General features: G+C 34.6%; 52 protein-coding genes, 1 tRNA gene and 1 pseudogene (2 of these 54 only partly in view). 30 read left to right on the plus strand and 24 right to left on the minus strand.

Annotated elements, in window-relative coordinates; translation table 11 throughout:
• On the plus strand, window positions 1-81 hold the 3' end of the coding sequence (locus tag QWY87_RS14270; RefSeq protein WP_290292430.1) for a CDP-alcohol phosphatidyltransferase family protein. Its footprint begins 681 nt before the window's first position; only the last 81 of its 762 coding nucleotides appear in the window; its start codon lies off the left edge, out of view; its stop codon occupies window positions 79-81.
• 43 nt (window positions 82-124) lie between these two features.
• Here the strand turns inward: QWY87_RS14270 and QWY87_RS14275 are convergent, their stop codons facing one another.
• On the minus strand, window positions 125-676 hold the full coding sequence (locus tag QWY87_RS14275; protein WP_290292432.1) for a lipid-binding SYLF domain-containing protein: 552 nt from the start codon (window positions 674-676) through the stop codon (window positions 125-127).
• Window positions 677-987: 311 nt separating this feature from the next.
• On the opposite strand from QWY87_RS14275, the gene QWY87_RS14280 reads away from it, so the two are divergent.
• The 3 genes from QWY87_RS14280 (at window position 988) to QWY87_RS14290 (ending at window position 5,614) form a co-directional block, all read left to right on the plus strand.
• On the plus strand, window positions 988-4,179 hold the full coding sequence (locus tag QWY87_RS14280; protein WP_290292433.1) for a T9SS type B sorting domain-containing protein: 3,192 nt from the start codon (window positions 988-990) through the stop codon (window positions 4,177-4,179).
• 5 nt (window positions 4,180-4,184) lie between these two features.
• Entirely contained in the window at window positions 4,185-5,123 is a 939-nt protein-coding gene (locus QWY87_RS14285) for a PorP/SprF family type IX secretion system membrane protein (protein ID WP_290292436.1), read from the plus strand.
• 185 nt (window positions 5,124-5,308) lie between these two features.
• Entirely contained in the window at window positions 5,309-5,614 is a 306-nt protein-coding gene (locus tag QWY87_RS14290; protein ID WP_290292438.1) for a hypothetical protein, read from the plus strand.
• An 88-nt stretch (window positions 5,615-5,702) separates the two neighbouring features.
• On the opposite strand, the gene lptB is transcribed toward QWY87_RS14290, so the two are convergent.
• Genes lptB through QWY87_RS14310 form a run of 4 tightly spaced genes read right to left on the minus strand, consistent with a single transcriptional unit; the run spans window position 5,703 to window position 8,908 of the window.
• Entirely contained in the window at window positions 5,703-6,449 is a 747-nt protein-coding gene (lptB, locus tag QWY87_RS14295; RefSeq protein ID WP_290292441.1) for an LPS export ABC transporter ATP-binding protein, read from the minus strand.
• A 2-nt stretch (window positions 6,450-6,451) separates the two neighbouring features.
• Window positions 6,452-7,054: a YdeI/OmpD-associated family protein gene (locus QWY87_RS14300; RefSeq protein ID WP_290292443.1), complete on the minus strand. Its 603-nt coding sequence runs from the start codon at window positions 7,052-7,054 to the stop codon at window positions 6,452-6,454.
• Window positions 7,055-7,057: 3 nt separating this feature from the next.
• Window positions 7,058-7,885 carry a twin-arginine translocase subunit TatC gene (tatC, locus tag QWY87_RS14305; protein WP_290292444.1) on the minus strand — a complete coding sequence of 276 codons (828 nt, stop codon included), beginning with the start codon at window positions 7,883-7,885 and terminating at the stop codon, window positions 7,058-7,060.
• 57 nt (window positions 7,886-7,942) lie between these two features.
• Complete coding sequence (locus QWY87_RS14310; RefSeq protein ID WP_290292447.1) at window positions 7,943-8,908, minus strand: KpsF/GutQ family sugar-phosphate isomerase; 966 nt, start codon at window positions 8,906-8,908, stop codon at window positions 7,943-7,945.
• 150 nt (window positions 8,909-9,058) lie between these two features.
• On the opposite strand from QWY87_RS14310, the gene QWY87_RS14315 reads away from it, so the two are divergent.
• Window positions 9,059-11,257, plus strand: coding sequence for an ATP-dependent DNA helicase RecQ (locus QWY87_RS14315; protein WP_290292449.1), 2,199 nt, complete (start codon window positions 9,059-9,061; stop codon window positions 11,255-11,257).
• Between the two features lie 28 nt (window positions 11,258-11,285).
• On the plus strand, window positions 11,286-12,107 hold the full coding sequence (gene ppk2, locus QWY87_RS14320; RefSeq protein ID WP_290292451.1) for a polyphosphate kinase 2: 822 nt from the start codon (window positions 11,286-11,288) through the stop codon (window positions 12,105-12,107).
• Window position 12,108: 1 nt separating this feature from the next.
• Here ppk2 and QWY87_RS14325 read toward each other — a convergent pair whose 3' ends face one another.
• Both QWY87_RS14325 and QWY87_RS14330 read right to left on the minus strand, forming a co-directional pair.
• Window positions 12,109-12,783 carry a ZIP family metal transporter gene (locus QWY87_RS14325; RefSeq protein WP_290292453.1) on the minus strand — a complete coding sequence of 225 codons (675 nt, stop codon included), beginning with the start codon at window positions 12,781-12,783 and terminating at the stop codon, window positions 12,109-12,111.
• The gene (locus QWY87_RS14330; protein WP_290292455.1) at window positions 12,780-13,508 is read right to left on the minus strand and encodes an SAM-dependent methyltransferase; all 729 of its coding nucleotides are present in this window, start codon (window positions 13,506-13,508) and stop codon (window positions 12,780-12,782) included. Before QWY87_RS14330 ends, QWY87_RS14325 begins: the two co-directional genes overlap by 4 nt.
• A 106-nt stretch (window positions 13,509-13,614) precedes the next feature.
• Between QWY87_RS14330 and QWY87_RS14335 the strand changes: the two genes are divergently transcribed.
• The 3 genes from QWY87_RS14335 (at window position 13,615) to QWY87_RS14345 (ending at window position 16,299) form a co-directional block, all read left to right on the plus strand.
• Complete coding sequence (locus QWY87_RS14335; RefSeq protein WP_290292457.1) at window positions 13,615-14,775, plus strand: THUMP domain-containing class I SAM-dependent RNA methyltransferase; 1,161 nt, start codon at window positions 13,615-13,617, stop codon at window positions 14,773-14,775.
• Window positions 14,772-15,206: a GNAT family N-acetyltransferase gene (locus tag QWY87_RS14340; RefSeq protein WP_290292459.1), complete on the plus strand. Its 435-nt coding sequence runs from the start codon at window positions 14,772-14,774 to the stop codon at window positions 15,204-15,206. The genes QWY87_RS14335 and QWY87_RS14340 overlap by 4 nt, the downstream gene beginning before the upstream one ends.
• A 94-nt stretch (window positions 15,207-15,300) precedes the next feature.
• Window positions 15,301-16,299: a DUF4421 family protein gene (locus QWY87_RS14345; RefSeq protein WP_290292461.1), complete on the plus strand. Its 999-nt coding sequence runs from the start codon at window positions 15,301-15,303 to the stop codon at window positions 16,297-16,299.
• Between the two features lie 135 nt (window positions 16,300-16,434).
• Here QWY87_RS14345 and QWY87_RS14350 read toward each other — a convergent pair.
• Window positions 16,435-16,508 (minus strand) — tRNA-Met (locus QWY87_RS14350).
• Window positions 16,509-16,668: 160 nt separating this feature from the next.
• On the opposite strand from QWY87_RS14350, the gene QWY87_RS14355 reads away from it, so the two are divergent.
• Complete coding sequence (locus QWY87_RS14355; RefSeq protein ID WP_290292464.1) at window positions 16,669-17,052, plus strand: START-like domain-containing protein; 384 nt, start codon at window positions 16,669-16,671, stop codon at window positions 17,050-17,052.
• A gap of 76 nt (window positions 17,053-17,128) precedes the next feature.
• Window positions 17,129-17,971, plus strand: coding sequence for an aminotransferase class IV (locus QWY87_RS14360; protein ID WP_290292467.1), 843 nt, complete (start codon window positions 17,129-17,131; stop codon window positions 17,969-17,971).
• On the opposite strand, the gene QWY87_RS14365 is transcribed toward QWY87_RS14360, so the two are convergent.
• From QWY87_RS14365 to QWY87_RS14385, 5 genes are all read right to left on the minus strand, one after another.
• On the minus strand, window positions 17,958-18,515 hold the full coding sequence (locus QWY87_RS14365) for a YqgE/AlgH family protein (protein ID WP_290292469.1): 558 nt from the start codon (window positions 18,513-18,515) through the stop codon (window positions 17,958-17,960). The genes QWY87_RS14360 and QWY87_RS14365 overlap by 14 nt on opposite strands.
• A gap of 94 nt (window positions 18,516-18,609) precedes the next feature.
• Window positions 18,610-18,882: an HU family DNA-binding protein gene (locus tag QWY87_RS14370; protein ID WP_290292471.1), complete on the minus strand. Its 273-nt coding sequence runs from the start codon at window positions 18,880-18,882 to the stop codon at window positions 18,610-18,612.
• A 194-nt stretch (window positions 18,883-19,076) separates the two neighbouring features.
• Entirely contained in the window at window positions 19,077-20,021 is a 945-nt protein-coding gene (gene fmt / locus QWY87_RS14375; protein WP_290292473.1) for a methionyl-tRNA formyltransferase, read from the minus strand.
• Complete coding sequence (locus QWY87_RS14380; protein WP_290292475.1) at window positions 20,018-21,919, minus strand: RecQ family ATP-dependent DNA helicase; 1,902 nt, start codon at window positions 21,917-21,919, stop codon at window positions 20,018-20,020. Before QWY87_RS14380 ends, fmt begins: the two co-directional genes overlap by 4 nt.
• A 7-nt stretch (window positions 21,920-21,926) precedes the next feature.
• Entirely contained in the window at window positions 21,927-22,460 is a 534-nt protein-coding gene (locus QWY87_RS14385; RefSeq protein ID WP_290292479.1) for an AAA family ATPase, read from the minus strand.
• An 86-nt stretch (window positions 22,461-22,546) separates the two neighbouring features.
• Here QWY87_RS14385 and QWY87_RS14390 point away from each other — a divergent pair, with 86 nt between their 5' ends.
• The 10 genes and pseudogenes from QWY87_RS14390 (at window position 22,547) to QWY87_RS14435 (ending at window position 33,995) form a co-directional block, all read left to right on the plus strand.
• The gene (locus tag QWY87_RS14390; protein ID WP_290292481.1) at window positions 22,547-22,828 is read left to right on the plus strand and encodes a DUF493 family protein; all 282 of its coding nucleotides are present in this window, start codon (window positions 22,547-22,549) and stop codon (window positions 22,826-22,828) included.
• A gap of 82 nt (window positions 22,829-22,910) precedes the next feature.
• On the plus strand, window positions 22,911-24,806 hold the full coding sequence (locus tag QWY87_RS14395) for a peptidylprolyl isomerase (protein WP_290292483.1): 1,896 nt from the start codon (window positions 22,911-22,913) through the stop codon (window positions 24,804-24,806).
• Complete coding sequence (locus QWY87_RS14400; RefSeq protein ID WP_290292484.1) at window positions 24,803-25,636, plus strand: hypothetical protein; 834 nt, start codon at window positions 24,803-24,805, stop codon at window positions 25,634-25,636. The genes QWY87_RS14395 and QWY87_RS14400 overlap by 4 nt, the downstream gene beginning before the upstream one ends.
• A gap of 1 nt (window position 25,637) precedes the next feature.
• On the plus strand, window positions 25,638-26,981 hold the full coding sequence (locus tag QWY87_RS14405) for a peptidylprolyl isomerase (RefSeq protein ID WP_290292486.1): 1,344 nt from the start codon (window positions 25,638-25,640) through the stop codon (window positions 26,979-26,981).
• 3 nt (window positions 26,982-26,984) lie between these two features.
• Window positions 26,985-27,938: an AAA family ATPase gene (locus tag QWY87_RS14410; RefSeq protein ID WP_290292490.1), complete on the plus strand. Its 954-nt coding sequence runs from the start codon at window positions 26,985-26,987 to the stop codon at window positions 27,936-27,938.
• 218 nt (window positions 27,939-28,156) lie between these two features.
• Window positions 28,157-28,468: pseudogene (locus tag QWY87_RS14415) on the plus strand (DUF2853 family protein); the annotation flags it as partial.
• 135 nt (window positions 28,469-28,603) lie between these two features.
• Window positions 28,604-30,436, plus strand: a complete 1,833-nt coding sequence (gene rpsA, locus QWY87_RS14420) for a 30S ribosomal protein S1 (protein ID WP_435389581.1) — start codon at window positions 28,604-28,606, stop codon at window positions 30,434-30,436.
• A 116-nt stretch (window positions 30,437-30,552) separates the two neighbouring features.
• Entirely contained in the window at window positions 30,553-31,944 is a 1,392-nt protein-coding gene (gene glmM, locus QWY87_RS14425) for a phosphoglucosamine mutase (RefSeq protein ID WP_290292493.1), read from the plus strand.
• Window positions 31,945-31,964: 20 nt separating this feature from the next.
• Complete coding sequence (locus QWY87_RS14430) at window positions 31,965-33,440, plus strand: aminotransferase class V-fold PLP-dependent enzyme (protein WP_290292495.1); 1,476 nt, start codon at window positions 31,965-31,967, stop codon at window positions 33,438-33,440.
• 3 nt (window positions 33,441-33,443) lie between these two features.
• Window positions 33,444-33,995, plus strand: a complete 552-nt coding sequence (locus QWY87_RS14435) for a DUF1697 domain-containing protein (RefSeq protein WP_290292499.1) — start codon at window positions 33,444-33,446, stop codon at window positions 33,993-33,995.
• Between the two features lie 4 nt (window positions 33,996-33,999).
• Here the strand turns inward: QWY87_RS14435 and QWY87_RS14440 are convergent, their stop codons facing one another.
• Together QWY87_RS14440 and QWY87_RS14445 are read right to left on the minus strand one after the other, a co-directional pair.
• On the minus strand, window positions 34,000-34,899 hold the full coding sequence (locus QWY87_RS14440; RefSeq protein WP_290292502.1) for a lysophospholipid acyltransferase family protein: 900 nt from the start codon (window positions 34,897-34,899) through the stop codon (window positions 34,000-34,002).
• 97 nt (window positions 34,900-34,996) lie between these two features.
• Window positions 34,997-35,893, minus strand: coding sequence for a lysophospholipid acyltransferase family protein (locus QWY87_RS14445; RefSeq protein WP_290292504.1), 897 nt, complete (start codon window positions 35,891-35,893; stop codon window positions 34,997-34,999).
• A 173-nt stretch (window positions 35,894-36,066) separates the two neighbouring features.
• Here QWY87_RS14445 and QWY87_RS14450 point away from each other — a divergent pair, with 173 nt between their 5' ends.
• Together QWY87_RS14450 and yidC are read left to right on the plus strand one after the other, a co-directional pair.
• Window positions 36,067-36,717, plus strand: coding sequence for a rhomboid family intramembrane serine protease (locus QWY87_RS14450; RefSeq protein WP_290292506.1), 651 nt, complete (start codon window positions 36,067-36,069; stop codon window positions 36,715-36,717).
• A 266-nt stretch (window positions 36,718-36,983) separates the two neighbouring features.
• On the plus strand, window positions 36,984-38,906 hold the full coding sequence (gene yidC, locus QWY87_RS14455; RefSeq protein ID WP_290292508.1) for a membrane protein insertase YidC: 1,923 nt from the start codon (window positions 36,984-36,986) through the stop codon (window positions 38,904-38,906).
• A gap of 154 nt (window positions 38,907-39,060) precedes the next feature.
• Here yidC and QWY87_RS14460 read toward each other — a convergent pair whose 3' ends face one another.
• Entirely contained in the window at window positions 39,061-40,464 is a 1,404-nt protein-coding gene (locus QWY87_RS14460) for a M20/M25/M40 family metallo-hydrolase (protein ID WP_290292510.1), read from the minus strand.
• Window positions 40,465-40,593: 129 nt separating this feature from the next.
• Here QWY87_RS14460 and hisS point away from each other — a divergent pair, with 129 nt between their 5' ends.
• Both hisS and folE read left to right on the plus strand, forming a co-directional pair.
• Window positions 40,594-41,964: a histidine--tRNA ligase gene (hisS, locus tag QWY87_RS14465; RefSeq protein ID WP_290293717.1), complete on the plus strand. Its 1,371-nt coding sequence runs from the start codon at window positions 40,594-40,596 to the stop codon at window positions 41,962-41,964.
• Between the two features lie 53 nt (window positions 41,965-42,017).
• A complete protein-coding gene (gene folE / locus QWY87_RS14470) occupies window positions 42,018-42,707 on the plus strand; it encodes a GTP cyclohydrolase I FolE (RefSeq protein WP_290292514.1) in 690 nt (229 codons plus the stop codon).
• A 7-nt stretch (window positions 42,708-42,714) separates the two neighbouring features.
• Here the strand turns inward: folE and QWY87_RS14475 are convergent, their stop codons facing one another.
• Window positions 42,715-43,773: an acyl-CoA reductase gene (locus QWY87_RS14475; protein WP_290292516.1), complete on the minus strand. Its 1,059-nt coding sequence runs from the start codon at window positions 43,771-43,773 to the stop codon at window positions 42,715-42,717.
• A gap of 62 nt (window positions 43,774-43,835) precedes the next feature.
• On the opposite strand from QWY87_RS14475, the gene QWY87_RS14480 reads away from it, so the two are divergent.
• Window positions 43,836-44,189, plus strand: coding sequence for a 4Fe-4S dicluster domain-containing protein (locus QWY87_RS14480; RefSeq protein ID WP_290293718.1), 354 nt, complete (start codon window positions 43,836-43,838; stop codon window positions 44,187-44,189).
• A 26-nt stretch (window positions 44,190-44,215) separates the two neighbouring features.
• Window positions 44,216-44,743 (plus strand): hypothetical protein, encoded by a 528-nt coding sequence (locus QWY87_RS14485; protein ID WP_290292518.1) that lies wholly within the window; start codon window positions 44,216-44,218, stop codon window positions 44,741-44,743.
• A 48-nt stretch (window positions 44,744-44,791) separates the two neighbouring features.
• Here the strand turns inward: QWY87_RS14485 and QWY87_RS14490 are convergent, their stop codons facing one another.
• Window positions 44,792-45,721: a ketopantoate reductase family protein gene (locus QWY87_RS14490; RefSeq protein ID WP_290292520.1), complete on the minus strand. Its 930-nt coding sequence runs from the start codon at window positions 45,719-45,721 to the stop codon at window positions 44,792-44,794.
• 154 nt (window positions 45,722-45,875) lie between these two features.
• Between QWY87_RS14490 and QWY87_RS14495 the strand changes: the two genes are divergently transcribed.
• Both QWY87_RS14495 and QWY87_RS14500 read left to right on the plus strand, forming a co-directional pair.
• On the plus strand, window positions 45,876-46,010 hold the full coding sequence (locus QWY87_RS14495; RefSeq protein WP_290292521.1) for a hypothetical protein: 135 nt from the start codon (window positions 45,876-45,878) through the stop codon (window positions 46,008-46,010).
• A 210-nt stretch (window positions 46,011-46,220) separates the two neighbouring features.
• Window positions 46,221-47,333: a pyridoxal phosphate-dependent aminotransferase gene (locus tag QWY87_RS14500; RefSeq protein ID WP_290292523.1), complete on the plus strand. Its 1,113-nt coding sequence runs from the start codon at window positions 46,221-46,223 to the stop codon at window positions 47,331-47,333.
• Between the two features lie 12 nt (window positions 47,334-47,345).
• Here the strand turns inward: QWY87_RS14500 and QWY87_RS14505 are convergent, their stop codons facing one another.
• The 6 genes from QWY87_RS14505 to QWY87_RS14530 form a co-directional block, all read right to left on the minus strand.
• Window positions 47,346-48,221, minus strand: coding sequence for a helix-turn-helix domain-containing protein (locus QWY87_RS14505; RefSeq protein ID WP_290292526.1), 876 nt, complete (start codon window positions 48,219-48,221; stop codon window positions 47,346-47,348).
• Window positions 48,222-48,944: 723 nt separating this feature from the next.
• Window positions 48,945-50,597, minus strand: coding sequence for an alpha-glucan family phosphorylase (gene glgP, locus QWY87_RS14510; RefSeq protein WP_290292528.1), 1,653 nt, complete (start codon window positions 50,595-50,597; stop codon window positions 48,945-48,947).
• Between the two features lie 227 nt (window positions 50,598-50,824).
• Window positions 50,825-53,323, minus strand: coding sequence for a heavy metal translocating P-type ATPase (locus QWY87_RS14515; RefSeq protein WP_290292529.1), 2,499 nt, complete (start codon window positions 53,321-53,323; stop codon window positions 50,825-50,827).
• A 356-nt stretch (window positions 53,324-53,679) separates the two neighbouring features.
• Window positions 53,680-54,432, minus strand: a complete 753-nt coding sequence (locus QWY87_RS14520; protein ID WP_290292533.1) for a response regulator transcription factor — start codon at window positions 54,430-54,432, stop codon at window positions 53,680-53,682.
• 272 nt (window positions 54,433-54,704) lie between these two features.
• Window positions 54,705-55,370 (minus strand): DNA-binding response regulator, encoded by a 666-nt coding sequence (locus tag QWY87_RS14525; protein ID WP_290292537.1) that lies wholly within the window; start codon window positions 55,368-55,370, stop codon window positions 54,705-54,707.
• Window positions 55,371-55,372: 2 nt separating this feature from the next.
• The gene (locus QWY87_RS14530; protein ID WP_290292539.1) at window positions 55,373-57,307 is read right to left on the minus strand and encodes an ATP-binding protein; all 1,935 of its coding nucleotides are present in this window, start codon (window positions 57,305-57,307) and stop codon (window positions 55,373-55,375) included.
• Window positions 57,308-57,411: 104 nt separating this feature from the next.
• Between QWY87_RS14530 and QWY87_RS14535 the strand changes: the two genes are divergently transcribed.
• Window positions 57,412-57,671: the 5' portion of a (deoxy)nucleoside triphosphate pyrophosphohydrolase gene (locus QWY87_RS14535; RefSeq protein ID WP_290292543.1), read on the plus strand. It continues 121 nt past the right edge of the window; the window shows 260 of its 381 coding nt (coding positions 1-260); it begins with the start codon at window positions 57,412-57,414; the stop codon falls past the right edge of the window.

Raw genomic sequence — 57,671 nt, forward strand, 5'->3', positions numbered from 1 at the left:
ACAGTTGCCATTCCACTTACTATTATACTCTATATTCTGCTTTCTATAATTGAAAATAAATTGCATAAAAAAAGAGGTTGACATTTCGCTAACCTCTTTTTTTATGCAATTTAATTGTAATTATTTATTCTTTTGGTTTAAATTTGAAATTTTGTCCTCCAACAGAGGCTTCAAACATTAATCCACCACTGGTTTGTGTAAAAATTGCCATGCCGTCTTTCCATGCTACATCAACAGAAGCACCTTCAGTAATGGCTACAGCTGAGGCTTGTCCATTGAATTTTACTTTCTTATTGGTAAATTTCTTGTAGGCTTCTTCGTTTTCAAAGAAAATGACCTCTTTATATTGTTGACCTCCCAATTGAAAACCTATAGTTGCCTGACTTAATGTAGATTGACCGGTTGGAACGTGAGCTTTGTAAACAATTCCTTTACCTCCGGCACCTCCAACGCCAATAGCTCCTTTGGTCACTTTTGGGAATACAGCGTATCCATAAGATTTATCCTTGAACGATTGAAGTTTAGGTTGTTTTTTAATCATCTCAACCAATGCAGTATCTGCTTCTTTTATTAGATCCGCTTTCCATCCGCCTACTTGAGCCTGAACAGCTGTTGCAGCAGTAATTACAAATGCTATCAATACAGTCTGTATTGTTTTTAAGCTTATTGTTTTCATAAAAATATAAGTATTAATTAATGTTAGGCAAATTTAACATATTACGCGTAGGCATAATATTTTTTTATAATGTTTTTTAATACTGAAGATTGCTCTTATTAGGTTAACCTTTTTCAAATCAAAATGTTAACTTATTTGAGGTTTCTCGCGTCTTAAAATTCATTCGAAGACCTTTATTAAATTCAAAAAAAATATATGCCCTATACAATTTATTAGACTTTTTTCTGTTATTCTGTTTGTTATAATGATATAAATCCTCTCCCTGTTTAGTCATTTTTTTTTCAACGTTATCGTTTAAATAAAGAAATACTATGAAAACAGAATATCAAACCAGAATGCTTAGGCTTTTATTTTTTGTTCTAATAATGATCTCATTCTTAGGTCATTCTCAAACTTCAATTCCATTTTCGAAAAGATATGAAACACAAGGAATCAATGGAGATTTGACTATTATAGGTAATTCTATACTAGGAGAGTCAAGAGACATACCGTACAATGGTTCTGATCAGAATAATACCATCGATATGGTATTTGTTGATATAGATAGTGACCCATCAACATTTAATTCAAGTAGTGCTAGGTTTACGACAAGCACTTGTAATAGAATTATTTATGCTGGTTTGTATTGGGGAGCAATAGCTGCTCCAGAAAATTTAGAGCCTGATAAAATAAAATTCAAAATACCTGGTGAAGCTTATTTAGATATAGAAGCTGATATGAACTTAGATTTAATTTATTACAAAGATGTAACCGATATTGTTACTAGTAATGTTTCAGTTTCTGGTGATTATTATATTGCTAATATAAGTTCTTCAGAAGGAAATAATTCCTCAGGAGGTTGGTCTATGGTAATTGTTTATGAAGATCCAAATGAATCAAGAAAGTTCATCTCCACATTTGATGGGTTTTCAGTTGTTTCTAGATCCCCAAATGATGTGGTTGATTTCCGGTATAGTGGTTTTACAACACCTCCTTCCGGGCCGGTTGAAGGAAGGGTCGGAATTGTAGCAATGGAAGGAGATTTAACCAGAGTTGGAGATGAATTGCTTTTTAAATCTGATGGAAATACTAATTTCACACCTTTATACGATGCTGAGAATGAGGTTGATAATTTTTTTAACAGCAAGATAACCAAAGATGGGTCTCAGGTTCTTGATAGAAATTTAAATAGCACTAATACACTTGGTTGGGATCAGAAATTATTAAATCTATCTGACATTAATGTAGGTAACACGCTGATTGGTAATGGTGAAACAGGTGCAACCATAAGAGTTAATAGTAATGATGGCACTGATTGGATATATTCCTTTTTAAATACGTTTGCGATAAATATTATCGAACCGAATCTTCAAGTTATTACAAGTGTAGAAGACACTTCAAACAATGCGATAACGCATCAATCACCTGTGCCACTTGGATCAACTGTGTGGTATAATATTGATTTTCAGAATATTGGAACTGACAACGCGCAGAATACCTATATTCTAAACAGTTTACCGATTAACGTAACCTTAGACGAAAATTCTATCACCTTACCTGCAGGAGTAAGCTATACTTTTAATCAGGCTTCAAGGGAATTAAGATTTAACATAGACAACACACTAGTTGAAAGAAAGTCACTTTCTTCAGTACATAGTATTAGATATCAGGTAACGGCATCAAATGAATGCTTTGACTATTCAGACGCCTGTACGAATTTATTGGAAAACAATATCAGCTCATATTACGATGGCGAAACTTCAGGTCAAAGTGTATCTGATCAACCAGGCTTAAATGGTATCAATGGTTGTGGTCTTGGAAGTGTAGGATCAATGGATCTTTTCGTAGACACAAGTTCTTGTTCATTTGACAGTGAATTGTTTTTCTGTAATAACAGCCTGACCTTTTCAGGAGATGATGGATATGACACCTATATATGGACGGATGAAAACGGAAATGTTATTGGAAATGCCAAAGAAGTGACTGTAACCGGAGCGGGAGTTTATACAGGCACACAAAGAAGAACAGGATGTACCGAAACAATCAGAATCGTAACTGTTTTAGGACTTGATGTAACTGTTACACCTGCTGATGCTTTATGTAAAGATAGTAATGGAAATGTTGAAATCAAGGTAAATGAGGATTCCAGTTCTTATACATTTGAATTAATACAAAACGGCAGTGTGATCAATTCTATCGTTAAAACAAATGATACACATGTCTTCACAAATCTGGATATAGGAAATTACGAGGTGAGATCAACTAATGCAGATGGATGTTTTGATGTTTCTGGTTTTTCTATCAGCGAACCTACTTTATTAACTTCAACTTCGAGCAAACAATACAACATAACAGTCTGTAATGGAGAAATTATGAACGGTAGCCTTGAAGCGGCCGGAGCAGGAGGTACACCTCCTTATGATTACAGTATAGACGGAGGAAACACCTATCAGTTAGAAAATATTTTCTCAGTAGCCACAGAAAGAACTTATGATGTTACCGTACGTGATGCAAATGGATGCACATCAGTAACTAGTGTTGCCGTTGGGTTTGATCAGGAGATTGAGTATAAAATAACTCAGGAGGATGTTATTTGTGTCGGAGAAAAAGATGGTAGAGTCAATGTTGACTTGACCAATGATCAAGGCTATGACGTGACTTATAGTATGGACGGTACAAATTACAAAGCAGCGCCAAGTTTTACTGGTTTGGCTAAAGGAACTTATGACATCTGGATTAAAAAAGAAAATGCTTTTCATAGTTGTGTGTCACAAAAATCTGTAGAAGTAGAACAGTTGATTTATTTGGAACTGAAAGCAGATACTGATTTTAGTTGTCAGGGGGCTAGTAATATCATCATGGCATCAGTTGACCCGATTTATCAAAATGATGTGACGTACACCTTAGATGGTAATCTAACACAAGAATCAGGCATATTTGAAAACGTTTCAAAAGGGACGCATACCGTTTCGGTTACACATAAAGAATACGGTTGTACCGATGCGCCGATTGAAGTTCAAATAGAAGCATATACGCCAATCGCTTTTAATGTGGTGATGACCAACCTAAATGAGTATAGCGTTGTGGCTACTGGAGGAAGACCAGATTATGAATACAGCTTGGATTCAGAAGATAATTTTGGAAGCAACAATGTATTGGATCTGAATAGTACCAGAGAAACGAGAGATTATAAATTTTATGTAAAAGACCAAAGAGGATGTATACAAGAAAAAACAGTCTTTTTAGAATTCTTAGATATTGAAATTCCTGATTTCTTTACACCTCAAGGGGATGGAATTAATGATACCTGGTATCCTATTAATATCGAGATCTATCCACAAATAACCGTTAAAATATTTGACAGATACCAAAGATTAATTGCAAGCTATGAGGGCAATAGGAGGAGCTGGGATGGAAGTTATAAAAGCAAACCATTACCTAGCGGGGACTATTGGTACATCGTTCGTTTGAACGAAGCATCAGACAACAGAGAATTTAAAGGGAATTTCAGTTTAGTTAGATAGTAGTTATGAAAAAGTTAATCATAGTAGTTATATTATTCGTTACAGGATGGGCTAATGCTCAGGAGTTTAAATTGACTCCTTATACCCAGTATCTAGTTGAAAATCCGTTTTTGATTTCTCCAGCTTATGCGGGAGATAGTGATATGAACCGATTGAGATTTACAAGTGCTTTCCAATGGGTTGGCCTAAGTGATGCGCCAAATACACAGACTTTATCTTATGACGCCCATATTCTGGAACGTTCAGGGATAGGAGGAGTGCTCTTTTTGGATAAGAATGGAAACACATCACAAATTGGAGGGCAATTGTCATTTGCGCATCATTTGACCATAAATGCTGCAAACTTGCAATATATTTCCTTCGGACTTTCTTATAAGTTTACGCAATTTAAAATTGACGTTTCAGATTTTGACAACCCGAATGATGATCCAAATATTGGTGCTGATGTATCATCACACAATTCAAATTTTGATGCGGCATTTCTATATAAAATTGAAGGGTTCTATTTTAGTTTTAATGCATCTAATATTTTGAATAAAAATGTAAAGGTCTTTGATGAGTCAGAACCTAAAAAGCTGAGAAATTATTATATCTATACGGGTTATGTATTTGAACTTAATCAAAGTGACTGGGAATTGGAACCATCATTGTATTTTAAATATTTCGAAAGTGATGGCAGATCAATTTCAGATATCAATATTAAAGCAAAGAAAAAAGTCGATGACGGTTACTATTGGGCGGGCTTTAGTACGCGGTTTTTAAATGACCAAAGCTTTGAGCCTCTGGCAATTGTGCCGCTTTTAGGTATTAAAAAGAAAGAATTTTATGTTGGATATGCATTCCAATACAATATTAATGAAGCAAATGAGTTAAATCATAGTGGGACACATATGTTAACACTCGGATATGATTTTGAATCTCGAAGAGGAAGTCCCAGATGGTAATGCTAGAAAAAGAAAATTGTTTAAAAGAATATAAATTTTGGAGCTATGAAAAAGGTAAAAATAATCTTGTTTTTAATGTTGTTTGTTATATTAAGTTTTTCAACGTTTGGCTAATTTCAAATGAAATTAATAAGATCAACTCCCCACTAAAATATTTGTCTAACATTTAAAAGAAACCACTAATCATGAAAAGTTTTAAAATCATCATCATGTTTTTTGTCTTTACGCTGTTAAGCGTTCAGGGTAGTTTCGCTCAGGAGGGTAAAACAGCTGAAAAAGAAGTTCACAAAACAACAAAAGAGAAGACACCTAAACAGGTAAAAGAATCATTGAAAGATTATTCAAATTATAAGATATCCAATGAAGTGACCTATGTCACAAAAAAAGATATCAATGTCTATAAGTTTAAAGTAGAAAAAGGAACATGGTCTCATTATTTATTAATCAATGAGAGCGGTAAAATCATAGGAATAGAAACAGGTGAACATTAAAGCTTAAAGTCATCTGGAAAAATTTTTAATAAATTTTTCAGATTTGTTTGTATGTATGCCCTATTACCAGTCGGTAATAGGGTTTTTTTTATAAGTCGAGTTTTCTTTTGTGTTCTTTTAATATAAAACTCTCTCCCAAATACACTTTTCTTACCAACTCATCATCGGCTAATTCCTTTGGCGTACCTTCTTTTAATATTCCTCCTTCAAACATTAAGTAGGTTTTATCGGTAATGGCTAATGTAGCATGTACATCATGGTCTGTAATTAAAATTCCGATATTACGATCCTTCAAGTGTGCCACGATACTTTGAATGTCTTCCACAGCTATGGGGTCAACCCCGGCAAATGGCTCATCAAGCAGAATAAATTTCGGATCAGAGGCCAGGGCTCTGGCAATTTCCGTTCTTCTTCTTTCTCCACCAGATAAAAGATCGCCACGATTTTTTCTTACATGCCCAAGGCTAAATTCATCTATAAGTAATTCCAGTTTCTCCTTTTGTTCTTTTTTATTGAGATCAGTAAATTGTAAAACCGACATGATATTATCTTCAACCGACAATTTTCTAAATACAGAGGCTTCCTGTGCAAGATATCCTATTCCTTTTTGTGCTCTCTTGTACATAGAATCGTTTGTGATTTCGACGTCATCAAGAAAAATTTTTCCTTCATTTGGTTTGATCATCCCAACGATCATATAGAATGAAGTTGTTTTTCCAGCGCCATTTGGGCCCAACAGTCCAATAATTTCGCCTTGTTCTACCTGAAGAGAAATGCTTTTAACCACCTTTCTGTTCCCGTACATTTTCATTATGTTGTCAGCTCTTAAGATCATAATTATTTATTGGGTTTGTATTTATCATTAAGCCCTTTTCCAGCTTCGATCAAGGGAGTTATTTTCTTGAGTCTATCTGATTTGGTCTGTTCCTTCTTTGCGCTATGAATATATTCAATATACTCCTTCTGTCTTCCAGGAGTTAGTTTTTTAAAAGCTTTGAACATTGAAAGGTCAGCGCTTAAAAAAGATTTCAGTTCTGTTGGAATCACAACCTGCTTAACGGGTTTACTTATATTTACCTTTAAGCCTTTATTTTGATTGTCAATAGTTTCCTTAAGATAAGCTGCCAAGGTGGATTCATTAATCTCTTCAAATTTTTTAAAATGAATTTGCCGCATAGCTTTGGTTTTCCCTTCCTGCGCATTGTGCAAAATTCTTGCCTTGTCATTCAATAAGGCCCCTTGAAAAAACCAAAGGCCTACGTGATTTTTAAAGGCGCCAATACCAACTAAATTCTTTTGCTCATAAACATAAGTAGGTATTCCCCATTTTAAAGTTTCCTCAAAGGCTTCATTTTTAACAATCCTTCTTAACTCAACAAGAATGTCTTTGAATTTTTCATGTTCATCGATATAAGCTTGTATTTGATTATCAAGGTCCATTAATTACTTCTTTGCCAATGCCTCTTCACTTTCCTTTTTTTGTTTGTTCACTATAAATTTAGATATTTTTATACTTACCTCATATAAAATGATCATTGGGATAGCCACGATCACCTGGCTAATGATATCCGGAGGCGTAATTACGGCAGCGAGCACTAAAACAAGTACCAGTGCATATTTACGGTAGGTCTTTAGAAATTCAGGTGTAACAAGCCCCATTTTTGTTAAAAAGTAAATGATTATTGGTAACTCAAAAATAAAGCCTGCAGAAAGGCAGGAAGCCTTTAAAAGTCCGGTATAGGAGCTAAGGTCGAAATTATTCCTGACTTCTTCAGCTACACGGTAACTACCTAAGAAATTGATTGATAAAGGTGTGATAACATAGTATCCGAATAGAATTCCGAGGAAAAACAGAAAGGAAGTAATAATGATAAAACTCCTGGCATTCTTCTGTTCATTTTCATAAAGAGCAGGCTTGATAAATTTCCAAACCTCCCAAATGATGTATGGAAAGGCCATAACGAAACCGAATGCTATAGAGGTCCAGATATGTGCGGAAAATTGCCCTGCCATGGTTCTGCTTTGCACGATAAATGGAATTTCATCAATGCAAAGTCCATCTGTTCCAAAACTTTTTGAAACCGAACATAAAAACCTATAAGTAAAGAAAGAAGGGTCTTTTGGCGCTAATAGAATGGAATTGAAAATAAAATCTTTCATCATAAAGGCCACCATACCAAAGGCGAAAATTGCCAGAGAAGACCTAACTAAGGTCCATCTTAATACTTCAAGATGGCCTAAAAAAGACATTTCTTCCGTTTGCTCACTCATAGTTTATTTTTTTGAATAACAATAGGGGGTCTAAAATAAGACATTCTAGAATCTAAATTAAATGATTCCTTCTTTTAATAAATCATGAAAATGCACTACTCCAGAATACTTGCCATCGTGGGTGACCAGGATTTGTGTAATGTTGTTTTTTTGCATGATGTCTAAAGCATTGACTGCCATAGTGTCTGAACTCACAGTTACAGGATCTTTACTCATGATATCTTTTGCCTGTAATTTATTAATATCAGCTGAATTCTCTAACATTCTTCTTATGTCACCATCAGTAATAATCCCAACGATGATATCATTTTTGACAACCGCAGTGGTACCTAATCTCTTCTTAGATATTTCAATAATTACATCCTTGATCGGTGCTAGTTCTGTTACTTTCGGAACTTCATTATTTTCGGCCAGTTCATTGACTCTCAGATATAATTTCCTTCCTAAGGTTCCACCAGGATGGTATTTGGCAAAATCACGGCTAGAGAAATCTTTTAAATTTAACAAACAAATGGCCAGCGCATCTCCTATAACCAATTGAGCGGTTGTACTGGTAGTTGGCGCCAGATTATTTGGACAAGCCTCTTTTTCAACAAACGAGCTTAAAGTGTGATCAGCATGTTCGCCTAAAAAAGAGCTCTCATTTCCGGTAATGGCTATTATTTTATTACCATAATTCTTGATCAATGGCAGGAGTACTTTAATTTCAGGTGTATTACCACTCTTAGAAATACAAATCACCACATCATCCTTTTGTATATTTCCAAGATCCCCGTGAATGGCATCTGCGGCATGCATAAATACGGCCGGTGTGCCGGTAGAATTCATGGTTGCTACGATTTTTGATGCAATATTGGCGCTTTTGCCTATTCCGGTAACGATAACACGTCCTTCAGAATTATAAATGGTCAATACAGCTTTTTCAAAGTCTTCATTTACAAGTGCTGCCAGCTGTTTTATGGCTTCCGCTTCAATGAGAATTGTATCCTTTGCCGTTTGTATTATGTTTTTATCCTTATTCAATATTTTGTATTTATTTTGTCAAAATAATATGTTATATTTATAGTATCATTGAATTTAATTAAACATTTGTTAAATTCAATCGTTAAAACTCCCCCTCAATAATTTTGGCATTAAAGTTGCAAAAATATTCAAAAATAGATTAAAACGAGGATGAAAGTAACAAAAATTAACTTACATGAATATTTGAAGAAATATTTTGGATTCAGTAAGTTTAAAGGTTTACAGAAGGATGCTATAGAAAGTCTAATTGAAGGAAACAACACTTTTGTTGTAATGCCTACAGGTGGAGGAAAGTCATTAATATATCAATTACCCGCACTAATTCTTGAAGGAACGGCTGTTGTAGTATCTCCTTTGATAGCCTTAATGAAGAATCAGGTTGATGCTATACGAGGGATATCATCCGAATACGGTATTGCACATGTGCTAAATTCTTCCTTAAATAAAGGAGAAATTGCCAGAGTTAAAAGTGATATTGAAAATGGCGTTACTAAATTGCTTTATGTGGCTCCCGAGTCTTTAACAAAGGAGGAAAATATTGAATTCCTTAAAAAACAAAAAGTTACTTTTTTTGCTATAGACGAAGCACATTGTATATCTGAATGGGGGCATGATTTCAGACCTGAATACCGAAACCTTAGAAATATAATTTATAAAATCGGTAATTTTCCGATTATAGGCCTTACTGCTACAGCGACACAAAAGGTGCAGGAGGATATCTTAAAGAATTTGGGTATCAGTGATGCAACAACTTTTAAAGCTTCTTTTAACAGGGCTAATTTGTTTTATGAGATAAAGGCAAAAACCAAAGACGTTGAAAAGGATATTATACGGTTTATAAGAAATTATAAAGACAAATCGGGTATCATTTATTGCCTGAGTCGTAAGAAAGTTGAAGAGATAGCTCAAGTGTTACAGGTTAATGGCATTAAAGCCGTTCCTTATCACGCCGGGCTTGACGCCAAGACAAGAGCTCGCCATCAGGATATGTTTTTGATGGAGGATATAGATGTGGTTGTGGCCACCATAGCCTTTGGAATGGGGATTGACAAGCCAGATGTAAGGTTTGTTATTCATCATGATATACCAAAAAGTTTGGAGAGTTACTACCAGGAAACCGGAAGGGCAGGTAGAGATGGAGGAGAAGGATACTGTTTAGCCTATTATTCTTATAAGGATATAGAGAAGTTGGAAAAATTTCTGTCTGGAAAGCCTGTGGCCGAGCAAGAGATTGGTAATGCTTTATTGCAAGAGGTTGTGGCATATGCTGAAACTTCAATGTCAAGAAGGAAATTTTTACTGCATTATTTTGGAGAAGAATTTGACGAGGTGAATGGTGAAGGTGCTGATATGGATGACAATGTTAGGAATCCTAAAAAAACATCTGAAGCACAGAATGAGGTTGTCACCCTATTGGAAGTAGTTCAAAAAACAAAAGAAGAATACAGGTCAAAGGAGATTATTAACACTTTGATAGGTAAAGAAAATGCGCTGCTTATCTCGCACAAAACACATCTGCAAGCTATTTTTGGTGTAGGTAAAGCGAAGCCAGAAAAGCATTGGATGGCACTGATCAGACAAGTGCTTGTTGCTGGGTTGTTAAAAAAAGAAATTGAGCAATACGGTGTTTTAAAATTATCAGATAAAGGTGAGGCATTTATTAAAAACCCTCATTCGTTTATGATGACTGAAGACCACGTTTACAGTGCTGAGAATGATGCAAATATCATTACGAATGCAAAAGCCTCTGGAGGTACAGTGGATGATCAGCTCATGGGATTACTTAAAGATTTAAGAAAAAAAGTAGCAAAGAAGCAGGGTGTACCGCCTTTTGTGGTTTTTCAAGACCCATCTCTTGAGGATATGACACTAAAATACCCCATTGATATTAAGGAACTGGCAAATGTGCACGGTGTTGGTGATGGAAAAGCCAAGAAATTCGGAAAGGATTTCGTCGATTTAATTGCGACTTATGTGAAGGATAATGATGTGGTAAGACCTGATGACCTGATCGTGAAAAGTACAGGGGTTAATTCTGGCTTAAAGCTTTATATTATCCAGAATACTGATAAAAAACTACCTCTTTCTGATATTGCCCATTCAAAAGGTCTTGATATGTCAGAACTGGTCAAAGTGATGGAACAGATAATTTATTCAGGTACAAAGATAAATATCGATTACTGTATCAATGATTTGTTAGATGAAGACCAGCAAGAAGAAATTCTTGATTATTTTATGGAAGCGGATAGCGATAGAATACAATTGGCTCTTGATGAATTTGATGGTGATTATGATGATGAAGAGTTGAGATTGATGCGAATTAAATTTATTAGTGAAGTTGCGAATTAAGGAAAAAGACAATTAAAAATTTATATTTATGAGTGAAGACTCTTCTGATAAGGCATCTGTTGGTGCTAAAGAAAAAAATCTCAGTTCAAAACGTTACGAAAAAGAATTAGAAAATCTACAAATTGAGTTGGTAAAACTGCAGGACTGGATTCAAAACCAGGGATTAAAAGTGGTGGTCATTTTTGAAGGTAGGGATGCTGCAGGTAAAGGAGGGGTAATCAAAAGGATATCACAAAGCCTTAACCCAAGGGTATGTAAAATAGTAGCATTAGGTACGCCTTCAAGTAAAGAAAAAAGTCAATGGTATTTTCAAAGATATGTTCCTCATTTGCCCAGTGCTGGTGAAATGATTCTTTTTGATCGTAGCTGGTATAACAGAGCAGGAGTTGAACATGTGATGGGTTTTTGTAATCAGACTGAATACAATGAATTTATGCGTTCTTGCCCTGAATTTGAAAGAATGCTTATCCGTTCAGGAATTATCTTACTCAAATACTGGTTTTCAGTTTCTGATGAAGAACAGGAAAGACGCTTTAAGTCAAGGATAAATGATCCAATGAAGGGATGGAAACTCAGTCCAATGGATCTTAAATCTCGTGAACATTGGTTGGAGTACAGTAAAGCCAAAGATGAGATGTTTAAATATACGGATACCAAACAATCTCCGTGGTATGTTGTTCCCGCTGATAATAAAAAGAAGGCCAGATTAAATTGTATCAGTCATTTACTGAGCAGTGTTGATTATAAAAAAGTTGAAAGAGAAGAGATTATACTTCCTCCCAGAAAGGATGATAAAGGTTATATCAGAACACCATTTGCGAACCAGACCATTGTGCCGCAAAAGTATTGAATTATAAACTTAAAAAAGCGACGGCAAACCCTATAAGGATGGCTATAAATTTTTGAAGATTAAATTTGTGGTTTTCAGAACTTTCAAATAAAATCGCAGTCGAAATGTGCAAAAAGACACCAATAATCAGTGCATTGATCTGATCTTCATATAGGTGAATAACTGAAAAATTACTGGAAACCCAACTTCCTAGAGGGCTCATTACGGCGAATAAAAACAGGAATAGAAAAACCAAACCTTTTGATAAGGAAGAGTTTTTTAGAAAAACTGCTAAGATGATGGTTATCGGCAATTTATGAATTACGATTGCATAGAGAAGATTTGTATTTTCTTCAATTCCTAGAGGCATGCCTTCAAGAAAAGCGTGTAAGGATAAACTACCTAAAAGCAACCAAGGAATATTTTTTTCAAAATCGTGAGAATGGATATGCCCGTGTTCTGCTCCTTTAGAAAGGTATTCTAAAGCAGTTTGCAGAACGATTCCCAACAAAATAAAAACACCGATATGCTCTTGTTGACCACTAAACACCTCTGGTATAAGATGCAGAACTGTAACTGATAAAAGGTAGGCACCACTAAATGAAAGAAATAATTGCAGGTGTTTTTTATTTGGATTCATTAATTGAACCAATATAAACCCAACAATTACTGGTATGACTAAGGCTATATATATCATTGCATGATCAATATTAACCTGTCAGAGATCTCCGCATCGAAAGGATTCAATTCATAGTCACCAAAAACATGCTGAATTTCTAAACCTGCAGCCTGTGCAAATTGTTTCATTTTTTTTAGATCAAGCGCCTGAACTTTCTCCATATAATGATGAACCTCTCCATTATTAGTAACATCAATTTCTTTGATGATGAAGCTTTCAGTTACTCTTTTTTTAATTAAAAAATCCACTCCTTTTTTTCTGATCACCTGCTCTGGAATCAAAGTACTGACCACTTTATGTAAATTTAGAAAATCTACGACTATGTGACCATTCTTATTGAGTGCGTTTTTAAAATTTTCTAAAACTTTAATATTTGTCGATTCCTGATTAAAATAACCAAAACTTGTAAAAAGATTAAAAATAGAATCGTATTTCCCATTTAAGGGATTTCTCATATCGTGAATTTCAAAAGAAAGACCTTCTTTTTGAAATTGTTTCGCATGCATGATGCTGTTCACAGAAAGATCGGCTCCTGTAGCATCAAATCCCTGGGAATTTAGAAACAAGGAATGCCTTCCTTTTCCGCAGGGCAGGTCAAGAATCTTATCTCCCTGAGATAAATTTAAAAACCCAATCAAATTGTTCATGAACAACTTAGCCTCATCATCATTCCTATAATCGTATAGTATATGATAGAAGGAAGTATCAAACCAATTTTCGAACCATTCTTTTTCTTTCTCCATAATTTTAAGATCACACAAAAATAGAAAATAATACCATTTGAAAAGTAAAGATTTAGTTTTTGTCAGAATTGTTTACTGACTAATTTCTTTGCTGTATTTTTGTAACATGAATGAAAACTACGATATGTTGGCCAAATGTCTTTTTGGCTTCGAAGAAGTTCTTGCAAAAGAACTAAGAAATTTAGGCGCTCAAAATATAAAAGAAGGAGTTAGGAATGTTAAGTTTAAAGGTGATAAAGGCTTTATGTATAAAGCGAATTTGGCACTTAGAACAGCCATCAGGATTCTTGTACCCATTGAAACATTTATGATAAGTAACGAGGATGATTTATATAACAATCTGTCTAAAATTTCTTGGGAAAAATATTTGGATGAAAATTCAACTTTGGCTATACATTCGTCTGTTCATTCTGAAATATTTTCTAATTCGCATTATGTTTCTTTGCGAAGTAAGGATGCAATCGTTGATTATTTTAGAAAAAAGTATCAGAAAAGACCAAGTATCGACACAAAACATCCTGATGTGCAGTTTGATATCCATCTTCAGAAAAACACATGTACTGTCTCTTTAGATAGTTCCGGTGAATCATTGCATAAGAGAGGTTATAGAAGTGATACCAATATCGCACCGATTAATGAAGTGCTCGCAGCTGGTTTGGTTCTTTTGACGGGATACGACGGTACTCAAAATTTTATTGACCCTATGTGTGGTAGTGGAACGATCTTGATTGAGGCGGCCATGATAGCAAATAATATTCCGGCTAATATAAACAGACCAGAATTTTCATTTGAGAAATGGAAAGACTTTGATCAGGAATTATTTGATTTGATTCATGACACACTTTTAAAAAAGGTCAGAAATACGGATAAAAAAATTATAGGTTTTGACAAAGCCCCATCTGCTATCCGTAAGGCTCAGAACAATATTGAAAACGCCTCTTTAGAGGAGTTTATCAAGATTGAAAGAAAAAATTTCTTCGAAGAACTTAGCCCGGTTGAAGATAATGTTATCGTTGTGTTTAATCCCCCCTATGGGGAAAGACTTACGGTGAATGTACCAGTGTTTTACCGTCAGATAGGGGATACCCTAAAACAACATTATACTGATACTTCTGCCTGGCTCATCACCTCAGATTTTGAATCGGGTTTAAAAAATGTTGGTTTGAGAACTTCTAGAAAAATAAAGGTATTTAATGGAAAACTTGAATGTAGATTCGTTAAATATGAAATGTATGCTGGAAGTAGAAAGGCAAGTAAGCAAAAATGATAGTTATTACAGAAATTAAGGCTGAAGACACCTATCCCATTAGAAAAGCTATTTTGAGGGAAGGCATGACTTTGAGTCATGAAATGATTGGAGATCATGAAGCTGAAACCTTGCATTTGGGCCTTTTTGAATCTGATGAATTAGTTTGTATTGGTAGTTTTATGAAGGCTTCAAAAGAAATATTCAAAGGTTCACAGTTTCAATTAAGGGGAATGGCTTCAGCAAAAACGTCACAAGGAAAAGGATATGGTAAATTATTATTGCAAGAGGCAGAACTTCGACTTGAACAACGAGGTATAGATGTAGTTTGGTGCAATGCCAGAATAGTTGCATTGGATTTTTATAAAAAAATGGGCTATCAATTAACAGGTAATGTTTTTGATGTAGACCAGGTAGGGCCTCATTATATGATGTTTAAAGAATTGAATTAAGTTAGCCGCCTGACCCACAAAGTAAAATTTTCACTTTGTAACTCTAAGAATGAAGAACTAAGTAGCTAATCAAATGAAAGGCGTATTGTATATTTTGAAAAGAAAACACTTCATTTTCGCTTCTATACTCTTTTTTGTATTCACAGTACAAGGATCAAATTTAAAAGTATCCGACACATTAATTACGCCTTCTCAAATAATTGATTCCCTGCTTTTGAGTGAAAATCTTGATTGGTCTGTGAGGCTCGTCTCAAATTTTAAACAGCAACAGTTTCGATTGAGCAATGAAGACAGTCGATTATTATACCTACCTAATAATCCATATGGTGTTGGTTTTGGGATTGCGAATCAAAAAATGGTCATAGATGTGGTATTTAATCTTAAAACAGAAGATGAAGACCACACTACAAAATTTGCTGCTGAAGGAGCAATAATCTTAGCGAAGAACTTGTTCGGGTTTGCAATTGAAAATGTAAATGGGTACAGCGTTTCAAGTAAGCAAAATGAAGAAGAAGAATTTAGGCGCGATATATCAATGTCGTCGATTGGCCTTGAATATATACGTGTTTTAGGTAAGAATGACATCACAGTACGAGGCATGAAAGCTGGGTTGCCAGACACGCATAAAACCCTTGTTTCTTATGGCTTAGGAGGGTTCTTATTATGGAGAGATCTTGCTGCCGATGCTTCCATTATACCCGAGGCTGATCAGCAGTATTTCAATGAGCAAGCCGAGATTTATGACATATCCGGATTTGGAGTAGGTATCTTAGGTGGTGTCAGTGCCTATTTTTCTTTACCCGCTCATTTTTTTGCTACTGCCTATGTTGCACCTGGTATTGGAATGGAATATAAATATGTTAAGACGGAAAGTGGTAATTATATTCCTTCAAATCCGCTGCTGTTTAAAACTGATTTTTTTGCATCTCTGGGATATAACAGAGAAAAATTTTACATTCATTTCACCTTTGGTACTGACTGGTATTTAAGTAGTCTGGACTTTGATAATGACATATTTTTGAGTGTTACAAAGTCAAAATTTGTAGTGGGATATAACATTGGTAAAGTATTTAAAAAAAAGAAAGCATTTTAGCACGTATTATGATAATTCACTAATGATGAGGGTGTATTGAACAAATTGTGGAACTCAATTTTTTTTAGAAAATACTGCTAATTTAGGTCCAAAAAAAAACCGCTAACATATGTTGCGGTTTTTTCTATCTATCTGTAGCGAGATCGGGAATTGAACCCGAGACCTCCGGGTTATGAATCCGACGCTCTAACCATCTGAGCTACCTCGCCATAATTCATCAAAAAACCTTAAAAAGGGCTTCTTGATTTTGAGTTTGCAAATATAAAAACAAATTCATTTGCCACAAGTAATGAGAGCGAAAATATTAAAATAAAAATAATTTTTTTTAGAAATAGATATTCTATATATTGCTTCCATAAAAAATCAAGAATGTCAAGTAAAATAAGAATAGACTTAGAGTTTCCTATCCATGCTTCTCCTAGTTTTTTGTATCAGTATATCTCTACTCCTGATAGCATGGGAGAGTGGTTTGCGGATAATGTAAATTCTAGAGGAAAACAATATACCTTTATATGGAATGATTCTGAGGAAGTTGCTGATAGAATTTCTCAAAAGACTGATGTTTACATCAGATTCAAATGGGAAGAAGATGATGATGATGACACCTATTTTGAATTGAGAATAGAAGTTGATGACCTTACCAAAGACGTTTCTCTGCTGGTAGTTGATTTTGCGGATGAAGATGAAGTAGAAGAATCGAAAATGTTTTGGGAAAATCAGATTTCTGAATTAAAACATGTTATCGGAGGATAATAGTTTGTATAAATAATAAAAAAGCCTTGATCTATCAAGGCTTTTTTTATTTTTGCATTTTTAAAGTTATTGGGTCATGGTCAATCAGAATGGGAGTATCTTAAAATTGAATGAATTAAAGCTAAGTCATGAAAACAGAGCCTTTAAGTATGGTGATGGCATTTTTGATACCCTAAAATTTGAAAACAATACCCTTTATTTTTTGGAAGATCATTATTTTAGATTGATGTCATCGATGCGTATGTTAAGGATGAAGATACCTATGGATTTCACCCTTGAATATTATGAAAAACAAATAAGACTAACACTATTGGCTAATGATCTAAATGAGTCGGCTAGAATCAGAGTGAATGTATTTAGAGTAAACGGTGGATTGTATACACCAGAATCTAATGAGGTCAATTTTATAATAGAGGTAAAAGCTTTAAACCAAAAGAATGTTGAGCAATTAGAAATCGAGCTGTTTAAGGATTTCCCACTTTCATCTGGATTGTTATCAACGATAAAAACGAATAACAGGATTGTTAATGTGTTGGGAAGTATTTTTGCGAAAGAAAATGCTTATCAGAATTGCATATTAATTAATGAAAAGAAAGAATTAGTTGAAGCGCTTAATGCCAACATTTTTTTAATAAGGGGCAATGAGGTTCTTACTCCTTCACTAGAGACCGGATGCATTAATGGTATAATCAGAAAAAAGATAATTGAAGGCTTGAAGAAGCACCAAACTTTTACAATTAGTGAATTGAGTATTTCACCTTTTGATTTACTAAAGGTTGATGAAGTATTTTTGACCAATTCAATCAATGAAATTCAATCGGTACATAAATATCGCAAGAAGGTTTATAATAGTGAAAAGACAAATGAGTTAAAAGAGCTGTTTCATTCAGAAATAAAAAAGCAAATTAGTTTAAGCTAGGATCTTTTGGCGCATTGGCCCAAAGTTGATAAATCCCGCCAAATTTTAATAATTCATTTTTCCAGAAATTACTATGATTGATGTTGAAGAGATTCTTAAATTTATTTTCTACGATTAACCAAGACGTAGTTTGTAATTCCTCTTCAAGTTGCTTTTGGCTCCACCCGGAATATCCCAAAAAGAACCTGATATCTTGTTTTGAAAGAATTTCATCTTTCAAAAGTGATTGTATGGCTCTAAAGTCACCACCCCAAAAAATCCCATCTGCAATTTCAATACTGTCAGGTATTAGTTCAGGAACTTTGTGCACAAAATAGAGGTTATCCTCAGAAACAGGTCCACCAAAATATACTTTTAGAGTAGAGTCAATATCAGGAATGAGGTCACTGATAGTATAAGGCGAGGGCTTGTTGAAAATGAAACCAACTGAGCCACCTTCATTATGCTCTGTGAGAAGTACAACGGATCTATTAAATGAACTATCACTCAAAATAGATGGCTCTGCAATGAGTAATTTACCTTTAGTGGGTTTTAAAGTTGTCATAATAAATTGGTTGTGATTAAATGTACAAAAAATAAGTTAATAAAAAAACCCTCTAAAATAGAGGGTTTTAAAATTATTTTTTTGAAAAATTCGATTAGTTCACTGACTCTTTTAATTCAGATCCCGCTTTAAATTTTACCACTTTTCTTGCAGGTATTTTAATAGTTGCACCAGTTTGAGGATTTCTTCCATCTCTTGCAGCTCTATCTGAAACTGAAAAAGAACCAAAACCTACTAAAGATATTCTACCGCCTGTCATTAATTCACCTGTGATACTTTTCATCATAGCGTCTAAAGCTTTTCCAGCAGCAGCTTTTGAAATTCCAGCATTTGAAGACATTGCTTCAATTAAATCTGATTTGTTCATAATTTAAATTTTTTTAAAATTGGTTAAATATTCGTTTTTTTGCCTTTCAATAGCAGAACAAATATAGATTTTATAAGGGTTTACGCAAGTTTTAGTACTTAAAAACAGGCATATTGTTGATAATTAAGCTGAATTTGTTGATAAACCCATGAAAATTTCTGCAAAAAGAGGCTAAGTGCTTATATAGATTGTGTTTAGAACACTTTTGAACCATTGTAAAATTCATATCCGTTGAGCAAGCTAATTGTTTCCATTCTCCTTTTACCTGCCAACTTCAAATCTAGGATTTCAAAGAAACCTTCTTTCAGTGCAACTAATATTTTCTTTTTAGAAATAACTAAATGTCCAATAGGATATTGGTGAGATTCTTTTGAAATGATTCCATCATAGATTTTGACTTCAATTTGCTCCTTATTGTTTTCAAGAACAGTCCAAGCACCAGGATATGGATTAAGGCCTCTTATATGGTTATAGATTGACTGGGCTGGATTATTCCAGTTAATCCTGCAATTCTCCTTATTGAGTTTTGGTGCAGGTCTAAAAGTCCCGCTTTGTTGTTTTAGAGGATTTATATTGCCGTCCTCAATCATTTCTACGGTTTCTACAACAACATTACTACCCAAGGTCATAAGTTGATCATGCAGCACTCCAACAGAAGTCGTAGGAGCTATTTCAATTGTTTCTTGTTTTATGATGGCACCGGTATCAATATCCTCATTGATAAAAAAAGTGGTAACGCCAGTTTTTGTGTCACCATTTATAATAGCCCAATTAATAGGAGCAGCACCCCGGTAGTCAGGAAGGAGGGAGGCATGAAGATTAAATGTACCATGTTTAGGCATGGCCCACACTTGTCGTGGAAGCATTCTGAAAGCCACAACAATCTGGAGATCAGCCTCAAGTTTTTCTAATTCATTCAGAAAATCAGGATTTTTAAGATTAGTGGGCTGCAATACTTGAATTGCATTGGAAACGGCATATTTCTTAACCGCAGATTGATTTATTTTTCTTCCTCTTCCAGCTGGTTTGTCTGGAGCTGTGATAACTGCAATGACATTCTTTTTTGCTTTTACAAGTGCATCGAGCGTAGCTACTGCAAAATCGGGTGTGCCCATAAAAATGATACGGAGATCTTTCATTTGTTGAGATAAAATTTATTTTGCAAATCTAAATCTATACTCTTTTTTTCCACTAATATTTCAAGAGTTTTTATGATTAGTTTTTTATCCAGCTTTAGATATTCACTTATCTCATTGATACTTAAATTATTGTGATGACCTAAGATGTCAATAATACTTTTAGAGATGATTTCTTGATCTAGTTTTAATTCAGGTTTACTTTTAAGACAAACGTCACATTGACCACAAGGTTCACTTAGATTTTCAGAAAAATAATCGAGTAGCAGTATTTGTCTGCATATAAGATCATTTTTCAGCATGTCTTTCAAAACCGATGCCTTTTTTAATTTAGAATTGTTGCGATTCTTTATATGATCGCTTATGGAATGGTAAATAAAATTATCCTCCCTTGGTACAAGAAACTTAATCGTCATATGATTACTTGCTTTTTTGTAAATAAGCACCTGATCCGTTTCAAGCCTATTTAAAATCTGTGAAATTTCCTGCTTTGTCTTATTTAATTTTTGCGCAATGAATTTTTCATTTATTGTAATGAACTGATCATGAATTCCACCATATGATCTTAACAAAATTTGAAGTACTTGTGATGCATCACTATTGCTTCTTTGTGCATGATACAGATTGTCAGATTGATCAATAACCCGAATTCTTGAATTTTTACTAAATCCTTGATCTAGAAATATGATATTCTCATTGTGTAAATGATTTAAAGCATAATACACCTTATTATAGGTGAAGTGATATCTGGATGAAAATTCCTGCATATCAAAATCAAACAAGTGTTCGTTTACTTCACCCATGCCAATTTGATAATAATCATTCAGTTTTGTGAAGATTACTTTACAATCCTCAGGACTCACGATAGATTTTTCAATTAAACGATCACTTTCATAAAAACTGTTATCATTATATAATAAGTAGGCCCATGCTTTTTTATCATCTCGTCCTGCTCTGCCAATTTCTTGTATGTAATTCTCAATACTATTGGGTAAATGCGTGTGAATAATCAGTCTTACATTAGACTTGTCTATCCCCATTCCAAAAGCATTTGTGGCGACCATTACTTTACATGACTCTGATTTCCAAAGTTGAAAAGACTTGCTCTTTTCTTCGTGTGAAAGCCCTCCGTGATAGTAAGTCGCTTTGATGTTGTTATGTTCCAATAATTGGGCATAGTAAATCGCATTTTTCCTAGATCCGACATAAATAATTGACGGCTCATCTATTGACTTCACAAGCTTAACCAGTCCCTGCCTGATATTCTCTGTTTTATGAATTCTAATGCAAAGGTTGTTTCTATAATAAGATCCTTTAAACACCTTGGCATCATGAAGTTGAAGGTTTTCTACAACATCTTTTTGAACTGCGGCTGTTGCAGTGGCAGTTAGTACAATTTTGGGCGTATGGGGATGCAACGCTGTTAACAAAGGAATTTTTAAATACGCCGGTCTAAAATCATGTCCCCATTGTGAAATACAATGAACTTCGTCAATAGCAATTAAATTTAAATGCAGTTGGCCTATTTTCTCTTGAATGAATTCTGATTGTAATTTTTCAGGGGATACATATAAGAATTTATAATTGCCATGCTCTAGATTATCAAAAGCAATTATAGTTTCATGTCTGTTGAGTTTAGAACTTAATGCCAAAGCTTTTATACCTTTCTCCTCAAGGCTTTTTACTTGATCTTCCATTAGCGCTATCAATGGCGAAATGACAAGACATATTCCATCATTAAGCAGGGCAGGGAGTTGGTAGCACAAAGATTTTCCTGCTCCAGTTGGTAGTAAAACAAAGACATCTTGATTGGCCAAGACGGCATTTATGATTTCTTCCTGAGGTGCTCGAAAAGTGGAGAATCCCCAATGTTTTTCTAATAACTGTGTTGCTTTATTCATATGATTATCAGAGGGATTTTAAAATAAAGTCCACTCTTGAACTGATGCTGCCTTCAGGTACTGTAATAATACTGTAATCCATAGCTTCATATGCCCTTATCAAATTTCGATAAATCACTAAAGATTGTTCAAAGGATTCATAACGCTCATTATCGGTTTTATAAATACCCTTCCAGGGAGGCATCATAAAAATAGTTGAATACCTATATTCATTACTTTTTTCAACGTATTCAATTGGATAGTCCATCCCAATATAATCCATATAACCATGAATATCAGGGATGCCTCTGTCAAAAAAAACAGTACTTGAATGGTGTAAATCAGCTTCTTGATATTGTTTGATTCTTCCTTTTAATAAAAGTTTACTGAACAACAAAGGATCAGTCAGAAAAAGTTGATCTATTCCAGACTCTTGTGCCTCTTTTGTAATAGTTCGTGAAATTTCAGGCATACAAGTAAACTTCATTTTTTCCAAATGATCAATAACTGTTGATTTTCCTGTACCAGGCCCTCCGGTAATTACTATTTTTTTTTGCTCCAAGTAATGAGAATTATTCTTAATACAATTCCAAAATTAAGAAAATAATAATTGTAAATTTGTACACTTTTGAATTCAAAATTTTAGGAATGAGTAAGGAGTCGGATTTTTATGAGAAATTAAAAAAAAGTTTGATTGAAACTACAGAGTTTCCAACCAAGTATATGTATAAATTTATCATTCCAAGCGGAGATGAAAAATTTAAACAAATAGAGAATATATTTGATAATATGGGGGCTGTCATAAATTCTAAACCATCAAAAACAGGGAAATACACCAGTTTGACGATTTTAGTTAAAATGAAGTCACCAGATGATATTATAAATAAATACCAGGAAGTCTCAAAGGTGGAAGGCGTAATATCTTTGTGATATTTTTAACAAGCCAATTGAAAAATATAAAATATTTTTGACCGTTTTAGTAGATTTATCAAGAGAGAGGAAACATTTGAAAATGAGGATAAAAAAAGTAATGATCTTATCTGCCATTCTGATGAGTTGTTTTGTCAGAGGACAGCAGGATGAAGACAAGAAACTTTTTAGTGTAAACGGTACTGATGTTTATGATTCAGAATTCGTTCGGGTTTACGAAAAGAATAAGGATATCGTTGTTGAAGACGAGCGTAAAGGCTTTGATGATTATTTTGATCTTTTTGTTGATTTTAAACTAAAGCTTGCGCAGGCTCGTGAAATGAAGTTAGACACGGCGAGTGCTTATATTTCTGAATTAGAAAAATATCGAGAACAACTTATCCAACCCTATTTACAAAACCCAGAAGCTACAGAGGATTTAATTAGAGAAGCCTACGAGAGAACAGTTACTGAGGTTGAGGCTAGTCATATTTTGGTTCGCTTAGAACCTGATGCCAGCGCGATAGATACGTTGAAAGCTTTCGATAAAATATCCAAAGCTCGAAATGAGATTGTAAATGGTGCGCATTTTGACAGTATTGCCAGAATGTATTCTGAAGATCCATCAGTTCAAATGAATAATGGAAGTTTGGGATATTTTTCCGCTTTTTCTATGGTTTATGCATTTGAAAATGCGGCGTACCAAACTGAAGTTGGTCAAGTTTCAAAACCTTTTAGAACCCAATTTGGGTACCATATAGTACAGGTTAATGATAAGAGAAAATCTCCAGGAGAGGTTCAGGTAGCACATATTATGGTTAAAAATGATAGTACAGACCTGAATCAATCCAAAGATAAAATCTTTGAGATTTATCAAAAACTTGAACAGGGAGGAGATTTTGCGAATATTGCCAAAGAACATTCCGATGACCTTAGTTCTGCTCAAAAAGGTGGCGTATTGCCCAAATTTGGTCCAGGAAGAATGATCAAGACATTTGAGGACATTGCTTTTGCCCTGCAAGAGGAAGGGGATTACTCTTCTCCTTTTGCAAGTGATTATGGATGGCACATATTAAAGTTGCTGGAGAAATTTCCAATTCCAGCATATGAAGCGTTACATGAAAAATTAGAATCAAAAGTTAAAAACGGCAGTCGTTCAAGTTATGTAGAAAAGTCATTGGCACGTAAGATTTCAGCAGACTATAAGGTTGTTACCTATAAGGCTAAATTACAATTATATCCGAGCATAAGAGATTATGAAAAGAGTGAGGATACGTTGTTAAGAGTGCAGGATGTCATTTATACAGGGGATGATTTTTTTAACTATGCCAAGGATTTTCAAAAGAAAACAAAAGCGGAGTCTTATGATGACTTTACCAATGCAAAGATCATCGATTATTATAAGAGTCATTTGGATGAAACCAATAAAGAATTCCGTTTGACATACCAGGAATACCAGGATGGGCTATTATTGTTTGAGTTAATTCAGAAAGAAGTATGGGAAAAATCTGAAAAGGATACCATTGGTCTGCGGAATTATTTTAATGATCATAGAAATAAATATAAATGGGATACAAGGGCAAAGTTAACCATTGCTAGTTGTACACAATTGGAGAAAGCAAAACTTGTTAGAGAATTGCTTATTCAAAATACAGAAACAGATTCAATTAAGAATTCAGTGAATGAGGGCGCAAGAATTCACGTCTTATTTAGTAAAGGGACATTAGAAACAGGTAGTTCTAAATTACCTGCCGATTATTCATTTTCTCAAGGCGTTTCTGAAATTTTTGAGGAAGAAGCAGATAATTTTACCATCATAAAAGTAGATACTATATTTGCCCCTGAATTGAAGGAATTAAAAGAGACCCGAGGAGAGGTAATGAATGATTATCAAAATTACCTTGAGTTACTATGGGTTGAAGAATTACACAAAAAGTATCCGGTGAAAATTAATCAAAAAAATTATAAGGAACTTAAGAAAAGATACGTAATTGAATGAAAAATAGTCTATTAACATACTTAATATTATTGATAGGTTTAATTAGCTGTGAGCAAGATGCACCTGACCAGAATGCTGTTGCCCGGGTCAATGATAAGTATTTATCTAATACAGAATTAGATGAAGCTATGCCCATTGGGCTGGCTATCGAGGATAGCATTCTTTATAGAAATAACTATATAAAAATCTGGGCAACTAAAGAGCTTTTATTAGAAAAAGCAAGAATCAATGTTGAAGATGACAATGGTGAAATAGAGGCTTTAATTTTAGACTACAGGAGAGAGCTTTTGATTGATCGTTATAAAAAAGCCTTGTTGCAACAAGAGTTAGATACTGTGATTACTGACAGTGATATCAATGACTATTATGAGGCGAACAAGAATGTGTACAGACTAAACGAAGATTTAGTGCAGCTTAAGTATATTCATTTCAATAAAGATATGAGTGACAAAAAAGAGCTTGTTAGGTTATTCAAGTCAGAAACACCTGAAGATTTAGAAGAATTGATTGACAGGGAGCTGGAATTCTATTCTTTTTCATTCAATGATAGTATTTGGGTGGCCTATAGGGATGTAGAGAAAAAACTTGCTTTTTTAAAGGAGGAAAAAAACATAAAAAACAAACAATATATTCAAAAAGAAGATTCATTAGGAGTATATTTGCTCGCTGTTAAGGACTTGCGTCGAAGAAATGAGATTGCTCCATTGAATTATGTAATTCCAACGATTAAACAGATGATTCTGCATAAAAGAAAGTTGGAGTTGATGAATGAAATAGAAAAGACAATTATGGTGGATGCCATTAACAATAAACAATTTGAACAGTATTAGAATGAATAGAATTATAATGATCGTGATACTTGCCTGTGGTTTACAAATGCAAGCACAGGAAAAGTTAAAAATAGACGGAGTTGCTACAGTTGTTGGTGATAACATTGTTCTGGATTCTGAAATAGATGCCTTTAAACAAGAATTGATTCAACAGAGTGGCGGACAGATAGAGATATCTGACTGCGAAATGTTGGAGCAGATTATGAACAGAAAATTACTGGCACATCATGCAGTTATTGATAGTGTCATGGTAAATGAAGGAGAGATTCAACAGCAGGTTCAGCGTAAGACAGATTATTTCACCCAACAATTAGGATCAACAGAAAAGATGCTTGAATTGTATGGCTTTGATAATATGAAAGATTTAAAAGATGAGCTTTACAGAGTAGAGAAAGAAGGCTTGTTGATTGATAAAATGCAACAGCAATTAACATCTGATATTGACATTACTCCTGAAGAAGTAAAGCGCTATTTTATTAGTCTAGAGGAAGAAGGGAATTTACCTGAGATTGGGGCTGAGATAGAATTGTCTCAGATTGTTCTGAATATCGAACCAACTAAGGAAGAAATTCAAAAAACAATTGATCGGTTAAAAGAACTTAAAAAGGAAGTTGAGGATGGAGGTAATTTTAAGATGAAAGCTATTTTATATTCGGATGATCCTGGTGTAACTCAAAATAGTGGCTTTTATAGTATTGAAAGGAACAGCCCTTTTGTAAAGGAATTTAAAGAGGCTGCTTTTAGTATGGAAGAAGGCGAAATTTCTCAGCCCTTTAAATCTGATTTTGGTTACCATATCTTAATGGTTGATAAAATAAAAGGAAAACAGAGAGATGTTTATCACATTTTAATGCAGCCCAAAGCTGATGATGCAGCGGCAGAGCAAATAAGAGATTCTCTTACTAAATACAGAAGGCAAATTTTGAAATTGGAATTACCATTTGATGAGGCTGTTATCAAGTATTCTCAAGATAAAGATACACGAATGAGTAAGGGAGTGTTGATGAATCCTGTTTCTGGAGACACGCATTTTGATTTGACAAGAATGGATCCTGAATTATATGCGAAAGTTAGTAATTTAAAAGAGGGAGAGATCAGCGAGGTATTTATGGACGAGACCAGACAAGGTTTAAAAATGTATAAAATTCTTCTGTTAAAAAGCAGAACAGAGGCACACACTGCTGATTTAGCCCAAGATTATGTTAAGATCATGGAGTTGGCGCTACAGAAGAAGAAAACAGAATCCATTGAAAAGTGGTCATCCGAAAAAATAATGGATACCTACGTTAATATAAATGATGTTTACACCAGTTGTGAATTTAAAAGTAACTGGGCCAAAAACTAAATTATGTCTGACGTTGCCAAAATCAATGCACTTGTAGAGAACTATTCCCTTTTAAAAAAGGAAATAGGAAAGGTAATTATAGGTCAGCACGATGCGGTTGATCACGTACTTCTTTCAGTGTTATGTGGAGGGCATTCTTTGCTCATCGGAGTTCCGGGACTAGCAAAGACATTATTAGTAAACACGGTTGCCAAAGCCTTAGGTTTAGATTTTAAGAGAATGCAGTTCACGCCAGATTTAATGCCCTCGGATATATTAGGAAGCGAGATTCTTGATGAGAACAGGCAATTTAAATTTATAAAGGGCCCCATCTTTGCCAATATCATTTTAGCTGACGAGATCAACAGAACACCTCCTAAAACACAGGCTGCTCTTTTGGAAGCCATGCAGGAAAAATCTGTAACGGTCGCGGGGCATAGTTTTGATTTAGATTTGCCATTTTTTGTTCTGGCTACACAGAATCCTATTGAACAAGAAGGAACGTATCCACTTCCGGAAGCCCAGTTAGACAGATTTATGTTTAGCATTTATTTGAATTACCCCACTTTTGAAGAGGAAGTAATTGTAGCAAAGAATACAACCAATGATGAGGATTTAATCGTAAACCCTGTTTTCTCTCAATCAGACATTATTGAATACCAACATTTGATCAGAAGAATTCCTATTGCCGATAATGTAGTTGAATACGCAGTGAAATTAGCAACACGTACCAGGCCATTACAGGAAAACGCACCTGAGATTGTGAAAAATTATATTGACTGGGGAGCGGGTCCAAGGGCCTCACAAAATTTGGTGCTTGCCGCAAAAGCTTATGCAGCGATTCACGGTAAATATTCTCCTGATATTGCAGATGTGCAAGCCGTTGCGCATGGCATTTTGCATCATAGGATTGTAAAAAACTATAAAGCAGAAGCTGAAGGTATTACAGAGACTCAGATTATCAACACACTTCTTTAATTTAACGCATTGTATCTAAGCCGTTTAGGTAACCTTCATATATTGTCATTAAGAATATGTTTACAGCTATTGTTAAAACAATAATTTGTTTGTATATTTGCACGCCTTTTGAGCGATTTCAGATTTACAAAAGGTGTAGCGAACTAAGTAATCATTTCTCTTAGTGTTTTAATCGTTTAGAAATCTGTAAGGCAATAAGATACAAAGTACAAGACACTATGTCTAAACTACAAGAAAAAATTGATCTATACACAGGCGCAGCCGAAAAACTAGGTATAGAATTAAATGCAGACCTTTTTAAATTAGTAACCAAAGGACTTGGTCCTTCAATCTACAAAGAGGATGCTGAATTGGTTTCTTCATCAAATAAAGATGAATTAGAAACAATCAAAAAAAACTTTCTAATCAAAAAACTTGGTCTTGACAAGGACGATGCATCTTTAGATGAGAGTATTTCTAAAGTAATCGAAACTATAGGAGCAAGCAACAGAAAAAAGTATCGCGCTTTGTTTTATTATTTATTGGTAAAAGAAACAGGATCAGAAGCTGTTTATGCTGAAGCCAAAGAAGATGCTAAAGAAGTTGCTCCGGCAAAAGTTGAAAAGGAAGTGAAAGCTGAAAAAAGTGCTAGTAAAAAAGTTGAAAAAACAAAAAAAGAAGAAGTGATAGAAGAAAAAGTAGCAGATAAAGCTGCAGCCCCAGTGGAAGAAGTTAAAGAAACCACTGCTGTAGTTGAAGAAAAAGCTGAAACAGTTGTTGATGCCGGTAAATTCTTAAGTGATTTTGATTGGCAAAAATATGAAGAAGGTATTGAAGCAGTAGACCAAATTCAATTAGATGAGTTTGACAAGGCTTTAGAAAATACTGTAGGATTTGTAGAGGAGCGTCAAGTAATTGACGGAACCGTAGTTCGTATTACTGATCGTGAAGCGATCATCGATATCAATTCAAAATCTGAAGGTGTTATATCTTTAAATGAATTTAGATATAATCCACATTTAAAAGTTGGAGATACTGTTGAAGTAAAAGTTGATAAACTTGAAGACAGTACAGGTCAATTAGTTCTTTCTCATAGAAAAGCGAGAGTGATCAAAGCTTGGGACAGAGTTAATAAAGCGCACGAAACGCAAGAAATTGTTACAGGTTATGTGAAGTGTAGAACTAAAGGTGGTATGATCGTTGACGTATTCGGAATCGAAGCATTCTTACCAGGTTCTCAAATCGATGTGAAACCAATTAGAGATTACGATCAATTCGTAGACAAGAATATGGAATTCAAAGTTGTGAAAATCAACCATGAATTTAAGAATATTGTTGTTTCTCACAAAGCACTTATCGAAGCGGATCTTGCAGAACAGAAAAAAGAAATCATTGGTCAATTAGAAAAAGGTCAAGTATTAGAAGGTGTTGTTAAAAACATTACTTCTTACGGAGTATTTGTTGATCTTGGTGGTGTAGACGGATTAGTTCACATTACTGACCTTTCTTGGAGTAGAATCAATCACCCAAGTGAGATTGTTGAATTGGATCAGAAATTGAATGTTGTAATTCTTGACTTTGATGATGAGAAAACAAGAATTCAATTAGGATTGAAACAATTGAGCAAGCACCCATGGGAAGCTTTAGATGAAAATCTTAAAGTAGGTGATAAAGTAAAAGGTAAGGTTGCTATTATTGCAGATTATGGTGCATTTATCGAAGTAAGCGAAGGAGTAGAAGGATTAATTCACGTTTCTGAAATGTCTTGGTCAACTCATTTGAGATCTGCACAAGATTTCGTTAAAGTTGGAGACATCGTAGAGGCAGTTATTCTTACACTTGATAGAGAGGAAAGAAAAATGTCACTTGGTATCAAACAATTACAACCAGATCCATGGACAGATATCACTACTAAATACCCTGTTGGTTCTAAGCACACAGGTACGGTTAGAAACTATACTAACTTTGGTGTATTTGTTGAATTGGAAGAAGGAATTGACGGTTTGGTTTATATTTCTGATCTTTCTTGGACTAAGAAAATCAAGCATCCATCTGACTTTGTAAAAGTTGGAGACAAGCTTGAGGTTGAAGTTCTTGAATTAGATGTAGAAGGACGTAAATTGAATTTAGGTCATAAACAAACTACTGAGAACCCTTGGGACAAGCATGAGGCAACATATACTATTGATTCAGTTCACACTGGTACAGTGAAAGAAGTGAATGATAAAGGTGCTATTGTAACTTTTGAAGATGGTGTTGAGGCATTTGTTCCTGGACGTCATATGGAGAAAGAAGACAGATCTAAAATTGTAAAAGGTGATACAGTTGAATTTAAAGTATTAGAATTCAATAAAGAATACAGAAGATTAGTTGTATCTCATTCTGCTATTTTCAGAGCACAAGAAGAAAGAAATATCAAAGCTGTTAACAAACAAGCTGATCAGGTTGAAAAAACAACCTTAGGAGATATTTCAGGTCTTGCTGATCTTAAAAAGAAAATGGAGTCTGGTAAAAAATAAGATTTCCATTTAAAAATAAAGAACCGTTCTTATTTTGATTTTCAAAATTTGAACGGTTTTTTTATTGCCTAAATTTAGTTAAAAGGTATATTTGTAACAGCTAAAAAAAAGACCAAATGACATTAATAAAATCTATTTCTGGTATACGCGGAACAATCGGTGGTACTACTGACGAAAACCTGACTCCTCTTGATGCAGTCAAATTTGCTTCGGCCTATGGAGCTTGGCTTCTAAAAAGAAATACAGCTGGAAGTAAGCTAAAAGTAATTATAGGCAGAGATGCACGTATTTCAGGAAAAATGATCAGCAGCCTTGTTTCAAACACATTAGTTGGTTTGGGTATTGACGTCATTGACCTTGGTTTATCAACAACTCCTACAGTTGAAGTTGCCGTCCCGCTTGAGAAAGCCCATGGTGGCATTATTGTAACAGCCTCACACAATCCCAAACAATGGAATGCTTTAAAATTATTGAATGAAGCAGGAGAGTTTTTGAACGGGGAAGAAGGAAACCTAATATTAGATCTGGCGGCTTCTCAGGATTTCGATTATGCAGAAGTGGACGATTTAGGAGTATACTCAAAAAATAAAAACTACCTCAAAAAACATATACAGGAAGTATTAAATTTACCTCTTGTTGATGTTGAAGCCATTAAAAAAGCAGGGTTTAAAGTAGTCGTAGATGCCGTAAATTCAACCGGCGGAATCGTTATACCTCAATTACTGGATGCTTTAGGAGTTCAGTGTATTAAATTATATTGTGAACCGAATGGGGAATTTCCTCATAATCCGGAGCCCTTGCCAAAACACTTAACTGAAATTTCAAAATTGGTAGTTAAAGAACAGGCTGATTTAGGGATTGTAGTTGACCCAGATGTAGATCGTTTGGCAATTATAAATGAAGATGGTAGTATGTTTGGTGAAGAATATACATTAGTGGCCTGTGCAGATTATGTCTTGTCAAAAACTCCTGGGAATACAGTCTCGAATCTTTCGTCTTCGCGAGCTTTAAGAGACGTGACTCAAAAACACGGTGGTGTTTATGAAGCCAGCGCCGTTGGAGAAGTAAATGTGGTAGCACTAATGAAAAAGAATAATGCAATCATTGGAGGAGAAGGAAATGGTGGAATTATTTATCCATCTTCTCACTATGGACGAGACTCATTAGTAGGAGTAGGTCTGTTTTTAAGCCATTTAGCACATCTTAAAATTTCATGTAAAGCCTTGCGGGATTCATATCCTTCTTACTTTATGAGTAAGAATAAGATTGAATTAACACCACAAATAGATGTTGATAGTATTTTGAATGCGATGGCATCAACTTATAAAAATGAGGACATTAGTACTATTGACGGGGTGAAAATTGATTTTGAAAATGAATGGGTACATTTAAGGAAATCGAATACAGAGCCTATTATTAGAATTTATACTGAGAGTAATTCACAAGAAAATGCGGATGCTTTGGCACAGCGCATAATTGATGAAATAAAAGTAATTGCCAAGATATAATTGGTATTTAAGAGAGCGTCATGAGTTTAGAAGCATATTTTGACAAGTTTCGTAAAGAAATCATCGGTATTGATGAAACTTTTGAAACACCGTTTGGAATCCAAAAAATGATCTATGCAGACTGGACTGCAAGTGGAAGACTTTACCGACCGATTGAAGATAAAATGCTTCATGAGTTTGGTCCATTTGTGGCGAATACGCATACTGAAACTACTTTTTCTGGTTCTGCCATGACCCTTGCTTACCACGAAGCCAGGCAAATTATTAAAAGGCATGTGAATGCTGGGCCTGATTGTGCTTTAATTGCAGAAGGAACCGGAATGACTGGTGTTATCAATAAGTTTCAAAGAATACTTGGACTAAAGGTCTCCGAAAACCTTAAAGACTTGGTCGACTCCATTCCTGAAGCAAAAAAACCAGTTGTTTTTATTACGCATATGGAGCATCATTCTAACCAAACCTCTTGGTTAGAAACAATAGCTGATGTTGAGATTATTCCTTGTGATAATACTGGCTTGGTTGATTATGATAGCTTGATCGAACTGCTTGATAAATACAAACACAAAGAGATAAAAATTGCATCGATTACGGCTTGTTCAAATGTAACGGGTATACAAACAGATTATCACCGAATCGCTAAAATGATGCATCAAAATGGAGGTGTTTGTTTTGTAGACTTTGCGTGTTCGGCACCTTATGTAAAAATTGATATGAATCCTAAGAATGAGGATGAACGTTTGGACGCTATCTTTTTTTCTCCGCATAAATTTTTAGGAGGGCCTGGTACATCAGGTGTCTTGATATTCCATAAATCTCTTTATAAGAATATGATTCCGGATAACCCTGGAGGAGGAACGGTGAACTGGACCAACCCTTGGGGAGAACATCGATACCTTGATGACATTGAAACACGAGAAGATGGAGGAACCCCAGGATTTCTGCAAACGATTAGAACTGCCTTAGCCGTTCAGTTAAAAGAAGAAATGGGTATTGAAAAAATTCATGACAGAGAGAATGAAATTATAGCCCAGGTTTTTGAAGAATTGAAGCCGGTAAAAAATTTGAATTTATTGGCGGCTCAACACAATGACAGGCTAGGGGTGTTTTCATTTTACATTGACAATTTACATTATAATTTGGGCGTAAAGCTTTTGAATGATAAGTTTGGGATTCAAACTCGTGGTGGCTGTTCTTGTGCAGGAACCTATGGACATTTCTTGCTTCATGTTGATCAGAAACAATCACATGAGTTACTTGAAAAAATGGATCAAGGCTGCCTAATCGAAAGGCCAGGTTGGATTAGGATGTCAATTCACCCGACCACTACAGATGTTGAAGTGAGCTTTATCTGCCAAGCGATTAAAGAAATGGCTGCTAATTTTGAGGAATGGTCAAAAGACTATGCATATGACTTGCCAAGCAATGAATTTTTGCATAAGTCATTTCAATCCAAAGAAAAGGAACTTGTGAAACAATGGTTTAATTTGAAAGAATAGAATTTGAAGGCTTATGTAGCTTTATTAAGATCAATTAATGTTTCGGGTCATCATATAATAAAGATGGCAGATCTGAAGGCGTTACTTGCAAGGCCCGAATTTCTGAATCTAACTACATATTTACAAAGTGGGAATTTGGTTTTTGAATCTGAGATTGAAAGCAATGAGTCACTTGAGATCCTGTTGGTTGAGATAATCAAAGAACATTATGGCTATGATATCAAAGTGAAAGTGTATGATGCTGCTGCCTTTCAAGAGACTTATAAAAAAAACCCGTTTCTGGCGATTGAGCAGATTGATATTAAAAAACTCTATTATATCCATGTCTTAGGAAAGGCAGATAAAGCTACTTTCGAAGCAATAAAAAGCAAAGGAAATTTTCCTGAAGAAATGTTTTTAATAGACAACACCGTCTATGTTCATTATTCAAATGGTTATGGGCGTTCTAAAGTAACAGGTAGCTTTTTTGAAAAGAACTTAAAATTATTTGTCACGGCTCGGAACAATAATACCATGAAGAATCTATTAGAAAAAATAGAGAATCTGAAAAGATAAGAGATTAACCCTTTGGGTCACTGTCTTTGGTTTCTCGCATGAATTTAAATCGTTTATGACTCCAGAAATAGTATTCAGGCGCTTTTCTGATATGGGCTTCCAGCTTCTTCATAAAGAGATCTGTGATTTCAAAATCAGGAATCTCACGAGGATTTTCACTTAATATTCCCATTTTTGTTTCATAGAATCCGCGTTTTATTTTTGTGGTTTCTATATACATCACGGCATAGTCATATTTTTTTGCCAACATTTCAGTACCGGTTATTACTGGCACTTCTTTACCAAAAAACGTAGTCCAATGATACGCTTTGATCAATTTTGGTGATTGGTCAATCAGCATTCCATAAACAGTCTTATCTCCTTTTGCATCATTCTTAGCCAATTCAGGAATTATTTGTTTTGTAGGTATAAGGGTCGTATTGAATCTTCCTCGTGATCTCACGATATAATTATTGAAATATTTGTTCTTGACTTTTTTATAAGCAGCAAAACCCTTGTGTTGCACCCGAAGATTCAGGCTAAAGAGCCATTCGAAATTCGCGTAATGTGAACCCATTAAAAGTACATTATCATTCCTGCCCATAAAAGCATCCAGCTCTTCCTGATTCGTTAATTTAAAGCGTTTAAGGATCTCTTCATTAGAGATGGTAAAAGTCTTAATCATTTCCATAAAGATATCGAGGAAGTGATGATAGAACTCTTTCATTATTTTTTTCAATTCTGTATCAGATTTTTCCGGGAAAGCAATTTTCAAATTGCCCATGACCGTTTTTTTTCGATAGCCAAGAATATAATAGATAATTAGAAAAAAGAAATCAGAAACCAGATACAATATTCTGAACGGAAGTATAGAAATTAATACAATCAGTGGATAAATAAGAATGTAAACAATAAGATGTATCATATAGAAAGCAAATATCGTTTTTTAGTTGTGATATTTGAGAAAAAAATGAATAATACGCAATGGACTTTATATAAAAGAATCAATTAGTTCCAGCTCTCTAACCTTTCTGCTCTGGTTTTTTACCCATGTGCTTAAATCGTTTGTGGGTCCAGAAATAATAAGCTGGATTTTTTCTGATTTGTTTTTCAAGTTCAAGAATATAATGATCGGTTATTTGGTTTAGTTCAACTTCTTCCGGTTTCTCTTCTAATAAAATAAAAGTAGATTCATAATACCCTCTTTTTACTTGTTCTGTGTGAAAATATAATACCGGTAAATTGAGTTTACGGGCAATGATTTCTGGCCCGTTGATAATGGGAATTTCCACACCCATAAAAGTGCCCCAATATTTTATCTGTTTCAATTTGGGTGATTGATCTGCTATAAATCCATAGGCCTGATAATATTCGTTTTTCAAATTGCTGAGAATATAGGAGTAAAATTCTTTTGACCTAACAACCGTTACGCCAAATTTGTTTCTATTTCTTTTAAATAGATTGTCAATGTATTTGTTGGAAATTCTTTTATAGGCAACACTTAGATTGTATTTTATACTTGTTTCTACAACAGAAGAAACCCATTCCCAATTTGCATAATGTCCGGAAAGAATTACAACGCTTTGATTATTATCGTAATAAGCATTTGGCAACTCAGGATTTGTTAAAATAACTCTTTGTTTAAGCTGTTCCTCAGAAATCGAAAAGGATTTAATCGTTTCCATAAAAATATCTGCAAAATGCCGATAGGATTTTTTCATTATTACATTCAATTCTTCCTTTGATTTTTCTGGAAAGGCAATACGCAAATTCTTCATTACTATCTTTTTCCTATAACCAACAACATAATAAAGAATCAGAAATATAATATCAGAAATAATGTATATGACTCTAAACGGAAGAATCGATGTCAAAAATATGACTGAATATAGCAGTATATAAACAAGAAAGTGGATCATAATAGCAGGTAAATAAATTTCATCTCCGTATATAAGCAGGCAAATATCGGGAATATTTTGTTTTTTATCATAGGAAAAAAAACAAGTATCATTATCAAATCATTCAGTATTAATTGATAAATTCGTGAGCGTTTACTTAAACGCATCCACATTATTAAGAAAAAAGAATATCTATGAATATGAATCCAGCAGTATTGCTAATCATTATTGCAAATGTCGCCATCTCTTTTAAGGGATTTAAAGACAGAGGTTTCTTCGAGCAATATAAGTTTCAAGTAGGACCGATAATTAAAGGTGAAAAAATTAGAATTTTGGCTTCTGGGTTTTTACATGTTGATCAGTCGCATTTATTTTTCAATATGCTAACCTTATATTTTTTTGCAGATCCTGTTATCAATTATATTGGCATCCCTAAGTTTTTAACGGTTTACTTCGGATCATTATTAGCCGGAAATTTATTTGCATTAAATTTTCATAAAAAAGAACCTTATTATAGTGCCGTTGGCGCATCTGGGGCAGTAATGGGTGTCTTATATGCTGCCATTATGTTGAATCCTGGTATGAATTTATATATGTTCTTTATACCAATACCTATTCCAGCGTATATTTTTGGAGTTGGTTACTTATTGTATTCAATTTTTGGAATGAAGAAGCAATGGGGTAATATTGGCCATAGCGCACATATTGGTGGAGCTATCGGAGGCTATATTTTATCTATTTTATTTTACCCAAGTATCTTGGAAAACAATAAATTAATTGTGATTTTATTGGCTGTGCCAATTGTATTGATGTTTATTTTCAAAGACAAACTTGAAAGGAATTAACGCTGTATAATCAAATGTTCACGTTTAACATTTATGTATCGTATCCCTAAAAATATGATCATGTACAGTCACATTGATATACAATATATTATGATTCATTAGGGTGAAAGATCATGACCTTATAATCATAATAATTTATGACATATTATAAATTTTAATTTCTCTTATTTCACTACATTTGCCGAACATTTCAAAAACCTGTGCAGACAATTTACAGATCCGACTAATAAGAGGCGTCTGATCACTATCAGGTAAAAAAAATAAAAATGGAAGAAAAAAAATTCGATCTTAATTCTTTGATAGGATTCGTGCTACTAGGTGCGATCATGATATATTATTTTTATACCAATCAGCCAACACAAGAAGAATTAGCCAAGCAGAAAATGGAGCAGGTTCAAGATTCAATTGATAAATTGACTCCAGTTGCCGAGCAAAATGATGTGATGTATGAGAAGGTGGAACAGGCGCCAGTTAACCCATCTGACTCTGTTGCTTTATCTCGCGCTCAAAATAGCTTAGGTGCATTTGCCTATAGTGCAGGTTTACCCTCAGCTACAAATGCTACCACGGTAATTGAAAATGAACTGGTAAAAATAACCATAAGTAATAAAGGTGGTCAGATTACCGAGGTCCTTTTGAAAAATTACCTAACCTATAATAAGTTGCCTCTTTATATTATTAAAGATCAAAATGCCTCTTTGAACTTGTCATTTGCAACCCAGGATAACAGAAATCTTCAAACGAAGAATCTATATTTTGAACCAAGTTTAAGTAGTAATGGTGACAACCAGGTGCTCTCAATGAAATTGAAAGTAGCTGCTGATCGTTATTTGGAATATCGATACGAGCTAAAGCCTGATGAATACATGCTTGATTTTGCAGTTAGAACGCAGGGTATGGAACAAGCAATCAACACTAGCCAAGCGATTAACCTTGATTGGCAATTAAAAAGTTTTAGGACTGAAAAAAGTGTCAAATACGAGAATCAATACACTGATCTTCGTTATTTGGAAAATGGGACGTTTGAGTACATGAACGCCATGAGTGATGAGGATGAAGAAGATGTAAGTAATTTAAATTGGGTTGCTTTTAAGCAACAGTTTTTCACTTCGGTTTTACTTGCTGAAGACAATTTTGAGTCGGCAAAGCTGATTTCAAAGAACTTGGTGGTCAACGAAGATATAGATACCATCTACACAAAAAAATATGAAGCATATATTCCACTAGTTGCTAAGAATGGTGAATTAGATTACAACATGAACATGTATTATGGACCTGTTGATTATACTGTTTTAAGCAAATACGAAGGGAAGCAATTAGATAGAATTGTAAGTTTAGGATGGGGAATTTTCAGATGGATCAACAAGTTTGTATTTATCCCTGTATTTAGCTTTTTAAGTTCATTCATCGGTAATTTTGGAATTGTTATTATTTTGATGACAATAGTTGTCCGAATTATTATGTCTCCAGTAGTTTATAAATCTTATCTCTCAAGTGCTAAAATGAAAGTTTTAAGGCCTGAGATGCAGGATATAAATGAAAAACTTAAAGGGAAAGAAAATGCCATGAAGCGCCAGCAAGAAACAATGGCATTGCAAAGAAAAGCTGGAGTTAACCCGCTTAGTGGATGTATTCCGGCATTGATTCAAATGCCTGTATTCTTTGCCTTGTTTAGGTTTTTCCCATCAAATATTGATATTCGTCAAAAAGGATTTTTATGGGCAGATGACCTTTCAGCTTATGATGAAGTCTTGCAATTACCATTTAAGATTCCGTTTTACGGTGATCACGTGAGTTTGTTTCCTATTTTGGCATCTATTGCCATCTTCTTTTATATGCAAATGACCCAGAGTCAACAAATGAATATGCAGCAACCACAACAAGAAGGTATGCCTGATATGCAAAAGATGATGAAAATGATGATGTGGTTCTCACCAATCATGATGATGTTCTTCTTTAACACTTATGCGAGTAGTTTGAGTTTGTATTATTTTGTATCCAACTTACTTACCATCATAATTATGTTAGTGATCAAGCACTTCATCATTGATGAGGATAAGATTCATGCAAACATCCAGGAAAATAAAAAACGTCCTGAAAAGAAGAAGAGCGCCTTTAGACAAAAACTTGATGATGCGATGAAACAAGCGCAGGTTCAACAAGAAAAACAGAAAAAAGGAGGAAGATAAACGTGTAGCTGTGTGAGGTAGTTACCTAATATACTATTCGTAATTAATTTAAAAGCCCGTTAATTGAATTTATCAATTAACGGGCTTTTACTTATGTACTGATCAAAAGAAATGGATTTTTATTTCTAGCAGAACGATTTTCTCAAATCCAATCTCATTTTTCAGAAATCATCAGCTTTAAAAATCTGGCAAATACATTACCTCCATTATACAATGAGTTGATGTGTATGTGTTCGTTCTTTCCATGAACACTTCTTACTTCCTCTGTGTCACAATAAATGGGCAGTGTGCCGTAAGAAGGAATATTTTTAGCCCTAAACCCACCCAAGTCATTCGTGTTTGGCATCATCATGTTCATAGTGGTTGCAGTTGGATAGTTTTGCTCAATAGCAAGGGCCAGATTTTTGCGATACGAAGTCTCAGTATTACTAGGTTCAACATGAGGGCTTGATTTAATCACCTTTATTTCTATATCCTCATTCTTGAGTTTCTTTCGAATCATAGTTAAAAATTCCTGTTCATTTGTATCAGGCAGTAAGCGACAATCTAATTGAGCACCGGCCACTGAGGCGAGCTTGTTTACAGCCTTACTGTTGCTATAAATATTGGTTAGGGTTATGGTGTTCGTAAATAATGAAAAAAGTTCAGGATGTGACCTGAGATTTGGCACCACGATTGGTCTAAAAAGCTTGGGATGTTTCAGGATCATTTTTTTCCCTCCTTTATGAAATGAGGCCATATCCTTTAAGAATTGCGTGTTGATATCATTGAAAATTGCCTTAGGTTTTTTTCTTGTTAACCTATGGAGTGCCGCAACCAGCTCTTTATTTGCATAGGTTTGCGGTGTTATAGAGCCATGACCATTTGTTTTTGATTCTAATACCAGTTCTAACCACAAAGGTTTTTTTGTAATAATTGAAACGCCAAAAACAGGATAGTCGAAATCACCTTCCATTAAAGACGTTAATTCAGAGGGTCCTTCCCCCAGAACAACAGCAGCATTCAATTCTTCATAATGGTGTTGGATTACATAACTTATACCTCCTGAACATTGTGTTTCTTCACATGATACTGCCAAAAAAGTAATATTGAATTCACTATCTTCTATATCGTTCTCATCAATGAATTTTAAGATGCCATATAATTGCATCATAGCCGCTCCTTTGTTGTCAATTGAGCCACGCCCATAAATAATACCGTCTTTAATTTCACCGCTATAGGCTTCATGTTCGTTTCCGCTACTTTCAGGAACTACATCGATATGGTTCAGAAAAATGATATTGGGTTTATTTGATGTCAATGGAAATACAGACGCTGCAAAATTATACTGACCATCTTCATTCCCGAAGTCTGAAATATGAAGCTTATTATTTTCACAAACTTTTTTAAGAAATTCTCCAGCTTCTTTTTCTGCCCCACTAATAGACGGAATTTGAATATATTGCTGAAGAACGGTCTCAATATTCACTAGCTGGCCCAGGTCAGATTTTATCTGCATCTGCTGTGCATAAAACCAAAACTGGCACATGATCATTATGAGAGAAAGTATAGCTTTCATAAACTGCAAGATAAAACTCTTCTTTTGATTTGTATTGTTTAAAAAAAGGATATTTAAAAGAAATATTTTCAGATATTTGCAGCCATCAAGCGCTTAGGCGCTTACATATTCGCAATAATTAAATATTACATTATAATGAAACCTAGTATCCCTAAAGGAACGAGAGATTTTTCTTCTACTGAATTGGCTAAAAGAAATTTTATTTTCGATACAGTTAAAAGAAGTTTTCAATTATATGGTTTTGAGCCCATAGAGACACCATCTTTCGAGAATTCAAGTACCTTGATGGGGAAGTATGGAGAAGAGGGGGATAGATTGATTTTCAAAATATTGAATTCAGGAGATTTTCTGAGAAAGGTTGATGAAAATCTATATGCAGAAAAGGATTCAAAGAAAATTACTTCCAAGATTTCAGAAAAGGCATTACGCTATGATCTGACGGTACCCTTTGCACGTTATGTTGTTCAGCATCAAAATGAAATCGTCTTTCCGTTTAAAAGATATCAAATTCAACCCGTATGGAGAGCCGACAGACCTCAAAAAGGTCGATTCAGAGAGTTTTTCCAGTGTGATGCAGATGTGGTAGGAAGTGATAGCTTATGGCAGGAAGTTGAATTTGTGCAATTATACGATGCTGTGTTTTCTGATTTGGGTTTAAAGGATACGGTGATTAAAATTAATAACAGGAAAATTCTATCAGGAATCGCAGAGATAATAGGAGCCAAAGACAGATTGATTGATTTTACAGTAGCCCTGGATAAACTTGATAAAATTGGTATTGACGGTGTTCTTAAGGAAATGAGAAATAAGGAAATATCTGAGGAAGCCTTAGATAAATTGATGCCTTTATTTGAGCTGACTGGAAGTAATCAAGAAAAAATGAGTGCGCTAAGTGATTTACTGTCAGAATCTGAAGAAGGTTTGAAAGGGGTTGCTGAATTGAGTTTTGTGATGGAACAAATCGAAAATCTAGGATTAACTTCATCAAGCTTAAAACTTGATCTTACCCTGGCGAGAGGATTGAATTATTATACTGGTGCTATTTTTGAAGTAGAAGCAAATGGGGTCCAAATGGGTTCTATAGGTGGGGGAGGCCGTTATGATGATCTTACCGGTATTTTTGGATTGAAAAACATGAGTGGAGTTGGGATTTCTTTCGGACTTGACAGAATCTTTTTAGTCATGGAAGAATTAAATCTTTTTAATAACGCTCCAAACCCAAGACCAGATGTTCTTTTTATCAATTTTGGAGAACAAGAAGCGGCATATGCGATGAAATCGATGAAGTGGCTGCGAAATGAGGGAATAAGGTCAGAAATGTACCCTTCTGCGGCAAAGCTTAAAAAGCAGATGAACTACGCCAATAGTAAGGAGGTTCCTTTTGTAGTCTTGGTGGGGGAAGAAGAAATCAAGCAAAAAACATTTAAGCTGAAGAACATGGCCTCAGGTGAACAAGTTACTTGTAATCAAGAAGAATTAATACGACTAATCGGATCTTAAAAGAGAATTATTCACGGCAATATTGTATTTTTGCAGATTAAACGAAATAGAGCATGTTTGAAGGAAAAAACGGTAAGTTAAACGATATGATTGACGAAATAGGTGATAACCATGTTTCAGGTTCAGCAAAGAATCCAGTTAGAGAGGATGCCTTTGATCTAAGTGAAAAGGAAAAAATTGAATTGATTGAAAAGGATTTCACACATATCCTTCATACCCTTGGTATGGATCTTACTGATGACAGTTTAAGTGGCACACCACTTAGAGTTGCCAAGATGTTTGTGAAGGAAATTTTTGGCGGCTTAAATCCTGAAAGAAAACCAAAATTATCAACTTTTGATAATAATTATAAATATGGAGAGATGTTGGTTGAGAAAAACATCACTTTGTATTCTACCTGTGAGCATCACTTGTTGCCAATTGTGGGTAAAGCCCATGTTGCCTATATTTCAAAAGGTAAGGTAATTGGTCTTTCAAAAATGAACAGAATCGTTGAGTATTATGCGAAGCGTCCTCAGGTTCAGGAAAGACTTAATATGCAAATTGTGCAGGCACTTCAAGCGGCTTTAGGCACTGACGATGTTGCATGTATTATTGATGCCAAACACCTATGCGTAAATTCAAGAGGTGTTAGTGATATAGCAAGTAGTACTGTAACTTCTGAATTTGGAGGAAAATTCAAAGAAGATTCTGTGAAAAGAGAATTACTGGATTATATTAAACTTGATACCAAGTTTGAGTAAATAAAGCTTATAATTTTTGTAAAAACGCCAGGGTATCAACGTCATCAGCGTAATCCCAAAGTTGTGGATTTTGCGTTTCTCCAAAGCCTATCATGTTGTGATGTTCGGATTTCCCTACAAGGCACTGTATAGATTCTTTGTCATCAATTAACTTTTGTTCTAAACGTTTTTCGTTTTTATAATACTCAAAGAATAAAGTGGCGATAGGAGAGGCATAACTTTCATCCTCTTTTAGCATAAGGAAGCCATTTTCTAATAATTTATACTGACTCATCAAATAGACCGCTTTATTGTAGTCGTAATTATTGATGTATTTATCATAATTAAGAACCACCTTATAATCATAAATAGCCGTAAAAAGCTTATCAAAATCATATCCTTCAGGAACAAATATTTTTGAAACACTCCTGCACCCCAATCCAAAATACCTAAAGATATCTTCTCCTAGATTTTTAAGATCTTCATGAGATTCATTACCAGTTAAAACAGCAGCAGAATTTCTATTGCGCCTGATGATATGTGGATATTTTCCAAAATAATAATCGAAATATCTGGCTGTATTATTGCTGCCGGTTGCAATCACAGCATCAAAATCACCCAACTTATCGTCGGTAAAAACTATTTTTCCTTTAAAACCTTCCTCAACGTATTCAAGGTATTTGGCAATTAATGGTAGAAAATAAGAATCAGAGCTTGATTGCTTTACAATGATGTCATGCCCAGAGATCAATACAACAAGAAAGTCATGAAAACCTACTAAAGGTATGTTACCTGCCATGATAACTCCTATTTTTTTTGTCTTAATATTTTCTAATTTATAACTTGAGACCCATTTATCTAAATCATTCTTATTCAGAATGTTAGACCATTTTGAAAAAGCAGTTAGCACATTGTCTTTGGTAAACCAACCATTAAATTCAGAAGCCCTGTTTAACTGCATGTTAAAAGGTTCAAAAAACATTTCATTTAATTCAATGGCATCATTTCTGACAATTCCATCGACTTGAAATTGTGATAAAAATGTACCAAGTTTCGTAAATGCCTCTATTCTTTTTTCGAGCTTCATTCTATATAGGATAGTAAATGGGTAAACATTATATTTGTGGCGCAAATTTAGTTAAAAAAATAATGGCAATAATCATAACAGACGAATGTATAAATTGTGGGGCATGTGAACCTGAATGTCCTAATAATGCGATTTATGAAGCAGCTGAAGAATGGAAATATTCAGACGGTACAGAATTGAGCGGCGAGGTAGTTTTACCAAATGGTAAGGAGGTAAATGCCGATATAGACCAGGAGCCTGTCAGCGATGAAGTTTATTATATCATACCTGATAAATGTACCGAATGTAAAGGCTTTCATGATGAACCTCAATGTGCGGCTGTATGCCCTGTAGACTGCTGTGTTCCGGATGATGAGCATGTAGAGTCTGAAGATGTTTTACTATCTAAAATGAGATTTCTTCACAAGGAGGACTAGCTGTTTTCTAAGTAAATACTATTTCTATGAGAAAAATTACTTTTCTGCTTCTTTTCCTTTCTTTACAAGGGTTCTCGCAATTCAACAAAATGGATTCCTTAGGGAGTTTTTATGTAATTGATTATAAACTGGTATGGCAGAAATGGTATGATATTGAGGATAAGGCTGAATTCAACCGTATGTTAAAGAGCAACGAGTTTACTTCTGATCTTGATATTTTAAAGTTTACTACTTCGACTAAAACAAAGCTTTTTAGGTTGAGTGGCAATAATCTGCCTGAATATGCCCAACACGATTATGAGGCTTTTCTTTCAGTAGATTATATTAAAGGGCGCTACCGTGTCAGTGTCAAGCAAATTGTTTTTCCGGATTTTGTAGAAAAAACATATTACAATGGCATGAGAATGGATAATCCTCGTGGCACATTGGAACAATACAACATGCGTAAAGATGGACGAATCAAGCAAACCACCGGCACTATGAATGTACTATACACTTTTGATTCAGTGTTCTCACAAATTTTTGACCCGATGGGAGGGGAGTCTTATGAGTAAGACATTTTGCTCACCCTATGTTTTCTCATCACCTCGGAAGTGAGCACCTCACCTCCGAGCGGCTCGCGCTTTTTCCTCCATTGGCCTTAAACTATAATAGATAAAATCGTTAACGGGTGTTTCTATGCCTAATTTATCACCTTGATGTACAATATATCCGTTAAAATTTTCCAATTCACTGGGTTTACTTTCCATCATATCGCGCTGTAAAGACATCGTGGTATTATAGTCAATGGCGTCAATTATTTTAAAACAGTTTTTGATGTCATCCTTTCCGATATGAATTCCTAGTGCTTTACCCACATTAACAACTTCTTCTGCTGTTTCCAGTAGTTTTTCTCTGATAAAAACATCCTCTCGCATCACGCCTAATACACTTCTGGTTAAGGCACCCATAGCACTGATCGAGGAGATAAATAAAAATTTCAGCCAAATATCCCGTTGGATATCCGAAGAGATATTGTTTTTGAAGCCTGACTTTGTAAAGATCTCATGTATCCGGATAACTCTTTCACTTCTTGAATTATCCATTTCGGCAAAAAGTATCTCAGGCTCATATCCAAAGTGATCAATTATCCCTGGGCTTTCAATTTTTGCCACAATCCTGCAAAGACCTGCTAATACTTGATCAGCGCTGAGGATATCGGCCAATCGATTTGCATTATCAGCTCCGTTTTGAAGGGGTAAAACCATGGCGTCTGGTTTTAGCAAGGTTTTTATTTTATGAGCAATACCTTCAATCTGCCAGGATTTTACACTGAGAATGACAAGGTCTGCTTTTTTGATGATGTCATAATTATCTGTTGCATTCGGATAAACATGAAAATCACCTAAAATACTTTTCACCTGTAAACCTTTGTCTTGTATGGCCTCTAAGGTTTTTGAACGGACAAGAAATGACGTATCATAACCAGCCTTAGTCAATTTTCCTCCAAAATAACCGCCTACACCGCCGGCTCCAATAATTACAATATTCATACAAAAGTTTTAAGTCTTAAAAATAATTCAATTTTGGCATATATAAAAGCAGCGTTATGACCTAAATCAATAATTCGATTGATCCTGATCATTGATTTTCATTTTATACTATTGTAAATTATTTGCCAAGTATTACATTTGATATTAGCGTTTTATGGAAACCAACTTAACATATTTTGATAAGTACGAGCTTGAACAAATAGAATTGTATCATTATTTATATGATTTAAATACTGAAAAGATGAATGTTGGAGAAGAAATCAAGCTAAAAGAAATGAATAAATCTTGATACGTTCAATGTAATTTAATATTCCATTTACCCACAATTAACAAATGATAAATAAATTTGAATCTCTTTCAAATATTTTGAATTTGTATGAGTTTTGTTTCGATTGGCCGGCATGATATTGTTGGCCTTTTTTTTATACTTCTTTTTGAATCAGGAGATTATCCATTATACTGAACATTTATTTGTATTTTTAGATTTAAACTTTTCCTTATGAACCAATTAAATAGAAGAAACTGGCTTAGAACAGCTGGTCTTAGCACTGGAATGCTGATGCTTGGAAATACAAGTGCTTTTGCCTTGAATCAATCAGAAGAGCTGTTTTTCAATGATGAACTTATAATGCTCAATGCCAATGAGAACGCTTTTAGTCCGTCGTTTAGAATTCAAAATGCAATTAGTGAAAATTTTGATTTGGTCTGCAGATATCCTTTTCGGATACAGGATGAATTGATTGATGCTATAGCCGCCAAAGAAGGAGTTCCAAGAAGTTACGTTGTAATTACCGGAGGGTCTACAGAAGGACTAAAGGCAGCAGGTCTTATATACGGAAGGGATGGTGGAGAAATAATAGCGGCAGATCCAACATACCAATCACTTCTTTCATATGCCGAAAATCATGGCGCTAAAATTCATCGTGTTCCATTAAATGATGCAATGGAACATGACCTTGATGCGATGGCCAATAGAATAAATGAAAAAACGCGATTAATTTTTATATGTAATCCTAATAATCCAAGTGGGACTATCATAGATGCCAATGACATGATTGATTTTTGTAAATCTTATGATCACAAAGCTGTCATATTCAGTGATGAAGCATATTACGATTATATTACTGAACCCGATTACCCTTCTATGATAGCGCTTGTTAAGGAGGGACGTAATATTATCGTTTCTAAAACTTTTTCTAAAGTCTATGGTCTGGCGGGGCTCCGTGTAGGATATTTAATCGCAAAGCCGGTAATTGCGATGCAATTAAAGAAATCTGTAATGGCAAATACAAACGTGCTAGCCATTAAAGCTGCTCAGGAAGCGCTTAAGGATGATGATTTTTACAAATACAGCATTGCAAAAAATATGGAAGCCAAATTGTTCTTGTATAAAACCTTAGATGAACTTGGTCTTAGGTATGTTCCTTCACATGCTAATTTTGTGTTTTTTGAGTCTGGCAGGCCTATTTCACAATTACAGGCCCAAATGAAAGCGGAACAAATTTTAATTGGCAGACCATTTCCGCCTTTAGACAAGTGGGCGAGAATAAGTACTGGAAAAATGGAACATATGAAACAGTTTACTGTGGCCTTAAAAAAGGTGCTGTCATAGAATAGTTACAAATTATTCTTTAGAAAGATAATTATTAAAATTACCTGTGTAGAATCTGGGGTGGAATTCAAGTCCTAAACTATCTTTTTGAATTGAATCTTCCCATAGTAATTCCAAGCCAAGTTGTTGATTTATTTTAAAGGAATCATAGCGCATGGTATAAGAGCAAAATTCATAATCTGTATTAGCAATATTTTTGAAAAAATTCAGATACTGATGTGCTAAATAAAAAACATTATCATTGCAATCTGCAGTAAAATCATAATTAAAAAAAACTGGTTTTTCCTGGGTTTTGTAATTAACAAGATCTGAAACCGTAATTTCTGTATCCCTTATTTCCCGAGATTTTAATTTTAGATAAACGTCATAGCTTAGTGGTAAAACAATGCTATGCCCAGAATAGTTTTGAAAATCATCCATAATGATCAGATTCAGTTCTGGTATCAGCTCAATAGCCCTTGACAAAACATTTCTGGAAATAAGATCCTGGTTGTTTTTTTGAAGCAAAAGGTCTTTTTTTAATACTTCCAGGTCGGATTCTAATTCGATGGTTCGAATTCTTTTCGAAAACTCTTTCATTCTATCTTTTAGCCAAAATGCATTCGGTAAGTCATTGTTCAATTTGTTGAGTGCGTATTTTCGTATCCTAAAATCATAATAAGTAGGGATGGGGACGTTTGCATTTAAATTTCGAATGAGTTGATATGGCAGTAAGGTTTCTTCTACGATCTCCTTCTCTTTGTCTGGTTTAATGAGTGTTATATCTTTTTCCCAACGCTGTATAGTGCGTACATCTACATTTATCAAAGAAGACAAATCCATTTGAGATAAATCATGCTCTTGTCGATAATCAATAAAAAGTTCACCTATTGAAAAGTATTGTTTCATAAACGCTTTCTTAAGACTTAAAAATAATCATTTTTATCATATCCTCAACGTTCTGACGATAACGTAAGAAATCCTGTTAAAACTCAATCTAAATCATAGCAATATGTTAATGTATTTGGTTATTATGATCGTAAGTAAAAAACTTAATTGATTATGGATTAAAAGGTTAGACAGCAGTTTTAAAAGTTGAACAGAATTATTACACTTTTCAAGTTCGGAAAAAAAACGCTTGCTAAATGAGTTAAAAAAACATAGAATTATTAACAAAAACAAGAGGAAATTGAACCTGATTCCACTCCTTTTAATCCATAATTTTACTTGTATTCTATGCTCAAAGACCTTAGAATTTAAGGGGTTAGAATTTATTGAAACACATAAGTTGTTGATTAAGAGTCTGTTTAATGAATTGGTCTTTTTTGTTCATAATTCTTAAACATTTTTAATGTGTATTTAGTACATAATAGAAAAAAATTCGTAATTTCGAGTTGCGTTTCAAAATACTCGGGGGAAAAGTTTTGAAACTAACCTAACCTGATAGATTTTTCTATCAGGTTTTTTTGTGTACATAATCCAAATTTTACTTGAACAACTAACGCTGAAAGGAGAATTTCGAATTCCGACCGGGTGGGAGGTGAAGGGTTCACCTCCGAAGGGTTCGCAAAAAAAAAGGTTGCACATCCATTCTGATGTACAACCTTATATTATGAAGTGTTTTATGCTGGATTAGAACAGTTTCTTATAGTACTGATCTGCCATTCTATGACTTGTGAATTCTGGAATTACGTCATCAATACCATTAAATACAATTTCCTGCCATTTTTCAGGCTTATCGTAATAGGTTGGGATCACTTCGTTTTCAAGAATATCGTATAAATTATCAGCGTCCATTTTGTCTTGATCCCAATGTGGTAATTTGTAATCTACTTCAGGAAGTATAAAACTGTTTTTACCATTTTTTTGAAATTCAGGAATCCATCCGTCGTTGATTGATACATTTACTGATCCGTTCATTGCAGCAGTCATTCCGCTGGTACCTGAAGCTTCACGTGTAATTCTAGGTGTGTTTAACCAGATATCAGACCCGTTTTTTAGTTTTCTTGAAAGGTCCATTTCATACCCTACAAGAACTGTCAAGTTTGGCTTTTGCTTTGAATAATTTACCAAGTGGTTAAATATATCAATGGCATAATAATCATAAGGATAAGGCTTTCCTGCCCAGATAATCTGTACGGGGTATTTTTCGTTTGAAATTAACCTTTCAAATCTTTGAAGGTCATGAAGTAGGAGGTCGGCTCTCTTATAACCTGCAAAACGACGTGCCCAAACAAAGGTAAGTACTTTAGGGTCCATCTTTTTATTGGTTTGAAGTGCTACCTCATTAAAAAGATCTTGTTTTAATTCCAGTTTTCTTTTTTGATATGCTTTTACCTGCTTTCTCTCCCAAGTCCTTTTGATGACTTTATCTTGCCAAAAACTCTGATTCTGGGCATTAGTGATAGGAATAATATTACAAGTTCCAGGGTAGTCTTTCCACATGTCTTTAGCCACTTTTGCATGGAGTTTAGACACGGCATTGGCTTTTTTCGCCATTCTTAAAGCAGCAACAGTATAATTAATCATACCGCCATTTACCATTTCTTTTTGCAACTCATCTTCTGACAAGTTTCTTCCGAAGAATCCACATCTGTTTAAATGACGTGCTTCTCTTTCTTCATTCCCGGCCTTTTCAGGTGTATGTGTTGTAAATACCAACTGATTCTTTTTAACACCCTGATCTCTTAAATAGTAAAAAGCAGGAAGTCCGTGACCTTCATTCAAGTGATAAACATCTGAACCGCCTAAAGCTTCCACAACTTTGGCTCCACCCACACCTAAAATGATACTTTGAGAAACGCGAGTTACTTCGTTTGCATCATATAAATGATTTGTGATTGTTCTGGATAAATGGTCATTACCGTCTACATCAGTGCTCAAAAAGTACATTGGGACTGTTCCAAATATTTCTGGCTTAAGTACATAAGCTCTTACTTTAACATGTGGATTATCATGTAACTTAACCTCTACTTCAATTCCAGTATCCTCTAAGAAGTCAAATACTTTCTCATTAAAATCTGCCTTAAGTGTTTGGTCATCATTTCTATTTTGATCGTAGTAGCCATATTTCCATAACATCCCGACGCCGATCATATTTTGCTTTAGCTCAAATCCTGAACGCATATGAGAACCAGCTAAAAAGCCAAGTCCACCTGAATAGATATTGAATGCTTGGTCTATACCAAATTCCATACTGAAATAGGCTACCCTTTTCTTATATGCAGCAGCAGGTTTATAAGGATGGTACCAAGTGCTGTATTTATTTTCTGTGATTGTTTCCATGTTTAAAAAAAATTAAGTTGCAAATATAATGAATAATGTAGTATCGATATATATATTCTTAGAGAGAATATTTAGTTAAATTTTTAATAATAAATTAATTTAGAGCATGCTAGAACTCCTTTAAATGCTGAAGAGTTCAAAAGAAGGAATTGGTTTATGTTATTAAGAAAAGATGTGAAAATAAGATAAGCATTCAAAGCAAACCAAATTATCAATACAACAGCGGCCTAGATTTTAATATTTTTTAATCTTAATGCATTGGCAATAACAGATACTGAACTGAAGCTCATGGCCAAAGCTGCAATCATTGGCGATAAAAGAATACCAAAAATAGGGTAGAGTACTCCAGCTGCTACAGGAACACCTATCGTGTTATAGACCAATGCAAAAAATAAATTTTGCTTGATATTTTTCATCACTTGATGGCCTAAATTCTTTGCTTTTACAATCCCTTGAAGGTCTCCTTTTACTAAAGTAATAGTAGCGCTTTCAATAGCCACATCAGTTCCGGTACCCATGGCAATTCCGACATCACTTATTGCCAGTGCAGGTGCATCATTGATGCCATCTCCAGCCATAGCCACTACATGACCTTGACTTTGTAATTTTTCAATTTCTTTCAATTTATCTTCTGGTAAACAAGAAGCTCTATATGATGTTAATTGTAAGGATTCAGCAACGTATTTAGCCGTATTCTCATTGTCACCTGTGAGCATAATAACTGCTATTCCTTGATCTTGCAGTTCTTTGATTGCTTTTGCACTGGTATCTTTAATAGGATCACTTATTACAGCAAACCCTCTTACAGAGCCGCTAATACTTATAAATGAAACGGTTTTCCCTTGCTTTTGAAAATGTGCAGCCTTATCATGTTGTTTCTCAGATAAACCAGCTCCTACAGATGCCATCATTTTATCATTTCCGAGTATTATTTCCTTTCCATTAATAAGGGCCTGAACTCCCATGCCAGTAATTGACTTGAATTGATCAGCCTCTAACAGTTTTATATCCTTTTTCTTTGCGTAGTTTACAATGGCTTCTGCTAACGGATGCTCACTCATTTGATTTAATGATGCCATGTATAATAAAATTTCACCCTCCTCATATCCATTATCAAAAACAGCGATCTTTTCAACAGAAGACTTGCCTTTTGTAATGGTTCCGGTTTTGTCAATTATCAAAGTGTCAATTTTATCTATTTTTTCCAATGCTTCAGCATTTTTGATCAAAACGCCACTTTGTGCGCTGCGGCCAACACCTACCATCACTGACATAGGGGTTGCAAGCCCTAAGGCGCATGGACAGGCGATAATTAAAACCGCAATTGAATTTACCAGGGCATATACATAAACAGGATCAGGACCCCATATGGCCCAGACGGCAAAAGTGATCACTGAAATAGCCACCACGATAGGTACAAAATAAGCCGACACTTTATCTGCTAAATTTTGAATGGGAGCCCTGCTGCGACTTGCTTCGTTTACCATTTGTATGATCTGCGAAAGCAATGTGTCGGCTCCAATTTTTTCAGCCCTCATCAAAAATGTTTGGTTACCATTTATGGTACCGCTGTTAACAACATCGCCTATACTTTTTGAAACAGAAAGTGGTTCACCTGTAACCATAGATTCATCGATGATGCTACTCCCTTCTATGATAATACCATCAACAGGAATTTTGTCTCCGGGTTTAACCCTTAAAACATCTTGTAATTGAATTTGATCTGTTCCAATTACTTTTTCTACACCATTCTTAAATAAATAAGCCGTATTTGGCGCAAGTTTTAATAATTCTTTTACCGCGCTATTGGTTTTGCTATGTGCCCTTGCCTCAAGAACTTGGCCCAATAATACCAAGGTAAGAATAACAGTTGCTGCTTCAAAGTATACATGCACTGTTCCATTTTCAGTCTTAAACTGTTCTGGAAAGAAATCAGGGAAAAGCATTGCAAAAACGCTAAATAGCCAGGCAATTCCGGCACCTATCCCAATTAGGGTAAACATATTTAAATTCCAAGTCATTATTGACCTATAGGCTCTCTGGAAAAACATCCAAGTTGTATAAAACACAACTGGAAGCGATAGCAGCAATTGTAACCAATTCCAATATTTCTGGTCTAATAACTTAAAAAGTGGATTATCAGGAATCATCTCAGACATTGCAATCAAAAAAATTGGCAATGTAAATGCAACGGAGATCCAGAGTTTTCTCAGTAATTCCAGGTAATTTTTTTCCTCTGCGCTTGCATCTGGTTCTATTAAAATAAGATCCATACCACAAATAGGACAGGCTCCAGGTTGGTCTTCAATAATTTCTGGATGCATTGAACAAATATATGAAAGAGCCGAAGTAGGGTTTAGCTGAATTTCTTCTACCAGGTCCATCCCACATACCGGGCAATCTCCAGCAGCATCATAAATTTTTTCCCCTTCACAATGCATGGGGCAATAAAACTTTCCTGTAGTACTTCCTTTCTTGATTTCTGGTTTTTGGGAGGTCTTATTTAAAGATTCTCCAAAAGGATGAATTGTATAAGCAGCACCATCGTTTCTAAGTGCCATTTTAAATTTATCAATTGAAATCGGGCTTATAGATTCGATCTGAGCAGATTTTTTATCTAAATCTACTTTGACAAACTGTACATCTTCAACTGCAGATAATATTTTTTCAACATGGTTTTTACAACCATTACATGACATGCCTTGTATTTGATAACTTTCTTTCATCATTAATGATTTACATAATGAATCATGGATGTTTGATAATTGTTTTTAGTTACATGATCTATCGAAGATAGAAACATTAGTCTTATAACAATATATCAAGAAACTCAATGCGTTGAATCATTTCAAATTCAAAACTTTCCATGAATGACGGGATACTAAATTTTCTGCAATTTATTGAATTGTTCTTGTTTAACAGCACTGATTTTCATTAAAGCTAATTCATATAGTAATTAGCTGGTTCGTTATGATTCAATATGCGAAGTAGATGAAAAACTAATTGAGATTTTCAGATCAATTAGGTTTTATCGAAATAAATTAATGAACAATTGTGTAAAAATATAGCAGATTGGTAATGATTAAATCAACCCTCTTTGCCTGCAATAGCTGAAAAGAGAAGCTGCACTAGAACAGCTGGATTTCTTAAAAATATTTTTTCTGTGCGTTGCAACGGTATGACTACTGATAAACAGTTTTTTTCCAATTTGAGTATTGCTTATACCGCTGCAGATTTCCTTAATAAGTTCAAGTTCTCGCGGTGAAAATGTATTGATATATTTTGTGGCAACAAGGTTCTTAAAATTCAATCTATTTGCTGCATCTGCCTGCAGTGTCCAGGCTAAATTAGATTCGGGTGATATAAAATTAATATCTATAAACTTTATCAAAAGCTTGGTTAGCTGATTCTCGTGACTTTCCCAGACACTGATCTGACAGAGTGTTTTAATAAAAGACCCATTATTTTTTCGCATTTTAAAAGTGATACTCAGCGACGAAAAATCTTGAATCAATAGATTTTTTTTACAATAATCAAGATATGTTTTGCATACGTGCTTAACATGGAAGAGATGATCCTTATCACAGATCGCTTTTAAATCCTGTAATGACTTTGGCGCCTTGGAGTAGCCTAGCAATTTGCATAAACTTACTTGATTAGAAAGAGATCCATTTTTCAAGTCAATGATGACAGAAGTCTCGTCTTTAAAATGATTTACTTGAGAATGAGAGTTAATTTTGTTTAAATGAGACACCCTTCCCTCAATGTTAATTAGAGGTTCACGTTCTCTAGCGTCAAATAACTCTATTGCTGTTGAATGGGTTTTGTCTTTCATAAGTTCATCAAGAATTGATTTGAAATGAAGACTTGGGATTTCCCTAATGCTGCACTAAAAAGCATGAGGGAATGAAATTACAACAGAATTGGAAAACCCCTTGTGTCTCGCAATGCAAAGGCATTTCGATCCTTTTTCCTAATCATAAAGGGTTATATAACTTACCTTATTGATCAAAGCTTCAGTTCAAGTACCAAAAATAGTTTGAAAGCATGATTACACCTTACGGGATGCCGTAAGCCATGAAGAAAAATAATGTATTGTGTTTGAAATTAGATAAGACCCAAATCTTTAACCTTTGCTACCAAGTGTATCGCATTATTAGCCTTAAATTCTATTTTAAGTTTATTGAGTCTTTTTTCAATAGAACTAAGACTTGAGGGGCTGATATTATGGTGTTTAAGTTCTGTACTGATCTCTTCCTGAGATTTTCCTTTAGAGAGTTTTTCGAGCAAAATCAAATCAAACTCTTGCACTTCAAAATCGTGTTGAGGATGCAAAGCGTGGCTAATATGATCAGATAAATAAACCTTATCCATAAAAACCTGCTCCACTGATTTGGCCAGATCTTTTAAGCCATGACGCCCCTTGCAAACATAGGCATTGATACCTAGCTGTTGAATCATTTGTCTTACTTTTTGAGCCCGATCTTCAATAGAATACATAATAACTTTTATATGAGGATAATCCCTTTTAATTAGTTCAGCCAGCGCATCACCTGAAGTTATTTTTTGAGCGCGATGATCCTTATTAAAAGAAAGGTCAGTAATGAGTAATTGAAATGGCTGTCCATCAAGCTCTGCCTTTTTTATTTTAAGAATAGCATCATCACAATATTGCACTTGCTGAATTTCAGAGACACCGAGTTCAGACAACGTCTCTACAACGCCTTTGCTGATATCATCCATGTCTTCTGCTACTAAAACTTTACTGAACATAACTAAATGATTATAGTTGTTTTAAATCCTTTACCTTTTTCAGATTGCAAGGTAATCTTTCCTCTCAGGCTGGTAATACGGTTTTCCGCATTGAGTAAACCATTATTCTTTTTTAACTGGCATCCAACGCCATCGTCACTGTATTTTATAAGAATTTTATTTTTCACTTCATCAAAGCTAAGGATCACTATTTGCGCCTCGCTGTGTTTTTTCATATTGGTCATCAATTCTTGAATCACTCTGAATATGGCCGTTTTTTTTAAGGAATTGGTTTTTTTCCAGGATACTTTTTTTAATCCTTTTGTAATGATATTAACCTCATCACTTTTATAACTCATTAATAAATCACTGAGTAATTCTCCAAAATCCTGTTCAAGGTCCAAAGCATTATTTTCTCTTGATATGTCACGTGTCTTGTTGTAGATACTGTCTAAGTCATTAAGTAAAGCATCTCTTTCAGTAGGTTGTTTTTCTAATTTAGTCATGACCTGGTATAAATCATTGGCCACTTCATCATGTACCTTCTTTGAAATCCTTGACTCAGTGAGTACCACTTCTTGCAGTTTTTCTTTTTGGTACCTTTCTCGTGAAAGCAAGAGAATGAATGCAAAAACAAAGATTGAAATAACACCAATTGCAATATAGACACTATTCATTCGCTTAGATTTCTCGAGGGCCAGTTGTTCTTCTGCACTTCTGGTTCTTAGCATCTCATTTTCAGCCCTGTTTTGAGTAGCATCGAATCGAATCTTAGCATATTTGTTTGACAATTTATTTCTGACTTGTTGTATACTATCGCTAAGTGACATATACGCTTTTGCATAGCTGCTGTAGATCGTAGGTTGATTTTCGTATGAACGCATTAATAGATCTAAGGCCCCTAACTGATCATCAACATCATCTGATTTCAATGTCAAATCATGCATCTTATTCGCATGTTCTCTTGCCTTAGCCAGATCTGTTTCCAAATAGTACTCGGTCAAATGCTCATGACTTGTAATTTGGCCTGAATTATTGTTTGCTTCTTCTCTCAATAAAAGCGCTTTTTTCATCCCAATTAATGAAGATTCATTTTTGTTGAAGAGCCATTGGGTATAACTAAGGTTATCCAAAATTCGGGCATATTCTTTTGTGTCATTTACTATTGCTGGTTCTGCTATTATCTGTTCATAGAGTCTAATGGCTTCAATAAATTCGCCTTTAATTCGTTTAATATTTGCAATGTTATTAAGATAAATGTTTCTATGCTTTATATTATTTGTTGTTTCGATAGCCAGCTTATACCAATATAAAGATTCCTCAAATTGATTTTGCTTTTTACCATTAATAGCTATACAATTCAAAATACTCGCTTTGGAAACTTCTTCATTCGTGTTCTGTAAAAAAGTAAGGCCCTCAATAGCGATCTCATCGCTTTGAGTATAGCTTCCGGCATCAGACAGTAAAATGGCCATATTTAGCAATGTTCGACCAGCCTGGGCACTATCCTTTAAGGCTTCATGTATTTTTTTTGATTGGTTGTAAAAATAATATGCCGAATCTTTAAGAGAAGCCAAATCATTATAATATCCTAATTTCCAATAAGCTTTCCCGATTCCAACTGAATCATTGATATTTTCGACTATACTTAAAAGTTCTTTGGAATATAAAATAGCACTATCACGTTGCTTTAGTTTATTATGCAAAAGGGTCTTGCGATGCAATGCGAGGATCAACAGACTATCTGAATCTTGTTTATTTGCCAAACCATAGGCACGGTTTGCTGCACGCAATTTAGACATATGATCAAATGAAGTATCCTTGCTTTGTACATAAGCATCATTGAATTTTTCATTGAAACCAAGTACTTCTTTTTTGTTTTCTAGTTTTGGTTCATTTTGGCAAGCAACACAGAGAATGCAAAGCAATAATAAATTCAATTTCAGAAAATGATGCATAGGATATTTTTATAGCGTGGCTAATATAAAATAAATGTTTACAATGATATTGTTAATTGGCATTGAATATTTTTGTTTTTTTGCTATTCATAAAAACGTAAATTTTGATATTAGTAGTAGCCGCCATTATTAAAAAACAAAATAAGTATTTGATTGCCAAACGAGCATCACATAAGGCACACGGTGGAAGGTGGGAGTTTCCTGGAGGTAAGATTGAGGAAGGTGAAACACCTGAAATTGCTTTGGAAAGAGAGCTCTTTGAAGAATTAAATATTAAGACTAGAATAGGTCCGTATATTATGAGTGCAATCCATGATTATAAGCGTTTTAAAATAGAATTAATGGCCTATGAAGCAACTCATTT

Source organism: Lutimonas halocynthiae (assembly GCF_030409835.1).
Lineage (GTDB): Bacteria > Bacteroidota > Bacteroidia > Flavobacteriales > Flavobacteriaceae > Lutimonas > Lutimonas halocynthiae.

What these genes read in the sequence shown, in the direction of transcription:
- QWY87_RS14515 (WP_290292529.1), bottom strand. Translation starts at nt 53,323, where the DNA reads ATGAAAGAAAGTTATCAAATACAAGGCATGTCATGTAATGGTTGTAAA.
- yidC (WP_290292508.1), top strand. Translation starts at nt 36,984, where the DNA reads ATGGAAGAAAAAAAATTCGATCTTAATTCTTTGATAGGATTCGTGCTA.
- QWY87_RS14340 (WP_290292459.1), top strand. Translation starts at nt 14,772, where the DNA reads ATGATAGTTATTACAGAAATTAAGGCTGAAGACACCTATCCCATTAGA.
- QWY87_RS14390 (WP_290292481.1), top strand. Translation starts at nt 22,547, where the DNA reads ATGAGTAAGGAGTCGGATTTTTATGAGAAATTAAAAAAAAGTTTGATT.
- QWY87_RS14290 (WP_290292438.1), top strand. Translation starts at nt 5,309, where the DNA reads ATGAAAAGTTTTAAAATCATCATCATGTTTTTTGTCTTTACGCTGTTA.
- glmM (WP_290292493.1), top strand. Translation starts at nt 30,553, where the DNA reads ATGACATTAATAAAATCTATTTCTGGTATACGCGGAACAATCGGTGGT.
- QWY87_RS14355 (WP_290292464.1), top strand. Translation starts at nt 16,669, where the DNA reads ATGTCAAGTAAAATAAGAATAGACTTAGAGTTTCCTATCCATGCTTCT.
- QWY87_RS14330 (WP_290292455.1), bottom strand. Translation starts at nt 13,508, where the DNA reads ATGGAGAAAGAAAAAGAATGGTTCGAAAATTGGTTTGATACTTCCTTC.
- QWY87_RS14525 (WP_290292537.1), bottom strand. Translation starts at nt 55,370, where the DNA reads ATGTTCAGTAAAGTTTTAGTAGCAGAAGACATGGATGATATCAGCAAA.
- QWY87_RS14490 (WP_290292520.1), bottom strand. Translation starts at nt 45,721, where the DNA reads ATGAATATTGTAATTATTGGAGCCGGCGGTGTAGGCGGTTATTTTGGA.
- QWY87_RS14280 (WP_290292433.1), top strand. Translation starts at nt 988, where the DNA reads ATGAAAACAGAATATCAAACCAGAATGCTTAGGCTTTTATTTTTTGTT.
- QWY87_RS14395 (WP_290292483.1), top strand. Translation starts at nt 22,911, where the DNA reads ATGAGGATAAAAAAAGTAATGATCTTATCTGCCATTCTGATGAGTTGT.
- QWY87_RS14500 (WP_290292523.1), top strand. Translation starts at nt 46,221, where the DNA reads ATGAACCAATTAAATAGAAGAAACTGGCTTAGAACAGCTGGTCTTAGC.
- QWY87_RS14530 (WP_290292539.1), bottom strand. Translation starts at nt 57,307, where the DNA reads ATGCATCATTTTCTGAAATTGAATTTATTATTGCTTTGCATTCTCTGT.
- QWY87_RS14285 (WP_290292436.1), top strand. Translation starts at nt 4,185, where the DNA reads ATGAAAAAGTTAATCATAGTAGTTATATTATTCGTTACAGGATGGGCT.
- QWY87_RS14445 (WP_290292504.1), bottom strand. Translation starts at nt 35,893, where the DNA reads ATGATCCACTTTCTTGTTTATATACTGCTATATTCAGTCATATTTTTG.
- glgP (WP_290292528.1), bottom strand. Translation starts at nt 50,597, where the DNA reads ATGGAAACAATCACAGAAAATAAATACAGCACTTGGTACCATCCTTAT.
- lptB (WP_290292441.1), bottom strand. Translation starts at nt 6,449, where the DNA reads ATGATCTTAAGAGCTGACAACATAATGAAAATGTACGGGAACAGAAAG.
- ppk2 (WP_290292451.1), top strand. Translation starts at nt 11,286, where the DNA reads ATGAGTGAAGACTCTTCTGATAAGGCATCTGTTGGTGCTAAAGAAAAA.
- QWY87_RS14335 (WP_290292457.1), top strand. Translation starts at nt 13,615, where the DNA reads ATGAATGAAAACTACGATATGTTGGCCAAATGTCTTTTTGGCTTCGAA.
- tatC (WP_290292444.1), bottom strand. Translation starts at nt 7,885, where the DNA reads ATGAGTGAGCAAACGGAAGAAATGTCTTTTTTAGGCCATCTTGAAGTA.
- folE (WP_290292514.1), top strand. Translation starts at nt 42,018, where the DNA reads ATGTTTGAAGGAAAAAACGGTAAGTTAAACGATATGATTGACGAAATA.
- QWY87_RS14505 (WP_290292526.1), bottom strand. Translation starts at nt 48,221, where the DNA reads ATGAAACAATACTTTTCAATAGGTGAACTTTTTATTGATTATCGACAA.
- QWY87_RS14450 (WP_290292506.1), top strand. Translation starts at nt 36,067, where the DNA reads ATGAATATGAATCCAGCAGTATTGCTAATCATTATTGCAAATGTCGCC.
- QWY87_RS14495 (WP_290292521.1), top strand. Translation starts at nt 45,876, where the DNA reads ATGGAAACCAACTTAACATATTTTGATAAGTACGAGCTTGAACAAATA.
- QWY87_RS14370 (WP_290292471.1), bottom strand. Translation starts at nt 18,882, where the DNA reads ATGAACAAATCAGATTTAATTGAAGCAATGTCTTCAAATGCTGGAATT.
- QWY87_RS14440 (WP_290292502.1), bottom strand. Translation starts at nt 34,899, where the DNA reads ATGATACATCTTATTGTTTACATTCTTATTTATCCACTGATTGTATTA.
- QWY87_RS14300 (WP_290292443.1), bottom strand. Translation starts at nt 7,054, where the DNA reads ATGGACCTTGATAATCAAATACAAGCTTATATCGATGAACATGAAAAA.
- QWY87_RS14360 (WP_290292467.1), top strand. Translation starts at nt 17,129, where the DNA reads ATGGTCAATCAGAATGGGAGTATCTTAAAATTGAATGAATTAAAGCTA.
- QWY87_RS14325 (WP_290292453.1), bottom strand. Translation starts at nt 12,783, where the DNA reads ATGATATATATAGCCTTAGTCATACCAGTAATTGTTGGGTTTATATTG.
- QWY87_RS14430 (WP_290292495.1), top strand. Translation starts at nt 31,965, where the DNA reads ATGAGTTTAGAAGCATATTTTGACAAGTTTCGTAAAGAAATCATCGGT.
- QWY87_RS14380 (WP_290292475.1), bottom strand. Translation starts at nt 21,919, where the DNA reads ATGAATAAAGCAACACAGTTATTAGAAAAACATTGGGGATTCTCCACT.
- QWY87_RS14400 (WP_290292484.1), top strand. Translation starts at nt 24,803, where the DNA reads ATGAAAAATAGTCTATTAACATACTTAATATTATTGATAGGTTTAATT.
- QWY87_RS14460 (WP_290292510.1), bottom strand. Translation starts at nt 40,464, where the DNA reads ATGAAAGCTATACTTTCTCTCATAATGATCATGTGCCAGTTTTGGTTT.
- QWY87_RS14275 (WP_290292432.1), bottom strand. Translation starts at nt 676, where the DNA reads ATGAAAACAATAAGCTTAAAAACAATACAGACTGTATTGATAGCATTT.
- QWY87_RS14520 (WP_290292533.1), bottom strand. Translation starts at nt 54,432, where the DNA reads ATGAAAGACAAAACCCATTCAACAGCAATAGAGTTATTTGACGCTAGA.
- QWY87_RS14475 (WP_290292516.1), bottom strand. Translation starts at nt 43,773, where the DNA reads ATGAAGCTCGAAAAAAGAATAGAGGCATTTACGAAACTTGGTACATTT.
- QWY87_RS14410 (WP_290292490.1), top strand. Translation starts at nt 26,985, where the DNA reads ATGTCTGACGTTGCCAAAATCAATGCACTTGTAGAGAACTATTCCCTT.
- QWY87_RS14480 (WP_290293718.1), top strand. Translation starts at nt 43,836, where the DNA reads ATGGCAATAATCATAACAGACGAATGTATAAATTGTGGGGCATGTGAA.
- QWY87_RS14365 (WP_290292469.1), bottom strand. Translation starts at nt 18,515, where the DNA reads ATGACAACTTTAAAACCCACTAAAGGTAAATTACTCATTGCAGAGCCA.
- QWY87_RS14485 (WP_290292518.1), top strand. Translation starts at nt 44,216, where the DNA reads ATGAGAAAAATTACTTTTCTGCTTCTTTTCCTTTCTTTACAAGGGTTC.
- QWY87_RS14315 (WP_290292449.1), top strand. Translation starts at nt 9,059, where the DNA reads ATGAAAGTAACAAAAATTAACTTACATGAATATTTGAAGAAATATTTT.
- fmt (WP_290292473.1), bottom strand. Translation starts at nt 20,021, where the DNA reads ATGAAAGATCTCCGTATCATTTTTATGGGCACACCCGATTTTGCAGTA.
- QWY87_RS14405 (WP_290292486.1), top strand. Translation starts at nt 25,638, where the DNA reads ATGAATAGAATTATAATGATCGTGATACTTGCCTGTGGTTTACAAATG.